We start from the raw sequence: 47,004 nt of genomic DNA, 5'->3' as shown, positions 1-47,004 counted from the left end.
GTCGCAGCCAAATCTGTGCCAAATGTTTTGATGACGGACAGCAGCTACGTTGCGCCAGAAGTTTGCCCAATCTTCTGAAGCATCTGACGCTTCAGCGGAATCAAGCGAAGCCTCAAGGACTGCTGCCCAAGAATCTGCAGCAAGAACCTTCACATCCATCTGATTGACAAGAATTTCTCTGCATAATGGATCCGAAGCAATATCCTTGTTGACCACAAAGAAGCCAGCAGGTGCGGGCGCTCCGGACACGATCACCGCTTCTGAAGGTGTGGCTAACTTACCCTCAGCAGTCAGTATTATTCGCGCTTCTGGAACAAAATAAAGTTGGTAATCATTTCTTCGACTTAGCAAATCTCCAACGAAAGCTAGAACCTGTTTCGCCGAGGCCAAGTCAGTTTTTCCGATACAGTCCAGCCAGTCCACAGCCGGTGACTTAGGAAGAACAGTGACGTTGCGTTGCTTAGCCTCCAGCACAAGTGCTTTCAGGCGGGACAACCTTGCCTCCGAGGCATAGCAGTCCGGATGTAGGAAGCTTTGCCTCGAACTGACGTTGGCAAGGGTTGCCCAAGAGTTACATACCTCCGCGACTTCCACAAAATGCCGCATAAGTTCACTCGGTTTGGTTAGGGATCCATCCACATTAGGAAGGACTTTGGATGACACGATCCGGTCCCAAAGTGCACTGATCAGCGGGCCTGCTATCTCGTCCTGCCGTTCTGGCTGGCGAGGGAATGCACTTAAAGCGGCACCTTGATCGTCTGCAGTAGGCAGCGCAGAAAGCGATTCACCGATCAACTCGGCCGCCTCCTGCATAATCGCCTCATTCCATGGGCCACGGATCAAGTTTGTGCGGTCACTGTTGAGTTTCCAAGGTGCGTTTAGAATCCCAGCAGCACGGCTCGGTGTCTCAGTGGGGAAGAAAGCCCAAAAACGACCGGCTTGCTCGCGGCCGGCGATCGGTACCGCCCATGTCAGTGGGACCTGATCTCGCGCCTGAATGTGAGTTGCGTCCGATCGAGCTTCCTGGCTCTCTACATTTACACTTGTATCGAACACCCGCCATTTTGCTTCAATCGCGCCATCGACCACCACAGCGACCCCGTCCTCGAGTCTCTTTGTGATACGACGAGGCTCGTCACCTACTACTTCAAGTTCGAGTGAGATATCGGATGAGAGGAACAGGAGAAACTCTGCAGGAAACTCCGCGAACTCTTTGCGCAATCGCTCGAATGCAGATTGGTCAGCAATCTCTGCTGATACGACAGTAGTTGCCCAACTCCACTTGCCTGCACCAGTAAGTGGGCTGTTCGTCGCTTTTGGATCCAGCACTTCTGCAAGCCGCATGCCTGGTGCGCTTGCATTCGGTGCCAAGCCAAGGTGATCGCGAATGCGGTTGCGGCACGCTTCAGGGCTGAACCTCAAACCCACGGATCTGGATACTAAGTCAACTTGGCCACCCAACTTTAGAAGCGACTTGAACCCGATCCCAAATCGGCCAATCTGATTGCCTCGCTTTGGGGAGCTGCGCGCATTTAGTAGTGCAACAATTCCTCCTTCATCTAAAGCAGCTCCGGTGTTTGCAGCTTCTAGTCGATCAGGCGCAAGGCGCACATGGATTCTACCGCGCGATTCTCCGGCCTCAAGAATTGCATCAGCGGCATTCTGGACGAGTTCAAATAGCTGCCGATATGCGTAACCGCCGGACAGAACTTCATTCTCGGTTTCGAAATGCTCGGCCGCATCCCGCGGCTGCGCCTCATAGGCTCGCAGCCGCTTTGAGCATTCCTCTGCTACGAAATCTCTCAGACTGCTGTATTCTAGCTTAGCGGCTTCAGCATCCACCATTGACCCCTGAATTGGCTGAAGCCCAAAATTGAATTGCTAAAAATGTTCGACTTTTAATGCTCAGCAGCACGGACTATTGCAGATTTTACAGCCCTGACAAGCCTTTGGCGCCAGGCTCTGCGAATTACTAAATTGGACCCCGTAACTGGGCATGGAAAGGGGCTATAACAAGATTGTACGATTGCTGCGCTAGGGGAGCGCTTTTAGGTCCACAGCACCCATCTCACCTAACACCCAATCAGCGGCAGCCTGGGCCTTGCTCGCAGCAGTCAAAAACGTTGATGGATTGTCGCCAAGCGCTTTGAGCCATTCATTAATGTAGGCGGCGTGATCTTCAAGGTGATCAGCGGGAAGGCCGATGTGGGCCCCGATGAAGGCGCTGGCAAGCTCTGCAACGAGCTCCTCTAATGCATAGCCTGCATCGCCAAAGCGGGTCTGACCGAAATCGCGATTGAGGCGTGTCTCGTGTCGTGAGGCATGGGCGGTCTCGTGGGCAAGCGTTGCCCAATATTGGGTGCCATCGCGAAACGCCTCGCGAAGGGGCATTTGGATATAGTCAGCGGCCTTGGAATAGAAGGCCCGATTGCCACCATGGCGAAGGGTGACGGGGATGCGCGCGAACAGGGAAGCCCAACGGGTCTCATCTTCGCTGATAGTGAATGGAGTGCGCGGAACAGTGGGTATCTCTGAAGGCGCATGAAAGGTTTCTGGCAGACCATCGATTTGCTCGGCATTGAAGACGGTGTAGCCGCGCAAGATACGCCGGGATTCACCAGTCTCTTCGCCTTTGGCACCTTTGGCGTTGGGAGCCCGCGAGGGCGATCCATCACCATCTGACTTATCGCCTACTTCGGCATAATAGACGACAAAAGACCCGCGCTCACCTTTGCGGACACAGGCTTTCATGGCCAAGGCTTGTTTGAAGGTGAACCAATGGCGTGACCTGAAACCACTTTCCAAAGCGGCAGCCCAAAGGGCAATGATATTCATCCCGCGATAGGGTGTGCCACACGAGCGCAAGGGCAAGACCAGAGCATCAGGCGGGGCAATATCATCCCATGGCTTGATCCAAGGGCGAACACCGCGCTCGAGAAGAGAACTAATTTGGGCTGTGACACGCTCATGGGGTGTCAGACGAACTTCATCGGACGCTGATGAAATGCGGGAATTACGGGAAGCAGAAATTGCAAATGACATAGCGGAGACCTCCGCCGATGGGATCTTGCGATACGCGATACTCACCATGAGTTCGCGCTGCCCCATCGGCCGGGATCAACAAACCGCACCCCTGATTGCCCGCCCGCACCCCGGTAGTCTCGCTTGGTCCAGACCGGGGCGGAAGCGTGAGCGCCCGACCGAATGGTTGCGGGCGGACTGGCAGGGGTGCAGGGATTTTGGGCCGATGGGGGGCTATCGAGAGGAGTCAGATGAATGCGCTGAAGCCGTACTATCTTGGCCTACGGCAGAGTTGCTATTCCTCGAAAGCCCGTTGCTTAGAAATGGCATCTCATGGCAGGAACTCGAATGACCATCACGGATATTTTAAGCTCTATTTAGCGGGGGTCGGAATGGAAGAATTTTCCGCAGAGTCGATTTATGAAGATATGCTGGCATTTGCCAATGTAAACAGAGCAATACCTGCGAAGTTCAAACGTTGGGAAAGCAATTTTGGCGGCCCTCGAATATCCTACCGTCTTGATGAAACCCACCTTCAGAATTTTGCAAGGATCATGACCGCTGAGCTTAAAACTAATGAGATTTACTCGGAAGAAGTGATCTACCGATGGCGGCTAGTAAATGCACTTCTCGTCCAAAGGTGGATTTTCGGAGGGTCGCTCGGGCCGCATATAGATAGCGAGAATGGGGAGGCACTATCAACTTTGGCTGCATTTCCACTTTTGGAGTTTATTGCGCAAAAGTGGACAAATGCTTGGAATGATAGCGGGAAGGCTTTAATCGAGATTCCTGCAGAGGCTGGTCTACTTGATAAAGATGGCAAACCAAAATCCATAAAACGTAAGCAATCAGTGAGCTCTTTCTCCGATAAGATGCAAATCCTCACGTTAAATCTGGATGAAGATCACAAGTATGCATTGGGTCGCTTTGATCATTTTCTGAGGCGACCTGATATTGGCGGCGGTCAACCAGCGCCGCCCCTTTTCCAAAGACTGGGGCACCGTCGAAATGCTTGGGCTCACGGGCAGTCTTTTAATGACGGCGAGCCATATATTCTCAGTTTACTGCTTGGGTTTTTCTATGTCGCAAGCTTTGCTATGCCTCGAACAAGTTGAGTTGGCCGGCAGGGATCGCCGCAAGATGTTTGGGACATATCGGAATTAAACTTGTGCTGCGCGCCGATCTTCCAGCGCGCAGCACTATTTATTGGTAGTTAGATTTACCCGTCTACTCCGCTGCGATTCCCACGGATTGAAGATCTGGCTCTACCGCCTCGACATTTGCCAAAGCGGCCAGGCCTTCCTCAGTGATCTCAAAAGCCGACACCTCATCTGGATCAGCCACGTCGATCAACCCATCCGTTCGGATGACGCTGGGCAACCAGCCAGTCCCGTCTAGAGTTTGCGCCGCCAAATGCGCCAACTCATCCTTGCGCTTGGAGGCAAGCGTCGCCTCAAACGCCTCACGATCCTTGGCCGTTGGCAATTCCAAGACTGCGGGACTTTCCATGATCGCAACGGTAATCTGAGCCTTGTTTAGGCCCATGAAGAAGTCCGAAGTTGGTGCCCACCATTTGGTCATGTCGACTTGGAGACGGGTAGCAAGGGTATCGGCAACTTCTTGCTTGCGGCGACAGATGGGGGTGTTGCCGCTATGACTGAGATCAAGGGTGGAAGCGATTAGGAGTGCTTGGGTTTGAAGCAAGATCTCTGGTCCTTGAGCCAAGCACCAGTCAAACCAATTTTCCTCATAGAGGTCCAATGCTTTCAAGGTGTCACGCTTGGAGGCGAGGGCTTCCGCATCTGAGTACGAGTGACACACAAAGGCATGAATGCTCATACCGACAGGGCCAGTCAGCGCCATGAAGTGACACCCTAATGTATAGACGGAAAGGGCCAAGGCCACATCGGGTGCCTCACACAGATGCGCCCGAATGGCGCGCGTGCGTGCGCTGGTGAGTTCATTCAAAGTCTTTTGCGTGAAAGCTGAAGCGTTGATTGGCGCAGGCTCATCTTCTTCCCAAGGTGGCCGCTCTTCGAGACTGGTTGCGATGATTTCTTCAGAATTCCTAGCACTTGATGAGACGGCTTCCGTTGAAGGGTCAGTTTCGCCAGTGCTCTGACCGGCAATGCGAGCCGTGCCCGCTGCAGGATCGATTGCGAGCACGGTCACACCATCAGGAGAGGGTGTAAACGCCACAGGCTCAGGTGCAGGAATTGCCTCAGCCTCAAGGCGTTCCTTCTCACGGCTTCGTTCGGCTTCAGCTTTGGCCTTTTCGGCGTCACGTCGTGCGTCGATCCGAGCTATCTTCTTCTGATCACCCTTGGCGACAATGCCGAGGATCGTATCTGGATGCCCTTCAAAATCGATTGAGATCACACAACCGGCTAGCGCCTTCTTTTCTGGATCGAAGAAGGACAAGGCTTCTGCCATTGCATGGGCTTTGACACGGAGACTTTTGAGTTCCGCGATGAGAGCTTCATCTGATGGATCAGACGCTAGTGCTTGTTCAATCTGATTAGCTCTTTCCCGTATCACATGCGCGGCAGCCTTTTGTTCTTCGGTCGGCTGATGCCATTCGGGACGAATGCGGTGCATGGAGCCACCATCGGCTCTGCCATTTCCCAGATTGAAGCTCACCCAACCCCAGCCTTGAGCAAGGAGTGGGGCACGCATTTCTTCGAGCTTGGCTGTGGCGAGTTCATTTAAGAGATCCGGGCTATCGAGGAAGACTAGGCTGTCGTCAAACAAGTCACGACGGACAATGCCACCAGCCTCTTCATAGGCTTCAACACCCACAAACTTAGCGAGCCGGTCGGTGACCCGCACGGCTCCTTGGGTGAGATAAGACCGAACAGCATAGGCATTGCTGACAGGCTTGGTCATGATGGCGAAGACCGCATCTTGTCGCTCATGATCGGCTATCAGACAAAAGGCGCGTGCTGCATCAAGGCCAAGTTCGCCTTTTCGCAATGCTTCTTTCAAGGTGGGCGATAGCGCCGCTAAGGCCAGTCTTTGACGAACATGACGGACCGTTGCCCCAAAGCGGGCAGCGATAGCGTCTTCTGTTTGGCCTTCACCAGCTAAGCGACCAAAGGCTTCAACTTCGTCCAAGGGGTGCATGGCAACACGCTGGACGTTTTCGGCCAAGGATGCTTCTTCGGCCAAGTCAGCAGGAACAATCTGACAGGGCACTTCAAAATCAGACGTGATGGCTTTGCGTTTGAGCAAGAGCTTCAAGGCAGCCAAACGACGACCACCAGCGGATACTTGATATTTGCCTGAACCGACATCGACGACACTTAGGCCTTGCAACAGACCATGAGCTTCAATTGAAGCTGCCAATTCATCGATGGCGATTTTCTTATCAATGCGGCGGGCATTGAGAGGGGAGGGCTGTAAAGCCTTCAAAGGTAACATTTGAACGTGAGACATAAGACTAATCTCCCTATGGGAGTTCCTAGTGTTGGATATCAATCACCAGGACCGCCTGCGCGGCAATCATCTCACCCGCCCACGCCAAACCAGACGCGCAAGGGCGAAGAGGCGCGAGCCGTCCCTTACGCGCCTGGGGTGGACGGGGGCATTCGCAAGGCGCGCGCAGGGGGTGCCTGGGAGGGATAGCAGGCTTGGTCCCAGAGGTGGACCCGAAGTCTTCCGACTTCGATTGCGGTAAAGGAGGCCATTCAATTGTTATCTTGTTGCATGGGGCCGTGCTGATTTGTCTAAAATGGCCCTCACAATGAGATCAGAAAGAAATGCTTTCTAAGGGATCAGACGTGCCCCCAGACTTATCATTAGATGCGCCATCCTGCTCGTCTGGCAGCTTGCTTCTCGTCATCCGTCCTGGGCATATAACTGATGAAATCCCCCATGGGCAGATTAAGCTCTTGGATGAGTTTTTTATCTTTTTTTTGCGACAATAGGAGAATGCCATCGCTCCTCAAAAGGTCGCGCGTGCCATTGCCATCGTCGGAGCGAATGCGTCGCATAAAGTCTTTTTGGCGAGCTACACTCTCAATCGTGTCGCGCGAAATCGGAATGCCTTGGACCTCGCGGAATAGTGCCATGACCCTCTCATTGCCGGTACGGCCTGAGACAATGCGATCTACCGACGTGCTTGGGATTGTCCGCCAGAAATTTGGGGGATAGGGATGATCGGCGAAGATCCAGCGAATATGAGAAAATCCTGCAGCGGATATGCTCTTCTTGGCATCTCGATTGGCGCTAGCTGTTAGATATTCAGGTCGCGCGACAAAGAGTCCTAGATAACAGCGTGATCGGATCTCATCGGCCGCTACAAGGATACAAGGATGTCCGATCGCCTCGCTCGGGATCATCCAATTGTTGCCCATAGTATGCTTGATATCGGTGTCGATGCCAGCGATTAAAGCGTCGAGCTTTCCCCGTGGAAGCGACAAAAGCGCTCGCAGCATGATTTCTACGCGGGTCCCGATGTAGGTCTTTTCGGTCTTTTCGAGTTCGTCATAGGACCTGCGTCCGGTCCTTGGTGTTTGAATGACATCATCAATGACTTCCCTGAGGAGCGCTGGGACATCCTGAGCAAGCCTGCCGGGCCCGCCAGCTCGTTGGTCAAGTTCGTTGAGAATTGCTGAGGTGACTTCAAAGTCTTGATGCCCCGGAACGACAAGGCTGACCGGAATGTTTGCGCGCACGCTGAGTGATTCTCCAACCAATTGGATTGGAGTGTGACACAGCTTAAAAATCTGGTCGAATCTATGCGCGCAGGGCGTGGACTCGCTTGGTTGTGAGTGCGGCACAAACCTTCTCGCCGACGGCACGTGCAACGGGCGGCGGAAAAGCGTTTCCGACTTGACGATAGGCGGCGGTTTTGCGGCCAATGAAATTCCAGTCGTCTGGAAAGCCTTGAATGCGGGCAACCATCGGCACAGTCAGGCGAGGCATGCCAACAAAGTCAGCTTCCGGAGGATCGGCAGCAAGGGTTTTGCCATTTACGCCAAGAGCCGCCCAAGCTGCTCTTGCGCGCGTTGGTCCCAGATCTGGTCCACCATGCTTCTTTGAGCCACCAACAATTGTTGGAGCAATTTCGTCGGCGCGTGCTGCCCAAGTAGCGGCACCAATCCAACCGTTTGCTGCCATCATGTCTTTGAGAACGGCTCCAACTGTGGCGGGGTTGTGTGGCTGTGGCGTGGGCCAATCAAAATGTTCAGCAGATGAAGTCTCGATTGCAACAATCACGACGCGGGGTCGTAGCTGAGGTACACCGAAGTCAGATGCATTCAAAAGCCGCCATTCGGTCTTGTAGCCAAGCTTCTCAAGCTGTCGTTTCAAGCCTTCGCGATAATCCTGAAATACCGCGTCAAGGAAACCCCGAACGTTCTCAATCATAATGGCGCGGGGACGGGTCGCATCAATAATGTCGATTGCGTCTGGAAACAGGTTTCTTTCATCGGCTGCGCCGAGTTGTTTGCCGGCAACGGAGAAGGGTGGGCATGGCAGCCCTCCCGCTAAAAGATCAATTCCGGCAAATTCGGCAGCGCGTTCTTTGAAGAGACGGATATCGTCTTCGATCACATTCCAATGTGGGCGATTTGCGCGCAGTGTCGCACAACAATGCATGTCGATCTCAACCAGTGCCGTGTGATCGAACCCAGCTTGCTCAAGGCCAACCGCTTGTCCGCCAGCACCTGCACATAGCTCGACTGATGTTAACATGTTGCACTTCCCTATTTGGCTTTGTCTTTCGAACAGGAATCGCGTTTCGGTGCAAATCCAAGAGTGACAAATGTTCTTGCATTGTTCTATTCGAATCGCCCTTTTGGAGCAAGGGGCTTTATCTATCACAAAGATGCTTTTGGCGCTCGTACGGCAGGGTTCAAGTCCACTTGCATGGCTTCACGCTGAAACCCTGCCCGCACGCCGAGCCATTTTGGCGATTTCGCTCAACCGACGCGTCTCACCGTAATGCCGATCTCGTTCTACGGCCAGGCCAAGCGGACCTCGCAAACGCTTGATTTCTCTAAGACTAACCGACCCAAGCTCAGGACAACCAAGCCCTAAATCACACAGACCAAAGGCAATATCGGGATTGTTAGGATCAATCTCGGTCAGGAGCCAAGTGGCATTTGCGTCTGGGGTAAAGATCTTCACCACAGGGATCGGATCAATTACCTCGCCAGCGGCGGAACGCGCTCCATTCGCAAGCAATTTCTGGCGGATGGTTTGGGTGAAGAACGATTGTCACATGTTAACCTCCTAGAGGCCGCCGCGCACCATGCCGGCGAACCAATAGGCACCCAGCCAGACAAGAAGGTGCGGCCGTCAACGCCCTTGTGGCTTGACGGCAAACAGGGTCTGGCATGGCTCTCATCCATTCGTCGGCATGTGACGGCAACTACACCATGGTTAATCAGTCATTCTGACCCGATCCGAGAGGCACACGTGCTGTGCCAAATCAGGATTTTTGGGCCTTCATCTCAGGACAGCGAGCCAAAGCTCCAATATGCAACCACCCTGCTAACTCATTGTAATTAAACATTAAATATACTAATCTTGCACTGCCTATCTCAGGGTGCAAACCAATATTTGAACTGGCACGATCTATGCTGGGGCAATTTCCTGCGGCGAGACCGCCTGTGCGGCCAAGCCGCGTCAACCATGGGACGCAAGACCTTTCTCTGTGTCCTTAATGGGGGAGACAGGGATGGGAGTTCGTACGCGGATCGCTTGTCTTGGAGTTGGAGCCCTTATCGGGCTTTCAGCCGCCACCCAGATTGTTGCCTGGCGCTATCAGTATCAGCCGGCACTGGGCAAAGGCATTGCGATTGGCGAGCATTCTCGAGCCAAACCCACACCCAGATTCTATCCGCCATGGAACATCCTCTTGTGGCAGAAGAAATGGGGCGACAGGCCTGCCTATCAATCCGTTCTGAAACTCGGAGTGCCTGCAATCATTCTGGGCATTGCCTTTGGCGGCCTACTCGTTCGCCTTTTCGATGCACCGACAAGCGCCTCGGGAGTTAGCCTCGCAGGCGGTCAAAACACTCGACGACGCGCCAGAGGCTGGGGCAATCCAAAGGATCTGATCAAGGCTGGCCTTGGTAGAGATGAAGGTGTCATTCTTGGGCGGATAGAGCCGCCAAGTTTCGCCACGGACTGGTTTATGTGGCCGCGGCTTTTGGTGAGCCCTGATTTGCGACCTGCTCTGGTCACTGGCGGTACAAGGTCCGGCAAGGGACGCGGGATTGTTGTGCCCACATTGCTCAATTGGAATGCCTCAACCCTCGTGTTTGATCCAAAGGGTGAGCTTTGGGACATAACCAGCGGCTATCGCCACCGGAAGGGGCCTGTCCTTTTCTTCAATCCCCGCAATCCAGCGACAGCGCGATTTAACCCACTGGCAGAGATCAGTCCGGGGCGAGATTGTCTGGCGCAAGTTCAGCGACTGGTGAAGATCCTTGTGAACCATGAGGGCAATTCAGCCAGCCAGGATTTCTGGGACCGGCAGGCGGGGGAAATGCTGTCAGCATTGATCGTCCATGTACTTCATTGTGACGGACCCAAAACGCTGATTGAGGTCAAGCGCCTCACCGCCAATCTCGACGAGACGGTCCGCGCCATGCTGTCAACTTGGCATGTTAAAGGCGGATCGGGACGGGGCGAAGTCCATCCCTTCGTGCATGATATCGCAACCGCTTATGCCTTCACCCATGAAAAGGGCCGAAAGAGCGTCCAGATGACGGTGCGTTCCTATCTGACTTGGCTCGTTGGCGAAGACGTGGAAAACGCTGTCTCTACCAGTGACTTTCGCTTGGGAGATTTGATGTGCGCGAACGCACCCGTGAGCCTTTATGTACAAATCGCTCCCGGTGACCTGAAGTCCCTTCAGCCGCTTGTCCGAATGTTCTTTCAGTTAGCGGCTACGGCTTTCACAACCTACATTGAGGCCGACAGCGACGGACTGCTTAAGAAGCATAATTTGTTGTTGGCGCTTGATGAGTTTCCGCTTCTTGGCAAAGTTGATTTCTTTGAAGATGTTGTGCGCCTAGCGTCGGGCTATGGCATCAAATGCCTATTCATCGCCCAAAGCCTGAATGATATCTCTCGTGTCTATGGCACGCATAATGGCTTTATCGACAATGCCCATATTTATGTTGCCTTTGCCGCACTCGATCCGTTGACGCGGGAAAAAGTATCGAAACTCACCGGCATGACGACCGCGACGAGGTCGAGCGCCAACCTCCCGCATAACTATACCGAGAATGGCGGTTCAACCAGCATTGGTGAGTATGAGCGGCCCCTCCTGGATCCAAGCGAGATTGGTTCTTTGCCAGACCGGAATGAACTTGTGTTCATTGCAGGCCATAGACCTTACCGGCTAACCAAAGTCCGATACGACCAGATCGGCTGGATGAAGAAACGGGCAAAGATTCCAGCCTACAAACAGGCGGAAAAACTAGATACGCCAGAAAGGCCCGCCCATCCTTGGGCAGGACGTACACCATTTGGATACGGCGATCCGTCCAAAGTCAAATTTAGCGAAGATGTGGCCCGCGAGCGCCAACAGGCCGATCTCGCGGAAACCAAGGCAGATGCCAAACCCACACCGAGCGAGTTTACGCCACGCAGCGAGACCGCCGTGCCTAAACCGGCTGCGAACGCTGAGTATAAAGAAACCGTCGCGCCGATTCACAATGACAACCTCCCCTCTGCGAGCGAGCAGTTGGCAGGTCTAAGAGAAGGATAAAGCCCATGGCTGCACGCGCAACCGCCTCGAATAAAGTCAAATCCAAAGTCCCACCCTCGCGTTTGCAAGTCTATATGGGCGACGAAAACATAAGCGCGGCGCTTGAACGCGAGGCTAGGATCAATCGGATTAGCTTGAGCCAGGCTGCGGCCCTGATGATTGCAAAGGGGCTTAAAAGCCGGATCAGTGCAGATCCCCATGACCGACTTTTGGCGCTTGAGCGCAGGCTTTCTGATCATATGCGGCTGAGTTCCCGCGATTTCATCATCATTGAAGAGATGCTGTTTGTGACGCTTAAGATCCTCGTGTCGCGGTTCCCTGAAGCCGATGAGGAACGCTCTGCCCCCTATCGGGCCAGTGTCGAGAACAGCCTACAGGTCCTGATGGGTGAGGTGGCAGAGCGGGTAAGACGTGCCAGTCCAACAAAGCCCACACCAAACCAGAATGAAGCAAGGTCAGCACCAGAGCCTGCCAATGATCCAGCCGATGAAGGCCTCCCACCGGCTTGGTCCAGTGAGGCATAATCAAAATGGCGAAACTCGGTGATCATCCTATCATAGCCGAGCGTCGCCTTGAGGCCCTTCGCCACGCTCTGGGTCCGGTTGCTTTGGCTGCCCTAATTGATCCCGATGTCGTCGAAATCCTCGCTAATCCAGATGGCCAACTAATCTTAGATAAAATCGGGACTGGCCGGGAAGCCACGGGCAGCACTCTAGCCCCTGAAGCCCGCGACCGGGTCATTCGCCTGATTGCCGATTATGTGAGCGAGCCCGTCTTGCCCGAAGATCCGCGCCTATCCGGCGTCCTGCCAGAAACCGGCGAACGTTTTCAAGGAGCTTTGCCGCCAGTTAGCCGGGCTCCCGCCTTCTCGATCCGCAAGCGCCCTTCGCGTATCTTTACCCTCGATGATTATTTGGCCGAGGGCAGTCTTAGCCCCGCCCAGAAAATCATTATTGAGACAGCAGCCCTAGAACGTAAAAACATCCTCATCGCCGGGGGTACTTCTTCAGGCAAAACCACTTTCGCAAATGCCATCCTTGCCCTACCCGCCTTTAGGGATACGCGCGTCATTCTGATCGAGGATACGCCCGAACTCCAATGTTCGGCTTGGGATCAGGTTGCGCTCCTTACCCGTCGAACCCCAAAACTGATTGGCGTGGTTGATCTGGTGCGCGATAGTTTGCGCTTGCGGCCGGATCGCATTGTCGTTGGCGAAATGCGCGATGGTGCTGCAGCGCTTGAAACCTTGAAAGCCTGGAACACCGGACATCCAGGCGGGCTTTCAACCATTCATGCCAATAGTGCATTCGAAGCTTTATTGCGCCTTGAAGACCTTACGAGCGAAGTCGCGACGAATGTTCCGCGCCGCGCGATTGGTCAGGCGATTGATCTTGTCATCCACATTGCGCGCACCCGTGAGGGGCGGCGTGTGGAGGGCTTGCTTGAAGTTTCAGGAGAGGAGAACGGTATTTATCAAATGCGCCAGATCGGGTGAATGAACTCGGATGGCAAGCCCAAAATCGCGCCCGCGATCCCCTGAACTTTACCTACCGGACCTGTGCATGCATGGGCCCGATACAGGCATTTAAGCCACCCAGATTTACCATCTAAACCATTATATAATTTGAAATTTATTGGTGAAGTTGGCACAACTTATGCATAGCCAAATACAGGACAGTATCCGTCCCGATTTGGAGCAAGAAGATGAACTCCTCAAAGAATGATATTGGAAAAGTCGCCCGTCTTGCGTGCTTGGCAGCTTTTGCTGCAGCTCTCGCCACGCCAGCATTTGCCGGTGGCACCGGCATGCCTTGGGAAGGTCCCCTTCAACAAGTCGTTGGAAGCTTTACGGGTCCCGTGGCCCAGGCTGGTGGCGTCATTGCCGTGACCATATTTGGTCTGGGTGTTGCCTTCTCTGAATCGGGCTCCGGTCTTCGGCGCGGCGTCTCGATCCTCTTCGGTGTGGCGATTGCCTTTGCAGCAGCAAGCTTCTTCATGGGCTTCTTCGGTTTTGGTGGCGGGGCAGTGATCGGCTGATCAAGCGACCCAAAGCCCGTTTTGAAAGGACGCTCCCATGCGTGCATTTCATCCTGATCGACCCGAAGGCTATGAGTTACCTCTAGCGGGATCTTTGACCCAGCCGATCCTGCTTGCAGGCCTGCCGCGCGAATATGCGATCCTCATGGGAACATTGGCGCTCGTTTTGGGGCTGGCACTCAAACTTTGGTGGCTTGGCCTGATCTGGTGGGGGGTCGCGCACGCCATAGGACTTTGGTGCGCCAAGACCGATCCGAGATTTTTGGATGTCTTGAGGCGTCACCTGTCCCTGCCAGGGTATTTTGGGGCCTGATCGGCTAGCCTCAAGCCTAATCCCCTAAAGCCCAATCCGTAACCTGCAATTCTAACCAAAACTGGGGGCCAAAGCCGCCCGGGAGTGAGAAGTCATGCGCTTTCTGGATGAATATCGGAAAAAGCCGATCAGCCTTGCTGACCATTTGCCATGGGCTGCACTCGTGGCCCCCGGCGTCATCCTGAACAAGGATGGCAGTTTTAGTGCTTGTGTGCGCTTTCGCGGCCCTGATCTTGAAAGCTCGACGCCAGAAGAATTGATGGCGGTTCGAGCGCGCCTCAATAATATGTTGAAGCGCCTTGGCACTGGCTGGTGCCTGCATCTGGAAGCCCGTCGAAGGGCTGCAGACCCTTACCCGCATTCTGAAATTGCCACACCAATTGCCTGGCTGGTTGATCACGAACGACGGACTTTATTTGATGAAGCTGGCAATTCGTTCGAAACCGATCATGTCGCGACCCTGACTTGGCTCCCACCTCCCGATGAAGCGCGCCGCGCACAGAGCTTTCTCTTCGAGAACCGCACCACCAATGCCGCTCGCGATTGGCGCGAGACGCTGGCTTTATTCGAGCGCGAGATCGGTATTCTCGTGGATCTGATGGCCGATGCACTGCCTGAAGCGCGACTGATGACAGATGAAGAGACCCTCACCTATTTGCATTCAACAATTTCAACCAAAGACCATTCCATCGCGGTTCCGGAAACCCCGGTATTTCTAGACGCGCAATTAGCCGATACCGCCCTTCAAGGCGGCATCGCACCCAAACTCGGCAGCCAACATCTGCGCGTTGTTGGCGTGCGCTCGTTTCCCGCAAAGACATTGCCTGGCCTCCTCGACGCGCTTGGCCAATTGCCGTTTGCCTATCGCTGGGTTGCCCGGTGGATTGCACTCGATAAGGCCGGTGCGGAGACCGAGCTCCTGAGATTACGCAAGCGCTGGTTTGCCAAGCGCAAAGGTATTGGCACGCTGATGCGCGAGGCCATCACAAAAGAAGATGTGCCGCTGGTTGATAGTGATGCGACTGCCAAAACGGACGAATGCGATGGGGCACTGGAAGCACTCGGTGCGGAGGTCTGCGCTTTTGGTTATCTGACCCTGACCGTTACGGTGACGGACAGGCTTGAAATTAGAGCGATTGATAAGGCACGCATGATTGAGGCAAGCCTCAATGCGCAGGGTTTTGTCGCTGCAACAGAAGACCTCAATGCGGTTGAAGCCTGGCTGGGAAGCTTGCCCGGCGAACCTTATGCCGATGTGCGTCGGCCTATGATCTCGACGCTCAACCTCTGTGACCTCTTGCCCATTTCGGCGGTTTGGGCAGGGCCGCCAGAAGACAGTCATCTCGCCACGCCGCCTTTGTTGATCGCCGAGACCTCAGGCGCAACCCCATTCAGACTGAGCCTTCATGTCGGTGATGTTGGCCATACGACGATCGCTGGCCCGACTGGAGCTGGTAAATCAGCGCTCCTTTCCTTTATGGCGCTTCAATGGCTCCGCTACCCAGAGGCCAAAGTTATCTTCTTCGATAAGGGCAGGTCAGCACGTGCTGTCACCCATGCTGCCGGGGGCCGCTGGCATGGCCTTGGTCCTGTCAGCCAATTTGCCCTTCAGCCCCTTGCCCGCATTGATGAGACTAACGAGCGGGCATGGGCTGCTGATTGGATCGCGGAGACGGTTGCAGCAGCAGGCATCCAGATCACACCCAAGCACCGGGAAGAAATTTGGGCGGCGCTTGGATCGCTGGCACAATCCCCCAAGTCACAGCGCACATTGTCGATCTTTCAAGCGCTTTGCCAAATGCGCGATGTCAGTGCAGCCCTTGAGCCCTTCACGCTCAAAGGGCCACATGGGGCACTCCTTGATGCCGACCAAGCACCAACAGGTTTAAGCTTCTTCGAGACTTTTGAAACCGAAGATTTGATGGCGACACCTTCGGCTGTCGGTCCAGTCCTCACGGCTCTGTTCCATGAAATCGAACGCGGCTTTGACGGAAGCCCAACTATGCTTGTCCTCGACGAAGCCTGGCTATTTCTGGGCGAAACAGGTTTTGCCGCGAAGATCCGGGAATGGCTCAAGACTTTGCGCAAGAAGAATGTGGCGGTCGTCTTTGCTACTCAAAGCCTTGATGACATCGTACGCTCGCCCATTGCGACAACTTTGATTGAAAGCTGTCCGACCCAGATCTTCTTACCAAATCCGCGCGCCTTGGAGCCCGCCAGCGCTGACCTCTACCGTCTGTTCGGCCTCAATAAGCGACAGCTCGAACTCCTGGCCTATGCCGCACCAAAGCGATCTTATTATGTGCGCCAACCCCGTGGCCGGCGCATGTTTGATCTCAAACTATCTGGTGCCGCTTTGGCGGTCTGCGGGGCTTCAAGCCCTGAAGACCAAAAGCTGATCGAGCACATCCTCGTCAGCCTGCCCACCACTTCTGACGAGACCGCCTTTGCAAGAGCGTTTCTCGCTGCGAAGGGCCTGAACGGGGTTGATCCGCTCTTTGATGCCCTCTTGGACGAGGCCCGACCGGCCAATGACCAGAGCCTGCCTCTATCCAATGATTTTGCCGCCAATCAGTCAGGAGGAATAATCCATGCCGCATCGTAACTTTAAGGCACGCCTTTTTGGGGCTGCTACCGCGTTTGCCTTCCTCCTGACCGGTGCTTCCTTCATGGCACCGGGACCTGTTGCCGCGATGGTCGTTTATGATCCGACCAATCATATTCAAAATGTGCTGACCGCTGCTCGCGCACTTGAACAAATCCGGGTCCAGACCGAGCAATTGACGGCGCAGATTCGCTCGCTTGCCAAAAGCCCTTATGACCATTCGGCCGAAATTGGTGAGGCGATGCGGGCCTTGAACGAACTCAACGGCCAAGCTCGCGGCTTGGCTTCAACTGTGCGCGGCCTCGATCGCCAGTTTGAGGATTTGTACCCGACAAATCAGGCTGCCCGAACCGCCATGGAGCGATTTGAAGCAGCTTCTCGAAGGATCGAGATCTCCCGCCAAACCGCCCAGGATTTAGCGCGCACGGCTGCCACGCTGGAAGAAGGTCGAGGGGCCAGAAGCCAAAGAATGGCTGGCGCGATTTCCGCTTCCCGTGCTGCTGAAGGCGAAACCGGGGCCATTCAATCATCTGTCCAGGCGCTTGGGGTTTTGTCCGAGCAGCTGGAAGGCTTGCAGGCCTTGATGGCGGCCCAATCGCGATTGGCGGCTCAGGAGGCCGCCACGCGCGCTGCCGAACGCCAACAAGCCATCGACGGCCATCGCCGCAACTGGACCCGCCCCGCAGCCAAACCCGCCCCGCCCAAATTCAACCCTTTGCCCAATGCCCGCAACTAGCAGGCGCGAGCAAGCAGAACTGTGATTGGAGCTTTCCGTGGCCGTATCCTCTGAAACCACCAATGATCTGATGGCCGTGTTCTCGAACACGGTGACAGCGGGCTTTGGCCAGCTAGTCGGTCCGGTCAATGGCATATTCGGTCTGATGATTGCTCTGGTCGTCGCCCTAACCGGCATTCAATGGGCGGTATCATCCAATCGCGATGCGCTTGCCGGGGCCTTCTCCAAAATCCTGCTGATCGGCACTTTCGCTTACATCATCAACGACTGGCAAGGCCTGTCCGAGACGATCTTTGCGGGCTTCCTCCAACTAGGACTGACTGCAGGCGGCGGCTCGATATCCTCAGCGGACTTCTTGAACCCTGGGGCAGTGATCGAGACCGGCTGGCAGATTGTCAAAGCCTTGGGTGACTCGCCCACAACAACTGAAGACCCGCTCGATGTGATCGGCAATCTGATCGATGCGATCATCATCGGCATCTCCATGTTGGGTATCATGATCGCCTTTGCGGTCCTTGCGCTCCAGATCATCGTGACCCTGCTTGAGTTCAAGATCGTCACGCTTGGCGGCTTTATACTTCTGCCCTTCGGCATTTTGTCGAAGACAGCCTTTATGGCCGAGCGGCCACTTGGTTATGTGGTTTCTTCGGGCCTGAAAGTCTTGGCACTCGCCATCGTCATATCCGGTGCACAGGCCGTGTTTGCCCAACTCACCCCAAGTCCCGAGCCTGATATTTATGAAGCAATGACGATCCTGACGGCGGCAATCATTCTTGCCATGCTTTCGCTCTTTGCCCCCAATCTGGCCGCAGCCCTTGTGTCGGGTGGCCCTGCCCTTGGAGCCGGCGCACTCGCTGTCGGCGGGCTCGCTGTTGGCGGTGCTGCTGGTATGGCAGCGGCTGGCGTTGCGGCAGCAGGAGCAGCTGCTGCGGGTGCAGCAAGCGGAGCAGGATCACAAATCGCCTCGTCAGCCCGGGCAGCAGCTGGAGCGGGCGCAGGGCGTCCACCACAAAATCCTGGCGGTGGCTCAAACGGTTCTAGTCCGGCCGGATCTGGTCCTAAGGGCGGCGCAGCCAACAGCGCGGGTAATTTGGCAAGCTCATCATCGAGTAATTCAGGTAATGGCGGCTCGGCTTCATCCTTTTGGGGTAAGAATTCAGGTCAAGAAGCGCCAAATTCTGGTAGTGGCGACGCGGCATACCCCAAAAGGGGTAAAAACCTACCGGTGAGTTCTGCTGGGTCATCTAAAGGATCAGCCCAAGCATCTCCTTCACCTGAAGGCGCGACAAGTTCCGATCAAGGTTCAGTCCCAAGCCAAACTTCATCCAGCTTTGCATCTCAAACGGGCACTGGAAGCGCGAGATCAGGCGCTCAGTCATCCAATAGCCCAACGCGCTATCACCGATTTCCAGCGCATACTCCGCAAAGTCATGCGGGAAGGTCCAAGGCCTTAAGCGCTTATTTTGCCGCCAATACGGCGCGCCAGCTTCTACCTGCCAACGAAAACTCGGGCTCCTTAAGCCCATCCATCCGTGAGGAGGACTAATCATGCATGCTTTCTTCAAGCCTAAGCCAGTCGGTAATCAGGCTCTGTCTGCGACGCCAATAGCCACGCCCTATCAGCGGGCAGGCCAGGTTTGGGATGACCGCATGGGTCTCACGCTCGCACATGCCCGCAACTGGCGGAATATGGCCTTTGGAACGCTTATCTTTGCGGGCTTCTTAGGCGCTGGCTGGTGGGTTCAAGCCCAACGCTCGGTCGTCAAACCTTTCATTGTGGAGGTTTCAAGCTGGGGCCAGACGCAAAAGATCACTGCCCTTGATCAGACTTATCGACCCAATGAAGCCCAAGTCTCTTTTGCGCTGTCGCGCTGGATCGCTGATGTACGCGGAAGAAGCGTCGATCCGGTCCTGATCCGTCAGAACTTCATGCGAGCCTATGATTTTACTACACCCAAGTCTGCCGCGTATCTCAATGCCTGGGCTCAAGAACATGACCCGTTCGCCAATGCAGGCCGCGAGGCCATCGCGGTCAGTATTCTCAATGTTGTCGCGCGTTCTGAGAAGACGTTCGACATTCAGTGGCGGGAAGAGAAATTCACCAATGGCATGAGCGGCGGAGCTGAACGCTGGCGCGCGCTTGTCACCGTGCGCTTCGAGCCACCGCGCTCTGAAGCCGAGCTTATGAAAAATCCACTTGGCATCAAAATCGAGGACATCTCATGGACACTCGACGCTCAATAATCATGGGCAAAGCCACGGCTTATGCTAGCGGCCTTGCTCTGCTTCTGACCCTGTCCGTGCCGCTGGCTATACCAAGCGATGCAGGTGCCAAAGCACGCTCAAGCGAAGCTCATAGCCATTCGCGCGCCCATAGCCCCAAAAAGGCCAGGAGCTCAAAGCGACGTCCCCAAGCCCGAACAGCTCCCATCACGGTTCAAACTCAAGCAGCCCGCACGCCCAAAGTAGGTCCAGCCGCCATTCGGGCTGCTAATGCCGAAGCCTTGGCACCCTCGCGAGCCGATGGTTTTGTGAATGCCGCTCAAGTTTTTGGCTATGAGCCAGGCCGTGTCTATGAAGTCTGGACGGCACCGATGCGCATAACGGCGCTTAGTCTGGAGCCCGGCGAGAAGATCATCAGCAAGGCAGCTGGTGATACAGAGCGCTGGATGATTGGTGATACGACATCTGGTGAAGCCGAGACCGTCCAAACCCATCTTCTCATCAAACCATATCGGGCGGGCCTTGCCACCAATATGGTCGTGACCACAAACCGGCGCGTTTACCTGCTCGCGCTTAAAGCATCAGGCGAGAGCGAAGCCTTTAATGCGGCAGTGTCCTGGACCCATCCACTGCCACGGGCCCCCACAAGCCAAGTGGCAGTGGAGCCTGCCGAGATAGATCCAAAGCCCGCAACACCAGCACCAATTCTCAAAGCCCATGGTCCTGAAGCCTATCGGATCCGGACAGGTTGGCGGAAGCCCGAGTGGACGCCGGTTTCGGTCCATAATGACGGTCGGCAGACCTTCATCACCTTTCCAGAGAGCCTTAGCACGACAGAGGCCCCGCCGCTCTTTGTCATGAATGAGAAAGGTGAGGCTCAACTCGTCAATTGGCGCAAGCAAGGTAATTCCTATGTCGTCGACCGCCTCTTCCAAAAAGCCGAGCTGCGCCTTGGCGGAGAGCGGCCCCAGATTGTGAAAATCGAGCGCAGAGGAGATCGGTCATGAGCGAAAATTTAGAGCTCCCTTTGTTGAACCCCGTGGATCGGGCTGCAGCAACCCCACCGTTGCAAGGTGGCCAAGCGCCGCTCAATACCCGGGTGGACGAGCCAAAGCCCGTCAAGATCAGACTAGCTGCGGTGATGTCTATCTTGGGCGGTGCTGCGACCATCATGTGTGGGGCAGTGATTTTTGTCTTTGTCCTGGAACCCTTCTTGCAGGTGGATGCGCGTGCAAAAGCCCGAGAAGAAAGCAAGCAGACACCCACTGGCTCGGTTAAACCCGCCGATGTGCTGAGCAATCATCCCGTCACCTATGCCGATCTGACCAAGGCAGGTACCAGCCCGCCAATTGAAGACGCTGAAATAGCGCCAGACATTCATCCGATTACTGATGCAGGTCCTGCCCATCCATCGCGTGTGATTGTTGATAGAGCACCATCTGAAAGCCGATATCGTCCATCAAACGGGCCATCACGAACAGGCTCCGCGTCCAACTCAGGATCAAATGAAGCTGACCTCGCGCGAAAGTCAGGCTTGTTTTTTGGCGAGCCTGTTTCTCGCGCCGTCATCAGCGCGGCTTCAGCCCCGATGCCTCCTGCCCGAGCTGATCAGCCAAGCGTTGCACGAAAGTCGGATTATCAGGACGTCTATGGCGATCGCGCCATGCTCGCTCCCGTTTCGCCCTACGAACTGAAGGCGGGGACAGTGATCCCGGCAGCCCTTCTGACGGCCATAGATACACAGCGTGAAGGCCGCGTTGTTGCCTTTGTGACCGAGAACGTATTTGATACGGTCTCAGGCCAATATTTGCTTATACCGCAAGGAGCGCGACTGCTGGGCCGGTTTGATGGAGATCAGACCTATGGCGAGCGCCGCGCCTTTCTAGTCTGGGAACGGATTATCTTCGCCGATGGGCGCTCCCTAATCCTCAATAAAGAACCAGGTGTGGATAGCGCTGGGGCTGGCGGTGTAACGGGACGAGTTGATCGGCGTTTGAGTCAATTGGTGATTGCTGCGCTCTTTTCCGGTGCGATCACCACATTGGGGGAAGCGGCAAGACGTGACGGTGATGGCAAGTCCAGCTCCTTTATGGGCGATGCTGGCGATGCCGCTTCGATCGAGGCTGCCCGAGTTGGCGGCCGCCTGATTGACCGAGAGCTTGAAGTCAAACCGACCATTCGTATTGCTCAAGGATCCAGAGTTCAGGTGCTCCTGACCCGCGATCTGATTTTGGAGCCTGCGCCATGAACACAAGTCCTCTCCTTATGATTGTGCTCGTCCAAAGCTTGTTTGTTGCGAACGCAGCTTCGCCCCAGCTCAAGACGAAACCGCCCGTGATCCTAAACGAGACCCCCTCGATGGCCGAAGGTGCCTATTTGCGTGTGGGCGACGTCGCTGATCTCAAAAGTGGTGACATCATCGCGATGCCAATGAATAGCGCAGCCCGGAATTATCTGGGCAATAAGCTTGGCTATCCAAAAGATACGATGCTGATCAAGCGGGTGGCGGGGCTCTCCGGCGATCTTGTTTGTCGGCACAACAGGGTAGTTACAATCAACAAAAGAACCTTGGCTGCTGCTCGTTCTGATCGGCAAGGCAATCTTCTTCAGGCCTGGAATGGCTGCCGCACCTTATCCACCAGCGAGGTCTTTATACTTGGCGACCATCCAGCAAGCTTTGACAGTCGTTATATTGGTCCAGTCTCGCGGAGTGAATTGGCTGGCATCTATCGGGCGGCTATCACATGGTAGTCCGCTTCTTTGTCCCGCTTATTCTGGCCGGGAGCCTGGCTCTCGCTACGCTGACACCAAGCTTTGCGCTGGCCGAGCCAGTCGATTGGGCAACATCTGGGGGAACTCTTTTTGCGAGTTCGGGTCTGGAAAATCGGCAGCGATTGGTTGACCCGACAGATCCAGGCACCGCTCCAGTGCCGCCGGCTGCCGGTTACTCGCACCCTCCAAGGAAAACAAATTCCCCGAATAATCCGTCTACTGATGATTATAGAGATATACGACTTTTGCCGTCCAACCAGCCTCTTGATCGACTGATTACGCGGATCGCAAACGAGACAGGTTTGGATCCGAAGCTCCTTCATGCGCTCGTCATCATTGAAAGCGCCTACGATAGCCGCGCCATAAGTCCGGTCGGAGCACAAGGGCTGACACAATTGATGCCAGAAACTGCCGCGGAGCTTGGCGTGCGCGATGCTTTTGATAGCGAAGAAAACCTGCGCGCAGGCGCTCGTTACCTTGCCATCCAGATCGGCCGGTTCAGCGACATAAGATTGGCGCTGGCCGCCTATAATTCGGGTCCAAATCGTGTGGCCCGTTTGGGCCGGGTCCCCGATATCAACGAAACCCAAAACTATGTCCGCGACGGCATAGATTGCTATCTCGCCCTGACAGCAGGACGCGGGATCCGCAATCGAAGGCAATGTCGTGCGGGCAACGGGAGATAAACCATGGCAAAACGAAAGCCCGATGCAAGCCTTGCTGGCCAACTTGATATGTTTGGCGATTGGCAGGCACCTGAGCCGCCATCACAGAACACGGTCGTGATTAATGAACTGCCGCCCAGCCTCATTGTGAAGCCAGCAAACTTAGAGCCCATTGCGCAGATCAACGCAGCGAGCCGAAGCGTGCCCGCCAATGACCTAATTGCGCCCGAAGAATCGAAGTCGCCTCGCCGTCCAGGACGGCCTTCGGCGCATAGACGCGAGATCGTACATCATGGACGCGCGTTAGGCGATCTCGACGCAAGGGCGTTGTTGCGAGCGCCGGAACTCGCAGAACTCCTGGGCCTGACCATGTCTACCCTGGCAAAGCTACGTTGCTCTGGAAAAGGCCCGCCATTTTACAAATTGACCAATCAAACGGTCGGCTACCACCAGGATGAAGTGATGGAATGGCTTGCAAAGCGGCGTCGGGTTTCAACTTGGACACAAGATGGCTAACTGGGCATCCCTAAGGTGGCATGCCCAGGGCACAAGTATGGTCGAAGTAGCTAATTTAGGAAAGGCCATTTCTGGCGCAGCGCAATTTTTATCTGTTCAAACTCGCAGGGATGTAACTGCAAGTCACTCAGGCAGCGGCATTCAAAATAGCCCACGATCGATATCAAAAGGAGAACGCGCGATCTAGCAAATTGGGGCTTGGTGTTCAGCCTTTAACCCTAGAACTGAATTGTCCAATAGTGAAGATGAGGCGGTCTCTTTTCGGTCAAACCGGTTATGCTCACGGCTTCTTTGGTGGACGTTGTATTGATCCTGTAAGCGCAAAGGGCTTTAATTGAGCAGTAAACCCAACATCAGTCATTCCGGAAGTTAGTTAGAACGCTAACTTCCCAAAAGTTGAAGAATTGGTAATGAACGCTTGTGCTGAAGACTTATCTTTAATAGTGTAAAAGTTAAATGCACCTGTAAAGCGCCTTACGATTGGAGGGTTTAAAGCTATGAGCAGTGACAAGCCAAATCCAGAAAGAGAAACAAGCTACTTTAGCAAAATGGAGGCTAGTTACGGTATTCACATTAGTAAAAGAGGGGAAATTGAGTTCGAGTCCGAAGCAGTTTCCCACTCCATTGGAAACGACGGCAAACTTGTGATGTCACCAGTTGGGAAATTGATTTCATGAGATGTTGATTATCGAACGAAAGCATCAACTGCGTTACTTGCGGTTTTCGTCGATTGGTTTGAACATCACTTCTCCGGCTGCAAGGTTTCCTGGCAAGAGGCCGGTAAATCCTACTTTTGTCATAAGCTCTCGCAACACTTTTACGGGAGCTACTGCACTAATTGAATGCGACAGCTTACGAGCCTTCCCGACTGATATCATCTCTGCAGAAAAGCCATTGCGTATAGCGCTAGACTCCAGCGCCATACGCACAAACTCTGAGAGTCCATTGGCATCAACAGTTGGGTCCAAGAAAATCTGAACGGGAACCGGCTGACCCGGCTCCGAGCCAGATGCCAGCCGATTCAGCACCGCTTCGATCTCTCCGTCCAGCTTAGGATGTTTGACCATGACTGCAGTCTAACGAAAGGACTTCATGGAGCCAAGTCCAATCGTTGTTGGAGCAGTGCTAGCGCACGAGAGCCATCTGGAATTCCCCTATTTGCCCGCTGTGGGCTCATTCCGCCGACAAGCTGGGCCGCGTCTTGGATGGCCGCTTCCAAATCATTGGCTGATGCGCCCGGTACCGCCGATAGCAGCAGCGCGGCCAGCCCAGCGATGTGTGGCGTTGCCATTGATGTTCCGTCCAGCCTTGCATAGTTCCCGCCTGGAATACAGGAGATGATGTTTGCGCCTGGCGCAACAATATCAGGAACCATGCGTGGAGGATTAAGGAATCGTTGGCTGCCGGAGAATCCCGCCACATTGTCCCCGGAATCGCTGGCTCCGACTGACAAGAGATTCGAATAGTTTCCAGGATAGCGGCTGGTTCCTGGGCCTTCATTTCCGACAGCGAACACTGGCAAAACGTTACGGCGACGCAGAGCGTTGATAAGAGGTTGGAAGACTTGGCTTTGCCCTGGCAAGCCCAATGAAGCGCTTACGATTTGTGCTCCTTTGTCTACGCTCCATTCGATTCCACCAAGAATACGGTCGAGTACGTTGCCGCCTTCAATTACCATCGCACTGGCAATTTTCGCTTCCGGAGCAACGCCGAAGGCTCCAAATGTTCCTTGGCGGCCAGCTATGGTTCCAGCTGTATGTGTTCCATGATCGTCGGAGTCCCATGCCTCCTTCTCTGGCATTTCTTCGCCATTGAGGTCGAACTCAACGAAGTGTTGGATGGCCCCCTGCAGCGCAGGGTGGCGACCATCCACGCCAGTATCGACATGGCCGACCAGGACCCCCTGCCCACGAAATCCCATTGCCCAAAGCGCCGGCGCGCCAATTCGCTGCACACCCCAACTGATACCGTTCGGCGCTACATCTGCGCGCGCGCGGACCGGGCGGATCAAGTTCGGCATTTCCGCTCGGAAGACTCGGCCGACAGAGGCAGCTTGCCCCAATCCTGCCAACCCGGCTGCGTCTACGTATCCAAGAGCTAGCCCGAGATTGGGGAATATCCTTACTCTTGGCGGCCCCACCAATTGCTCGGCGTTTGCGATATGTTTTAGGCCCACCTTAGCATGAAAAGACAGGCCATCCGCCAACTCGGAAGTCAGCACAGTGCCTGGCGGGCGCCCGCCGGTGACAGACGGATCGAGGAACATATCTGCCATGCTCGTTTGCATTTCCGCGGCGGCGGCCTTGGTCATGCCAACATTAACTGCCAGTTCAACTAAAACTTGAGCATAGCCATCCTGATGAATTATGCGCATCAATTCTTCGTCCATTTTTCACTCCTTGTTCAGTTGAGATTTGAAAGACATGCGGGTTTGTGCTGCCAACGAAGCGTTGGAATTGACCGCATTGAGGTGGTTCGCCACGTCACATATTCCGTCGGAGGGGTAGCGAAGCAGCGCAACTCATTGGTTGAGCGCCTATTCGTCCTTTTTCACTTCGGCGATGATCAGCTCTCGAAGGGCCTTCTCTTGGGTGCGCAGATCGATCTCGCGGTTGATTGCGTTGAGCCTTGCGCTGCGCAACTCCACGGCTCCGTCAGCCACCGCACTGGTGACATCAGCGAGCGCTTGAGCACCGCCCTTATTGGTGTATCCAATTGAGCTAAGAGCACCTGCTTCGCTAAAGCTGGCGCTTACTGCGCGTGTACCAAATAATCCACTGTTGCCGAAAGGGACTTCGACTAACTGTCCCAATTGCGGTATCATCACTGCTAGCGTTTGCTTTGTGGCCTCATAACGCTGTTGGGCCAAGGCCGTTTCGATGGCATCTAGTTTGGTCCCCGCGTCGAAAGCTGCGGCCGGCTCTATCGCGACGTTGGCAGCCACCAGACGGCGAAAGACAAGGCTCTGCGCCGGTTTCTTTGAAACCTCTTTAGGTGGTGCCTTCAGGCCGCCCGAACCAGTGACGCTAAACTGTGTCAATTGACCGTAGCCGGCTTCCCGTAGCGCTTTGTCCAAATTGAACGTCGGGGCTGGGATGAACCAGACGCTTAGATCACCAGATTCGGCAGTCGCTGCGTAGCTTAGGCTTGTCGATGAAGGAGCCCATTTTACGGGCTCACCTGCAACCGTGAGCCGGGCATCAATCGCCGCAATCAATGCTTCGGTCTTGCCAATCTCTGCGGCAAGCGCTTCGGTAAGGCGCGTGTTGGCGACACTGTGCTTTAGGGAGTCGAGCCTTCCTTGAGCCGCTTCCTTGGCTGACAGGGCATCCTTCACCCATTTATGACACACCCAGTTATTAGCCTGAGTGGCAGTCGCAGCTGCAGTAGGCGCTGCTCCCGAAGCGGCGGCTATTCCTGTACCGGTTGAAGCTGCCGCCGCGACGGAAGCCACCTTGATCGCAGCAACAATAAGTGGCCCCCCTTGCCCCTCTGAACCACCGTTGAAGCTCTTAAGGGTGCCGTTCGGATGGAATTCAAGTTCAACTTGGCGATCGACGAAAAGTGAGCCTGAAGCGTTAACCTTTACAGTTTCGCCGGGGCCGTAAACCGGAACAATACCTGTTACGATATCCATAGCGAACCCACGACCGGCATCGTCGGGACACTTGGTAATCATATGGCTGACCGCAAAGCCAACGGCTGCTTTTGGGATGCGATATTCAAGGACTACTTCACCAGCATATGCCGGTGCGGCCCATCCAAAGTTTGAGGTTGCCAACAAAGCGGTTAGCAAATTTGATTTGCGCATGTCTATTGCTCCAGATTATGTTAACGAATGTATCGAAAATCTTCCCATCCGCATGGTCAATGCCTGAGGCAAGCTTGCCATCCTGCGTTGCTTGCAGCATGTGACCGCCATCACGCATCTTTGATCTTTCGCTGCGAGGTCTGAGTATGGAGCGCACCGAAAGATTGGCCGCGCTGGAATTATTCTTCGAATGCAGCGCGGCAGAGGCAGAAATGCTCAATGACGCCATGTCATTTGCTGTTTACCGTCATAAGAGTGTTTTGATGCACCAAGGTGATCCATGTGCAAAAGCCTGGATCGTACTTGATGGGCTGGCGCAAATGCATGTGATTGGAAGTGACGGCCAGACTCAGCTGCTTGCAGCACATGGCCCAGGGGAACTCTTTGGCGCATTGTTAAGTGAAAGCATTGTGGTTTCAGACATAATTGCGCAAAACCAGCTAACAGTCTTAGAAGCATCTACCGCCAAGTTGCGGTTGCTAGTAGACGAACAGGTTAGAATTAGTAGTGGCCTGGCTAGAATCTTGGCCCGCCAATACAACGCAATGCTTGATCGAATGGCTGCGCGCGTCACACTGACCGCAATAGGGCGCGTTTATGCTGAATTGTTGAATGAAGCAGCAAATGGAAGCACCATTTCGCCACCGCCAGTGGTTGCTGCTTTGGGGTTGAAGGCCCAGACTACTCGCGAAACTGCATCACGAGCGATCAATGCCCTTGTTCGTCGTGGCATTGTAAGTCGTGACTCTCAAAAGCTTGTGATAAACTCTCGATCATTATTGGAGGACTTGGTTGTCTAAAACTTAGACAAGCTCCAGACAGGCTCAACACCCCACTGGGTTCCTATTTCCCCAAGTTCGTTGATTGCTCCGCTCCATCTTTGCAAAGTCAGAACAAAGGCACTGCTGCTATCTGTAGCAACAGTCCCGGGCATTGAAGCGTTTGCAAGCACCTTGGCTCGATCACGCAGCATTTTAGGCGGATCAATCGGGTCGAAGATTGCATAAAGCATCGAAATGCGGGCAGCTTTATCGATGCCGGCCAGTTGTATTGCCAAATCTCCAGCTTTTACAACTTGGTCACAGGCTAGCCAGCAACCGGATTCCTCTGAGACTAATGTCAGGTCAGGGTCTATATATGGCGAGACCTTTGTCAGGCTTGCATTACTGAACCATACCAGCGCCATGAGTTTTTGGCGGCTGTATAGGTCTTCATTCTGGCTCAGAATTTTTCGATCGCGGCTGCCATTAATGATCTCTAGTCTTCGATCGGATTGCTGCCATGCGGCTAATTGTGGCCTCAGCCCTTCTGCCGGGGCAACGATCGTTAAGCCAATCGCTTGGCTTTGAAATACTTGTGCATTGCGTACGGTACAACCCATTGCGACCTGATCGGCATGTTCGATCGCCAGTTTTAAGGGCGACACATCGGTTCCAACAATCGTAACACTTGTGGCTTGATCAAGTGCAGATTCGAACAATGGAACCCAATTCTCCCCATATGCGCGAACTGATGTTTCACGAAATTGGTCCACCGGCAAAGGCAGAACAACATGCATTTCCGCAAATGGAGAAGCCGAATTGCGGTATTCAAGAAATTCATGCGCGAACAACAAATCGGCCCCAGCCGCTAAAGCACCATAGACAAACCCGGGGCGCTCTGAGGCTAGGAATTGCCTAATGGATTCCTTAACATTCCCACCGTCAAATGCCATTCCAACAATGCCACTGAAGTGGACACTTGGTGGCGGTCGAAAATCATCGAGCCAGCTGATATCTTGTTTTAAGTGAGATTGAATTAGACCAAATTGGCCAATAGTCGCGGCCTGATCCTCCCAGGCTTCCGGGTGTGTCGTCACAGCTAGCTTCAACGCTGCACGAGCTTCAGCTTCCCTGCCCAGTAGGAGGAGAGCCTCCGCTCGGGTAGCCTCGCGCCAATAGGGTGTTTCACCCTCGTTTGGATCAGCATCAAGTAAGTTTAGCACCTCTTGTGCCAAGTCCGCAGATCCGGAGCGTTGGTTAGCAAGCAACCTCAAACTTGCCGCATTGATGAGTGGGTAGCTTGAACGTTCAAGTGCTGCTGCTTTGCAATAAAGATCCGCAGACAAGGAGAAGAGATGCACGCGTTCGTCCTCAGCCAAGCGCTTAGCTCGATCTTTTACAAGCCTTGCTTGAAGGGTAAGTGCACGGCTATCTATCGTGGAATCAAGCAGACCATGCTGCTCCATCAGCGACCAAGCCCGATCAAGAGAACCTGATCGGGCAAGGCGAAGGATATAACTTTTGAGTCCGGTCACCAACGGCTGCTTCCTATTAAAGCTCAACCAGAATGGAACTTGCAGCGCGTGGAGGATGAATCCCTCCATGAGTGAAGATGCCTATAACATCTTTTGTTCCAGAAACGTTGCTAGAATGCGGTTCGGGAACCTTAAACACTGGCGATATGCCATCGTTTGAATCAACGAAATCAAACATTACCGGAAAACTAATGCAATCATTGCCGAGCTTGGCGCTGCGGATATTTGCTTTTATGCCCGTAAGATCCAACGTAAATGAGCATATGGTATAATCCCCATGTTGATCTTGGTGGCGACCAGCATTTTGAATTATGCTATCTAACCCCGGACGCGCAATTTCCAAAAGATCTTTTAGAGCGGCAGCACGAAACGAGGTTAATTGGTTACCTTGTAGTCGGTCCGGCAATTTTACAAAGACCAAGGTTTCCCCGTTACCTTTGAACTTCATATCAAGTCCGTCCAGTTTTTCAGAGTCGGGGTAACGGTCCCAACTTGAAACGTCGGAGGTTACTGCTTTCAGGGCATCTGCGATCGTAGCATTTTTGCGCAGATAGATATCGCTATAGGCAGCAAATCCATCCTCTGGCTGGTCAATTACGAAGAGGTAAATGCTCGAAAAGGTCTTGTTTTCATCTGTATCCACAACTCACTCCTGCAGGCTATGTTGATAGTTCTTCACATGCTGCTTCCAAGCTTCATGTTCAGGGTCAAGTGCTGTTAGGTCGCGGCCAATTGATAGCGCGATTTTCAGCATTGAGCGACGCTTTGCCAGATCCTCGAACCTGGACAAGTAGCCGTAGGTTTCCATCCGCTGGGCCTTGATCTTTCGGTTAAGTGGGTTCTCGAGGGCCAATTGATCTGTAAGAGCAAGTGCATCTCGACGGGCGTTTGCGGCCGCGTCGATTTTACCAACTTGTTGCAGGGCAACGCTGAGCCAAGTCAAGTTGAAGACCAAATCGTATGCAGACCGCGATGGCAGATCATCGTCGCGAACCAACACCTTGCCAAGCTCCACAGCAATTTTGCATTTTTCAACCGTTTCTTTTGCCACTCTCTGGTTCAAGGCATCCATTGCACATAGATTTCCAGCGACGAGCGCGGTTGCACGGCGGCGCTTCAGATCCTCGCCTTTCCAGGTTTTCAAAGCTGATAACATCAGCCAACTTTCTTCGAAACCAGCCTGCGCCTTACTATTGTTCCCTTCTGCTTGCGCAAGAACCGACAAGCTATTGAGGCTTACAGCATGATCAAACATGCGTTCTTGATTGGTAGGATCCTCTACAAGGAGCCGCTTTGTAGTTCTAACCCGCTCTTCAAAATTTCGCCTGGCCAAAGGAAAATCCTGACGGTTCATAGCGTCTTCGCCAAGCCTGCCAATTGCAAGTGCACGACGTGCCAAGCTATCAGGGCTCAAGTCCTCAAAACTTTCCTGGTTTTCGTAGTACGCCAAGGCCCGTTTGTTGACTTTGGTCAGCACAGCGACCCCCGCGACGCCATTCAAATCTTCGCGCAGGTCATTCAAGAGATAGTCAACCAATCCCTCGGCTTCGTCCCGTTGAACCCGTGCCTCATTACGTGCTTGGAGTGCGATAGTTGTCATAATCACCATTGCTACTGTAACTACCGATACCAGCCCCGTGACTGCCATCACGCTTCGCATTTGACGTTGAGCGTTTCTCTGGATCAACGCATCAAGCGGTACTCCGGCAATCCCGGCGACGACCTTCAGGAACCCCAGGTCTGGTCCATCACCATTTTTACGAAGGTCAGCAGCTAGCGGCTCCGAGTTCGCTCGCAGACAGACCGGGAACGATTCATCTGGTTCGCCGTATAGCAGTGCAGCCAATACTGGTCGGTTGGGGTGCAACTCGCGAAACAAATTGATTTCATATTGCACCCAGCGAGAGTTCTTGGCCGAAGGCGAGCATAGAACTAAGAGTGATCGGGACAAAGCCAGTGCTTGCTTTACGCTTGCAGTAAGGTCTTCGGCTGCAGGCAAATCTTCGCGGTCCCGAAAGATGGGTCCAAGCGAACCATCTTTGTTTGAATTTACGGAATCTTTGAGCAACCGCTTTGGTAGTCGATAAGATTCGAGCTTTTTGTGAAAGCGGCCGGCTGCAGCCTTATCTGTATGACTGTAACTCACGAAGGCACCAAATGTTGCCAAATTATAACTTGATCCGAGTGTGCCACTCATGATTTTGCCTCTACGCCCTCAGCAAGCTTTGCATTGGCAAGACCAGAATTGCAAACCCAAAATAGTGGTTAAAGTTACTAAGTGAATTGATCAGAGGGATTCAGACTTGCCGAAACTGAACGCTTAACCCTCAAAGCCACATCAATCCGGATTCAAGGAAGCCCTGTTAGGTCGAAGGCTGAGATCAGTTACTTCGGAAGTGTTAAACGCAGCAATTTACACCGTTTCAGCTGATTAAACCGCTGATTTTTTATGTTTCTCTTTTGCTGCTATCTTGGGTCCAAAAAGCAGTCGAAAGGGGTCGATTAGGCATCATCGATTGAGTGCTCCATTCTTTGAGAGATAGCAAACCAAAGCGGAATTGAGGCGGGGTCTTGAGACCTGCATCTTAGGACCGAAAGATCATAGTTGATCAAGTCATCAACCCAAGTGCCTGCCAATTCGAGATGCCCAGGTTGAATGCTCTTTAGCTTTTTATGCCATTTTAGCCGCTCTAGCGCGACCCTCATCCGCTCACGAGCTGTCTGACCAAGAGACAAGACGATGCTGTCAGCCTCCGCAAGGTAATGAAGTGCTTGCCGCCATTCACTTGTTCTGCCGGTTAAGCGAAGTATTGTTGCACGCAGTATCAAGAGATTGGCACGCTCGCGAGGAAACCTAAGCAAACACATTGCTAGATGATTCGAGAGTCTTAAGGCAAAGATTAGCAACAGGTCTTCATTGGTTTCAAACTGTGATAAAGCCACAGCCCGGTCGGGCAACGTCAAAAGCGTACGAAGTTTGAGTGCCACTCTAATTGCCACTCTAGAGCCATGTCCATTTGCGAACTTGCTCCCGATTGAAGGATTTGCACGCTGTTGTCTTCGCCAAGCGAAATCCGCTACGAGAAAAAATCCCAGCGCGCGTAAAAATCCGAAGACTCGATCATTTTGGTTGAGATTACCAGAGGTGGCCTGCTTTAGAGCCAAGTCAGCCAGATTGGCGTTCAACTCGCCCGCTCTAAGAAGAGCATCAATGACAACCTCAAGCCTCGCAATCAAAGGCGGACCCGCCTCACCGAGCGCTTCGTCAATTTCCGGTGCCATTGATGTTTCCAATTCGGCAAGCGTGGGCAGTCGACGAGCCTCGCAATGCAGAAGTAACCGTTTAGTGAGCTGTTGGCTTAAGTTAAAAAGCCGCGACCAAATTTTTTCCAGTTGGATGTCTGTAGCAAGCTCTGAGATTTGATCCGGCCAATACTGAATATCCAGTATATTGTTTCCTGGGTCTCTGTAGTCATTGGCCAGCAACAGAATATCGAGCTGCCGCTTAAAGACGGCAAAGCTGATTGGTTGTCGCTTACACGATGTGTCGGAGGTTACACCTCTTAACCCTTGAGTGCCCATCCGGGTCAACGCCAGATCTAGTTTGTTACTCATCCAAAGGGCATGAAGAATTGATGCATCGTATTGATCGCGCTGGACATCGCCATCCTCCCAGATGCTTTCCACCATTGAGCCATTAAGAAAGACATGCTCGGCAGATACCCCCCACAATAGCCATGGCTTGTCACATGCGCTCAACAGTGCGAGCTTTAACTCATCGAGCGCGAAAGTCCGCGTGAGGTTCCAGCTTGGTGGCGCTTCCAGAAGCTGCACAATCAAAACGTGATATATGAATTTCCATAACGATCTTCCATCAAAATCAGAGCAACCGAAATCGGCTCGCAAGGCAGTTGCAAAAGCCGTTCGATACTGAAGAACATTTACACTTCCACGATAATCTTCGCCAAAATCCACAGGAATAGATTGAACGCCGTGGTAAACTGCACTTAGGACACGTCGCCATGGGCGTATTGAGTCTCCGCCGAAGCGAGCGGACATCTGAATTGCATCATCAAGTTGAACCAGACATTGATCAAAGAGGAGCCTTTGTATCAAATGGAAATATTGCTGTTGAGATTGATCACCGCGAAAGATAAGGCGATCACAGAACCACTCTTGTACAGCTTTTCGTATCTGCGACGAAAGAAAAGCAATTGCAACTGGGGCATTTTCTTGGGGATCAAGTCCAGCCACTTGGTCAGGACGATATTCCCCAATTATGTTCCGTGCTCTGCCTAGAGCTAATGTTAAGTCGTTCTCTGTTAGGCACTTTAATGCTCGAAAACCCAGGCAGATACAATCTTCGAGAGCGACAGCCTGCAAACGGCTAACAATCGACAAGAGTGTCGTGCGCCTTAGACCATCGGGCACAAGCGACACAACTAACATAACGGCAAGTAGCTTGGGGTTTGAATATTCAAGATAGCTGCAGATATTTGAGATCAGAACTTTATTGGGGTTCGTCACGTCTTGAATGCGTAGGGGGTCCCATCCCGCCCACGACTTCGGCACTGGATGAGTTTGACTTATCTCTGAGCAAATCCAATCCACAAGATAGTGGAGGTCGCTTTGTGGACGATATTTCTGAAGAAAGCTTCGGACAACATCAATAGTCGAAGACGGATTGTTTAAACCTTGGCAGGCTAGGATCTCTTCCCACCTCGCGACCGGCAAAGGCACTGGGACACAGATGGGTTCGGTGGGCCAACCAGGCTTGATCTCTGCCATGAGAGACCAATCAAGCGCCCGGTTGGTCGTGATTATTATTTGATTCTCTGCAAAGCGGTCGAAATCAAGAAACGCGGTATCCTCAAGCCGACGTCCAACCGGTGGTTCAAGAAGTCGTATCACAAGCGACCTTATATAATCATCACGGCAATGGGCAGCTAATGTCGGCTGAAATCGACTTTCAAACTCTTCATAGCCATGAAAAACGATAATCCTTGGGGTATGGGCTAAGTTGCGTCGAATTTCCTCAATAACTTGGAAAATATTCTCGTTAGCATTGACAGGCTTGGCTTCCTCAACCGCATCTATCCCATGCGCGGCAAAAGCGCTCAACTTTCCAAGAATCTCATCAAACGTAAGCGCATGCGAAAAGCGCTTTGGATCGCGCACATCCCCAACTGGCACAAGTGGAAGAACCAAAATCTGCCGATCATCGCCTAGTGCTTGCCATTTCGGAATCGAAGCAGCGATCGCTTCCAAGCCATGTCGCATTTCTTGTCCGTGGACGCAAATCAATGGGGCAGGTCTTCCGTTGCGTTCAATAAGCGACTGCACTTGTTCCTTCATTAAGCTTCTACTGTGGTCCTCAATAAACGGGGCAGCATGGCGCATAAATGGCTGTTCCTGCTTGCCCTCTAGGTAACAATATAGTTGTTCAATTGCCTTCGGTCCGCTCCATGCCTTTTCAAGTGCTGAGGAGGCGATCCCGCCCCCTCTTCCGCCAGAATTTGCACCTTTGAACTGAAGCGCGTCCAGAAATTCGTCCTGCAGCTGTATCAAACTCTGCCTAACTCTCTGCATTGGATTGTTAGTCTTGGAGTCTAGATCGAACAGTTTTGAAATATGAACGAACTGTTTATTGCGGCGTCTTTTGTAGCTCTCGCTAGTAGACGTCATTTCATTAGTGCGCGCCGTCAAAAGGAAATCGTCAATCACCGTCAGGACTAGACGATCTGAAAGGCGCAATGAACTGGGAATTTTGTCGACCTCCGGCAAGGCTAGAACATCTTCCAGAATCCAAGAACTTCGATACATGCCGGTGTCCGCACTGGTCTGGTCGTCCAAGCCGGATGAGCTTGAAACTCCAAACATTCCTATGATGTCGGCAAGTCGTTCCTTTTGGAGCCTTTTCGACCTTCTCCAAACACCTGAAAGCGCTGCGGAATGCCATAGATGCATGGTCGCCCAGAGTCTTTCTAATGCATCTCGCCGTCTGTACGCCGCCATCTGCCAGCCATCCCTAAAGGTCAAAAAAAATGAGCCTATCTTCGATACAAAAGCCGGTCAATGAAATTTTTTGCAAATTTTGCAGATTATGTTCTCAAAAAGATAATTTTGTCCACGTTTAGCAGTTGAAGTCAATATTGCGATCAATTTCGAGGAAGTTGCACAATGATATCCAGATTATTCATGAATGAGAAATTTTTATCTTTTTGATAATTAAGTAGAAAATTGTTCATCTTTTTTCTGAAATAAAATTAAACAAATTTTTCTTTTCTGTTGTCTTTAGGCTTCTGCTGGCCTTTGATGGCAAGACAACGATAGGAGACGAAAAGATGAGCGATCAATTTCTCGATACTCAACCTAAGGCCCAAGCAGATCTTATGATAGTCGCCGATTCGAACACCGTGGGCGCAGGCATTTCCCGCTATGCTCCGGATTTTGTGGCGATTGTTGAAGCCGCCGCTCGGGCGGCCGATTTCTTTGCTTACCAACGGGACTTTTTTGGTGTGCGCGAAGACGTCGCCAGCTATCTCGACCAGCCAATTGACTCAATCTTGATCGGTGGGAGCGGCATGAGTCACTTAACTGAGGCACCGTCGATTTATCGATGCAAATCTGTTGTGATGGTTAGCGGCGATTTTGCTGGCTATTCTAGGCCAGAACAGCTTGGCATACCCATTTTTCGATCAAAATCAGTTCCGGGCTATGACCCGCGGAACCTCGAGTGGCTCCTACAGGAGTTGTCTGGCCGCGTTCGACCATTTGTTCCCTTGACAGCTGGCCGCACAAATCCGGGCCTCACCGTCATAGATGCTCCAAACTGGGTATCAAGAATCAAGGCGGCGTGCCCAAGCGCAATCGTATGCTTGGACCTAGCATACGCTGAGATTGCCGGAAGTGGCGTTCGCGAAACTGCCAAAGCTATACTCGACCTAGGTTTAACTGGCGTCGAAATCCTGATCCCGGTCAGCAAAACTCTCTTTGTGCCGGCGATCCGCCAAAGCTGGCTTCTGTCAACTGATCCGACTCTACTTGCAGCGGCAGGTCAGGCAGCTTACCCCTACCCAGTGGGTCTTGGCGGCTTTCAAATTGTCAAGGCATTGGTGCGGCGGCCAGAACTTGTCTTGGCGATAAATGAAGTAATCCGCCAGACCGAGGTCGTTTTAGCAGAGGGCTTGCGGAAGGAGCTCCTTGGCCAAGCACGTGTGGTTAGTGGCGGAGCTGCTTGGGTCAATATTTACTTTGACGGTGCCAGCAAAGCCTCAAGCTTCGTGCGGTTTTTGGCAGCAGGGGGCATCATGGTGCAGGCTCAACGCCCCATGCCGGAGGGGCTTGGAAGCCATGTGGTAAGAATCTCCGTGACGGTGAAAGCTGAGGCCGACGCGATTATCGCCCGGACGAAGGAGTGGGTAAGTTTGAAGGTTGCGGGCGGTGCAGAAGGTGAGGGCCGCCGCGTCGCAGCTTCCATTGAAAGCTTAGACTGGAGCAGACCAGATGTTGCGAACGCCATTAGCGGCTTTATTTCAAGTTCCATCAAGGCTGACTATAACGGAACTGCGGCGGGCTCACTATTGTATGTTGATGCGCGAGACTTGCTGGACGCTGGATCGTTCCTAGCAGTCCAGTTTAATTCGCACTCCGATGTTCCAGAGATTGATGCGGTGGCTGTGGCGACGCCCAACCAAGACCGCGAAATTGTAATTGGCTCGGTGGCCAAGCGCTTTGGCGCGAGCTCGATGCAACCAAGAATCGCTGTCGCTAAGGCACTCGACCAAGCATTAAGGCACTTCCCTAGCTATAACCCCGTCGCATTTATCCGCCAGTTTCCAAGTGACTTTATCGATTCCAAGGGACGGAGGGTTGGATTAAACCCAGCAAGCTATAGGCTCTTCCGAGAGTTTGGCTTTGAGTACATTCGGACTGATGTGATTAAAATCGACAGCAGAGCTAAGCAACACTTGAAGGCGTCGGCGGATCCGCCATCTAGGACAACTTATCGGGCCGCTAAGTTTACTGCCAGCGGCTTGACACCCTCAATGGTGGAAACATTTCTAGCTTCGATACGGACTTAGTGGCAACCGTGGCCGCAGTGCAGCGATTGCAGTGTGGCCAATAACCTGAGCACAAGTAACAGTCAGCCCATTTCCAAATCAGCAGGGCCTGAAGCTAGGCAGCTATGAGTTGGTTTTGCAACTGTCAACTCTGCCCTCTCTGCGGCCTTGCGCATTTGCAGATCCACACCAAGAATAGAACTATATCAATCCTCCTTATTGAGGTCGAGCTCTGTCATGATCCATGTTGTCGGGTGCACCAAACCAATCGTGTAGGCATGCATCTTCCGGCCAACTCGTAAATTTATTGTGGAGCGCTTCTCTCCATATTGATTGATGCGAAGAAGTGCCGCCTGCTGGAGATTGCAAAGTGATATCGTACAGTATCTGTACGGCGCGTCGTCGCGTCGCCCCCTCGCTCAATTGCGGCCAAGATGATAGATATGATGACTTAAAGTAACATCAAATAACCTTCCATCCTAATCAGAAATGACCGCTCACCCTGCAGCAGCCCGCGCCCGCGCTGCGAGAAGCGGGTCAAGCAGCCAACTCATAAAAGTGCGTTTGTCGGTGATGACATCGGCCTTCAACGTCATGCCGGGTTGCAGGGGGCGGTCTTTGCCGTAGGCTTGGATGCCGGGGCCAGTCAGCGCCACGCGGATGCGGTAGACCGGTTCTCTGAACTCGATGGGGGCCGCGATCTCGCCGGGGCGGAGCGCCGAGCGGGCGATTTCGCGCACTTCGCCTTGAATGGCCCCGAATTGCTGAAACGGAAAAGCATCTACCATGAGGCGCACGCGCTGGCCTTCGGTGATAAAGCCTGCCGCGCGCGTGGGTACAAGGATTTGCGCTTCCATCGGGCTGCCCTTGGGGGCGAGATTGATCAAGGGCACATTGGGATTCGCCGCTTCACCGGGGCGAATATTGAGGCTAGCCACTCGGCCAGCAACAGGGGCACGCACGACATAGCCGTCTTGCACCGAAAGCTCTGTCAGCCCTGTTTCCAATTGTGTCTTCGCGCTTCGCAACTGACTGGCTTCTGAGGCGCGTGCAGGCGCGAGTGCTTGGCGTTGCCGCATCAGGTCTTTGGTTTCACCAGAGCGAGAGGCGGACAAAGTGGCGCGCTGGCGAGCAATGTCGGCCAGTTCGGCTTGGTGGACGGCACGCAGGGATTGGCGCTGACGGTCATAATCCTTGGCCTCGTCGAGCCGGGATTGAATTTGTCGATTTAGCTCAGCTACTTGGGAGCGGGCGGCAATCGTGGCTTGCGCCCGCCGATCAGCCTCGGTGCTGGCCATAAAGCCTTTGGTCACCAAAGTACGGGCTTGAGCTTCGGCGCGTTCAGAGATGGCCAATTGGCCTTGGGCAAGCTCGCGGCTGGCCTCAAGGCGGCTGGCGTCAGCACGCGCGGCCATCGCACGATCTGCTAAGCGCGCATCATCCTGGGTAAAGCGATTGGCACTGCCGCGTGCCGCCTCCATCAGGCGCGCATCTTCGGCTGCAAAGCGGTCGAGCGTGGCACTAGCCCGTTCAGCGAGCCTGCGACTCTCTTCAGCAAAGCGCTGAGCACTGGCAGCGGCCTGCAGCTCAATCTCGGTCAAGCGCGCCCGCGTCTGTGCCCGCTGCAACGGCACCACGGCACCATCGGTGCCAGACACATCCAAGGCAAACCGCAGTAAGGGCTGTCCTTCAGCCACCATATCGCCTTGGCGTACCAGCACGGCATCCGCCACCCCACCACGCGGCGCATAGACGGCAGACAAACCCGCCTCTGGCGCGATCCACCCCGCCACGGTCTCCTTGCGTGCATATTGGCCCAGCGCCAGATAGGCCGTGCCGATTGCGACGCTGATGACCGCCACGGCCGTGAATGCCGCGAGCCGAGCAGGCTGATGTAGCGTCACACTGCCGAAGACACGTCGGCGCTGGGCTTCAATAACAGCTGGGCGGAAGAGGGTCATGGGGCACCAAATCTCCAAAACAAGGATAATTGCAGACTATAATTCGTCGTTCAGAGAAAAATCTCCCTGACAGACGAATGTTGATTGCTTACATTTCTCACCAAAACATTGAAGCATCGCTCCCAAGGGTCATAAATATTAGAAATAATTGACTGACAAGAAGAATTTTTTGCCATACATTCTATTTTATATTAGCCAAGAATTACGGGCATTTCTAGTTCAAACGCTTATCAAACATACACAAAAGCCCTTCGGACATCCCAGTATCGTAGCTTAAATGTGGATAGAATCATAAGCGACCTTGTAACTTCCATTGCAACTGATAATATCTTTAAGTGGAGATGGAAACCATAATGATGTCAAGATCGGATGGCATAAACGTTGTGACCGAGGCAGAATTGTCAGCCTCCTTGGGTGCGATGATGCGGGTACTCTCTTCCTCCGGATATGGCACCATCAGCATCAACGCTGCGCTACATCAATTAATAGTCCCGGTGCGTCTGAGGCAATACACCTTACTCACGGACAATAGAAATCAGCCGGCAGCTTTTGCAACTTGGGCCTTTTTTCAACATGCTTCCGAAAATCAGATCAAAGCAGATCCGTATTGCCTACTGCACCCAAGCCAGTGGAATGAAGGATCACGTGCTTGGATAGTGCACCTTTATGCAAAGGATTTGCGGTATGTGAGACCGCTAGGTTCCAAAATTATATCCGCAATGCCCGTTGATGCCAAAACAATAAATTGGGTGCGCCAGAAGAAAGATGGAAGAACCGTTTGCCGTAGCTTAATATTTAAGTAATATTATGATAAGAAATAGATTTTCGACAGCCGATCTTCCTGATGAGACTTGGGTTGACTGCGTCGCTTTTCAATATTCAGAACCAAAAGTGGTTTGGCTGAATACACGTTATTGGTTCAGCTCTGGGTACAATGTGTACTCAAGCGACGATAGAGCGACTGTGGAGGAGTGTGTCATCCAGCGATTTGCCGCAGCAACGTCGTTAACCCCAGAAGTCCATCGGTATTGCAAGGCGAGCCAGTTGGTTTTGAAGGCCGACAGATATGGTGGAAGCCGAGGAGGCTTACATGGCGGGAGCGGCCGTGCATGTACTCTTGGCGACCTTGGTGCAAAAGGAATTGGGCGAACTCCGCTGGTAAGTAAAGGGGTCGACTGGGATCATTCTACGGGATTAATGTTTTTGGATCAGGCCCTCAGGGAGGCGGCTTACTCTGAAGTCGCATTTTGGGAATTGCGTGGCTTAGTTGTGCCTGTAGTCGCCGTAATAGCTACAGGTGCATATGCGGCAAGAAAAAGGGACCAGCCGTTAGAGCCTTGCGGCATTGTCGTCAGAGAGTCTTTCGTACGCCCTGCACATCTTGAGCGCAGTATTTTTTTTGGGACAAGCGGCTTCGAGGGGTCGGACCAAGCCGTCGACGAGCTGCGCGTTAACAAGTCAGTTAGAGCCTTTGAACATCATATCAAGAACAATGCTGTAGTTTCCGGATCAGGACATAAGGTCGATGCAACGACAATCTTGGAGGGGTTATCCAACGATTTAATTTTGGGGGCCGCATATTCCTTGGCTAGCAGGCTTTGGTTTGGCAAGTATTCGACAGACAACATAACTATCAGCGGAGCTTTTGCCGATCTAGGAGGGGTGGTAGATTGGCCATTCTGGTCACAACTCGTCGGTCAAAGCAACGAGCTATCAAATGATTATCAGAGCCAAATTCAAGTGGGACTTGAGTCTCTTGGTTGGTACATAAACCGCCACTCTCAGGACTTCAAACAGGATGCTTTTACCGGAATTGAAATTAGTGTAGAAAACAAATTGAAGTCAGCGGTTATAGGCTTATTTAGAGAGCAATCCATTCAGTTTACGGATGCGGACACCGCTGATACCCTAAGCAAAGAACTTTTCTTATATTTGCAAAAAGCCTCCATTTTTGGAACGACGAGTGTCTTTTCTGTCGACGACTCTAGTTTTTCGATTGAGAGGTTCTACAGTAACTCTTTGTCCCTGTTTGGGGAGTCCTCAGCCATCTGTAAAATTTTGAGGGCTGAAAAGGAGAACGCTTCAACAAGTCGAGGCAACTTTACTTTTTCCCGTTTTATGGCCAGGAGATCATTCTTAGATCTTACAAAAATCAGGCCCTTGTTTAGAGAACTAGCCAAAAAGGTTACTGATACAAAGCCATTAGGTGAAAAACAGAGGTTGGCCAACAGCGCCATAGAGAGGGTAGTTGACGCCTCGCTTAGAACTGCGAGACTACTGCATTCAGATTTTATGGAGAACCAAATTCACTATAGGTTTGGTGGGTTGTTTATTGGTGCTGTAGATTCCGAAGGAGCGCCAGGAGTGGGTCAGTCAGGGGGCAACGTTCCTCGTTTCAAGCACAGCCTAGTTCCTGTGAAAGACCGAAGTGTATTGTTCAAAGGAAGAGTCTTTGATCTGGATGAATTTGTGATTCATGATTTACCAGCAGAGATAAGTAATGTCAGACTAATTCAATCGCCGTGAGATGGTAGGTGTAAGATTTGGCTTGTGTTGAGAATTCAAACATTTGAATTCGATTCTGCTAGTCCACCGTATCCATTCGGCGAGGGCCACATACCGGTGAGGTATGAACTGGGCTAGGTACTGTGCGTATGGAGACGTTACAGACGGTAGCAGCGGGATATGGGCGTCGGCTTGATGTTGTGGAGACGGGTCGTCGGCGTCGCTTTTCTGACGATTTCAAGCTGGCGGTTGTGGCGGAGAGTTATGCGGCTGGGGCCGTGATTACTCAGCTTGCGCGCCGCTATGGGGTTCACCCAAGTCAGATCTACGTTTGGCGTGCGCAGGCTCGTGGTGATGGTGGTGGGGCTGGCCGGATTTCGGAGCCGCCGGCATTTGTTCCGGTAGTCGCGACTGGCGACCAAGGGGGTTTATGTGAACCCTCGCCAGCACCGGTAAGTGCCCCACTTGTCATTGTGTTGTCAGGAGCTCGGCGAGTTGAGGTTCACCTGGGCTTTGATGCGGCCACGCTGGCAGCATTGGTCACCACGCTAGAGGATCTACGATGATCCCGGTTCCGTCTGGTGTGCGGGTATGGCTGGCGTCAGGCGTCACCGATATGCGGAAGGGCATGAACAGCCTGACCACCATGGTACAGGGTGGATTAGGCCGTGATCCCCATGGCGGGGACCTGTTCGTGTTTCGGGGCAGAGCTGGCCACAGTGTAAAGGTGTTGTGGTACGACGGGCTGGGCTGCTCGCTCTATATCAAGCGATTAGAACGGGGCCGGTTCATCTGGCCGAGCCCGGCTGATGGAGTGGTTATGATCTCGCCGGGTCAACTTGGATATATGCTCGAAGGTATCGACTGGCGTCATCCGCAGAAGACGTGGAGACCGACAGCGGCGGGCTGATATTTCCTGCTTCAAGTGCCCGTTTTTACTGGTGTTTGGCACCGTTTCATGATTCTCTTCTGAGGTGTTGGAACGCCCTGATGACATAGCCGCGATGCGCGCCGAGATCGCCAGATTGCTGGCGGAGCTGGCTGTTGAACGCGCTATGGCGGCAGAGGCTCTGGCCCTCAAGGAACTGGCCGCCCACCAAGCTCTCGAGATCGCCAAGCTCAGGCATCAACTTTATGGCCGCAGCGCCGAACGCTCGCGCCAGATCATCGACCAGCTTGAGCTGGCCTTAGTCGAAGCGGTTGGCGACGCCACCCAGGCCGAGATCGTCGCTGAGGAGGCAGCTGCTGATGCCGGTATTGATGCCAGTATTGATGGTGGCGTGGTTAAGGTCGCAGGCTTTGAGCGCAAGAAGCCGGCGCGTGCGCCTCTACCAGAGCATCTGCCGCGTGAACGCGTGGTCGAACCATCCCCCTGCGCCTGTGATCACTGCGGCTCACACAGACTGGTCAGGGTCGGCGAAGATATCACCGAGACACTCGAAGTGATCCCGCGCCAGTGGAAGGTAGTCCAGCATGTCCGCGAGCGCTTTGCCTGCCGGGCGTGCGAAGGCTTCTCCCAGGCACCAGCCCCCTTTCATGCGATTGCACGGGGTCGGGCTGGCCCATCACTTCTTGCGATGATCTTGTATGAGAAGTACGGCCAACATGTGCCACTCAACCGACAAGCCGAGCGCTATGCACGCGAGGGTGTGCCCATCGCGCTATCGACGCTGGCCGATCAGGTCGGTGCCTGTGCCCACGCGCTTACCCCCATAGCCAACCTCATCGAAGCCCATGTCTTGGCTGGCGGGCGTATCCATGGTGATGACACGCCAGTCCCATTACTCGATAAAGGCAAGACAAAGACCGCACGCCTTTGGACCTATGTGCGCGATGACCGACCGTTTGGGGGAGCCGACCCGCCTGCTGTGCTGTTCAAGTTCTCCGATACCCGCTCCGGCGATCACCCGAAGGCGCATCTGAAGGCCTATCCCACCACTGGGGGTGGTGCCATCCTGCAAGCTGATGCCTTTGCTGGCTATAACCATCTGTTCGAGCAAGCCCGAAGCCCGGCCCCGTTCATCGAGGCGGCCTGTTGGGCCCATGCCCGGCGCAAGTTCTTCGAGATCGCCAGCCTGCCCGTAAAGGGCAAGGCAGGGTCAGCTGTGCAGGCCGCTGCACCGCTTGCCACACAAGCTGTCAAGAAGATCGACGAACTCTTCGCCATCGAACGCGAGATCAATGGTGCAACCGCCAACGAACGTCTGGCCACCCGCACCAGCCAGTCCGCCCCGCTGGTCGCCAACCTGTTCGACTGGATGGGCGAACAGCGGCAAAAACTATCCCGCCATGCACCCGTTGCCGCTGCCATGGACTATATGCTCAAGCGACAGGCCGCATTCAGCGTCTTTCTCACCGATGGCCGGGCCTGCCTCAGCAACAATGCCGCAGAGCGCTCCCTGCGACCCGCCGCCCTTGGCCGCAAAGCCTGGCTGTTCGCAGGATCACAAGCCGGAGGCGATCGCGCAGCCCTGATCTATACCCTCATCGGCACTGCCAAGCTCAATAACATCGATCCCCAAGCCTGGCTCGCACACCTGCTCGCCCACATGCCCTCATGGCCAGCTTCACGCCTACATGAACTCGCACCCTGGAACTGGAAGCCCGCGCCCTAAGCCACGCCGTGGCCCTCGCCGGATGGATACAGTCCACCAGAGGATGATTACGCCAAAAACCACAATTCTGAGCGGGCGGCTTTTTGCTGCTCGAGGGCAAGCTAGACACTCGACGAGCGCTTTGATCGACGCCGGGGAGCCTCAATGCTTTATCAATACAATACCAGCTAGTTTATGGGATCCGCTTTAGGATGGCATTGATCACGCTATCGGAGTAGTAGTGACCGGTTTGGGGGAAAGTCTCTCTTTGGATTGTCTTCAGACAGCCAGTTTCCCAATGTTCCGGCCTAACTTTTGGGTCCATTGCGCCGAAATACAGATTCACCGCCGGGGTAAAGCACAAACCCGAAAGCTGACGTTTCATTTCGGAGTTGAAATCGTCTTGGGCTTTAGGGTCGAGTCGAGATGGTCCGCCATAAGCATCTTTCACAGCATAGTCGAATTGGCTTAGTTCATCGATTGAACTCTCGCCAGAAATTTCCGTTGGCGGCACATATTTCCCAAAAGGAAAAGCAAGATGAAATTGGCTTATCAGATCTGGAGATTGTTGCGCAACTGCAGCGGCTGGGAGGGCCCCGAAGCTCTCTGCTATGATAATGTATGGTTTCTGTAGCTTCTTTACTTCTAAAAACTTCACAATTTCAGAGGCATCGCGATTCAGCGCTCCAAAAGGATCTTCACGCAACCTAGTGTATACATTTGGATTGGTGTTTCGTGAACCGGAGTAGTCTACTGAAAGATACGTGTATCCACGATCAAGAAGTGGCTTAACGATGTCGCCTATATCCTGCTGGAAAACACTTTCGGTTGGACCACCACGAAATCTGATGATTGTGCCCTTGCCTGTCTTTTTGCCTTTGATATGCCAAAGCCCGAGTTTCCAATTTTCAGATGGGCCGTCGAAGAACTCCCGTTGGTATAGGGGCGTAACAACTTGATTGCCTTGGTAGACTTTCACGTTAGTCTCGTTGCTTTGACAGACTGAGACCCGAGGCAAACTGTTCGGCTCCTGCAACACAAGTGCTCGATCTAAACGATCACCACCCCTAAGCAGCATCGCCGACCGCTTTGAGGCCGGATCAAACGCCAATGAAGATATTGTCCACCCTTGTTTAAGCCATTCAGCTAGAGGGCCAATGTTTATTGCATCGGCTTCGCCTCTAATTGATGTGTCCACGGCAATTACTTGGCTTGGCGAATGGAGTAGGCGCACTTTGCCATCCACACCTGTCTGGGCAACTCTAGCATATAAGGGAGTGGGAATGGGTTCAAAAATACCTTTGTTTAGGGGAGCCAATAACCCGAGCGACGTCAAAACTGGCTGGCCGTCTCCTAAATATCCTAGCCGTAATCGCGGAAAGCTCAGCGGAGATATTTCAGGCGAGATTCGTCCAATAGTTGGATAACCTCCACCCAATAACTTTACCCAATACTCGCCGTTTGGAAGCCGCTCTGTAAAGAAGCTTTTATTTTCGCCAAAAAAAAAGTTCTTCCCAAATTCCCCCTCTGGCGTCCTTTTATGATGCTCCGATGCCAGCGCCATCGGCCACGCCGCCACAACCTCTTTTGGTATCTTACTCAAGCTGAAGTAAACAGAATCTTGGGGAAGTGAGATACTGCCCAAGACACCATCAATTTTCTTGATATGCCAACCCTTGTCCGCCAAAATTGCTTCATTAAAGCTCGCCGAAGTCTCTAGGGACCGGAACACGACAATTCGCGAATCCCAAACTTGACTTTCTACCGCGAGGTTGGTTGCAAGCTTTGCCACCGGTTGTCCCGGTGGCAAAACAGTCCAATCATAAATTTCTAATGGTCGCGCTAACGCCATAACCTCTAATTTTGACGTTGCTGATGCAGGATGTGGGCCAAGAGTGTACCAAGCGCCGCCCGGCGCGAGCTCGACTTGCTCCGCTTGGCATACAAGGCTGTTTTGCTTTCCCCGATCCCTTGGAGCGGTAAGCTGGGGCTCTGGAGCCATTAAGCTAGGGAGTTCGCTTTCATCAACCTTATATTGGATCGCGCAACCTGTAATTAAATTACTAAGGGCACAAACTATCGCTGCTGACTTACACTGGAACCGACCCATTGTTTACTAGGTCGCCCGACGCCATTGGCCATCGTCATGTAACTGCCA

38 protein-coding genes are annotated in these 47,004 nt (G+C 53.4%); 23 read left to right on the top strand and 15 right to left on the bottom strand.

Going from position 1 to position 47,004, the window contains the following annotated elements:
* Nucleotides 1-1,842 (bottom strand): sacsin N-terminal ATP-binding-like domain-containing protein (locus B7364_RS16100; protein ID WP_198534300.1); only part of this gene is annotated, 1,842 nt, incomplete at its 3' end.
* Between the two features lie 192 nt (nucleotides 1,843-2,034).
* Nucleotides 2,035-3,042 (bottom strand): ArdC family protein, encoded by a 1,008-nt coding sequence (locus tag B7364_RS16095; RefSeq protein WP_198534299.1) that lies wholly within the window; start codon nucleotides 3,040-3,042, stop codon nucleotides 2,035-2,037.
* A 371-nt stretch (nucleotides 3,043-3,413) separates the two neighbouring features.
* Here B7364_RS16095 and B7364_RS16090 point away from each other — a divergent pair, with 371 nt between their 5' ends.
* Complete coding sequence (locus tag B7364_RS16090) at nucleotides 3,414-4,136, top strand: hypothetical protein (RefSeq protein ID WP_085341069.1); 723 nt, start codon at nucleotides 3,414-3,416, stop codon at nucleotides 4,134-4,136.
* A gap of 112 nt (nucleotides 4,137-4,248) precedes the next feature.
* Here the strand turns inward: B7364_RS16090 and B7364_RS16085 are convergent, their stop codons facing one another.
* The 4 genes from B7364_RS16085 to B7364_RS16070 all read right to left on the bottom strand — a co-directional run bounded on the left by B7364_RS16085 (nucleotide 4,249) and on the right by B7364_RS16070 (nucleotide 9,222).
* The gene (locus B7364_RS16085) at nucleotides 4,249-6,456 is read right to left on the bottom strand and encodes a ParB/RepB/Spo0J family partition protein (RefSeq protein ID WP_085341068.1); all 2,208 of its coding nucleotides are present in this window, start codon (nucleotides 6,454-6,456) and stop codon (nucleotides 4,249-4,251) included.
* Between the two features lie 362 nt (nucleotides 6,457-6,818).
* Nucleotides 6,819-7,697 carry a NaeI family type II restriction endonuclease gene (locus tag B7364_RS16080; RefSeq protein ID WP_085341073.1) on the bottom strand — a complete coding sequence of 293 codons (879 nt, stop codon included), beginning with the start codon at nucleotides 7,695-7,697 and terminating at the stop codon, nucleotides 6,819-6,821.
* Between the two features lie 61 nt (nucleotides 7,698-7,758).
* Nucleotides 7,759-8,718: a DNA cytosine methyltransferase gene (locus B7364_RS16075; RefSeq protein WP_085341067.1), complete on the bottom strand. Its 960-nt coding sequence runs from the start codon at nucleotides 8,716-8,718 to the stop codon at nucleotides 7,759-7,761.
* A 180-nt stretch (nucleotides 8,719-8,898) separates the two neighbouring features.
* Entirely contained in the window at nucleotides 8,899-9,222 is a 324-nt protein-coding gene (locus B7364_RS16070) for a DUF2958 domain-containing protein (protein ID WP_085341066.1), read from the bottom strand.
* A 484-nt stretch (nucleotides 9,223-9,706) separates the two neighbouring features.
* Between B7364_RS16070 and B7364_RS16065 the strand changes: the two genes are divergently transcribed.
* From B7364_RS16065 to B7364_RS17945, 15 genes are all read left to right on the top strand, one after another.
* Nucleotides 9,707-11,749 (top strand): type IV secretory system conjugative DNA transfer family protein, encoded by a 2,043-nt coding sequence (locus tag B7364_RS16065; RefSeq protein WP_157893757.1) that lies wholly within the window; start codon nucleotides 9,707-9,709, stop codon nucleotides 11,747-11,749.
* A gap of 5 nt (nucleotides 11,750-11,754) precedes the next feature.
* Nucleotides 11,755-12,273 (top strand): hypothetical protein, encoded by a 519-nt coding sequence (locus B7364_RS16060; RefSeq protein ID WP_085341064.1) that lies wholly within the window; start codon nucleotides 11,755-11,757, stop codon nucleotides 12,271-12,273.
* 5 nt (nucleotides 12,274-12,278) lie between these two features.
* On the top strand, nucleotides 12,279-13,244 hold the full coding sequence (gene trbB / locus B7364_RS16055; protein WP_085341063.1) for a P-type conjugative transfer ATPase TrbB: 966 nt from the start codon (nucleotides 12,279-12,281) through the stop codon (nucleotides 13,242-13,244).
* A 209-nt stretch (nucleotides 13,245-13,453) separates the two neighbouring features.
* Nucleotides 13,454-13,786, top strand: a complete 333-nt coding sequence (locus B7364_RS16050; RefSeq protein WP_085341062.1) for a TrbC/VirB2 family protein — start codon at nucleotides 13,454-13,456, stop codon at nucleotides 13,784-13,786.
* 37 nt (nucleotides 13,787-13,823) lie between these two features.
* Nucleotides 13,824-14,099, top strand: coding sequence for a VirB3 family type IV secretion system protein (locus tag B7364_RS16045; RefSeq protein WP_085341061.1), 276 nt, complete (start codon nucleotides 13,824-13,826; stop codon nucleotides 14,097-14,099).
* Between the two features lie 94 nt (nucleotides 14,100-14,193).
* Nucleotides 14,194-16,704 (top strand): conjugal transfer protein TrbE, encoded by a 2,511-nt coding sequence (trbE, locus tag B7364_RS16040; RefSeq protein ID WP_085341060.1) that lies wholly within the window; start codon nucleotides 14,194-14,196, stop codon nucleotides 16,702-16,704.
* Nucleotides 16,691-17,440 (top strand): hypothetical protein, encoded by a 750-nt coding sequence (locus B7364_RS16035; protein WP_085341059.1) that lies wholly within the window; start codon nucleotides 16,691-16,693, stop codon nucleotides 17,438-17,440. The genes trbE and B7364_RS16035 overlap by 14 nt, the downstream gene beginning before the upstream one ends.
* Nucleotides 17,441-17,477: 37 nt before the next feature.
* Nucleotides 17,478-18,986 (top strand): P-type conjugative transfer protein TrbL, encoded by a 1,509-nt coding sequence (gene trbL, locus B7364_RS16030; RefSeq protein WP_232780932.1) that lies wholly within the window; start codon nucleotides 17,478-17,480, stop codon nucleotides 18,984-18,986.
* A gap of 2 nt (nucleotides 18,987-18,988) precedes the next feature.
* On the top strand, nucleotides 18,989-19,684 hold the full coding sequence (gene trbF, locus B7364_RS16025) for a conjugal transfer protein TrbF (RefSeq protein ID WP_085341058.1): 696 nt from the start codon (nucleotides 18,989-18,991) through the stop codon (nucleotides 19,682-19,684).
* Nucleotides 19,663-20,670, top strand: coding sequence for a P-type conjugative transfer protein TrbG (gene trbG, locus B7364_RS16020; protein WP_085341057.1), 1,008 nt, complete (start codon nucleotides 19,663-19,665; stop codon nucleotides 20,668-20,670). The genes trbF and trbG overlap by 22 nt, the downstream gene beginning before the upstream one ends.
* On the top strand, nucleotides 20,667-21,911 hold the full coding sequence (locus B7364_RS16015; RefSeq protein WP_085341056.1) for a TrbI/VirB10 family protein: 1,245 nt from the start codon (nucleotides 20,667-20,669) through the stop codon (nucleotides 21,909-21,911). Before trbG ends, B7364_RS16015 begins: the two co-directional genes overlap by 4 nt.
* Entirely contained in the window at nucleotides 21,908-22,414 is a 507-nt protein-coding gene (locus B7364_RS16010) for a S26 family signal peptidase (RefSeq protein WP_085341055.1), read from the top strand. Before B7364_RS16015 ends, B7364_RS16010 begins: the two co-directional genes overlap by 4 nt.
* Nucleotides 22,408-23,121, top strand: a complete 714-nt coding sequence (locus tag B7364_RS18285) for a lytic transglycosylase domain-containing protein (protein WP_085341054.1) — start codon at nucleotides 22,408-22,410, stop codon at nucleotides 23,119-23,121. The genes B7364_RS16010 and B7364_RS18285 overlap by 7 nt, the downstream gene beginning before the upstream one ends.
* A gap of 3 nt (nucleotides 23,122-23,124) precedes the next feature.
* Nucleotides 23,125-23,616 carry a helix-turn-helix transcriptional regulator gene (locus B7364_RS16000; RefSeq protein WP_085341053.1) on the top strand — a complete coding sequence of 164 codons (492 nt, stop codon included), beginning with the start codon at nucleotides 23,125-23,127 and terminating at the stop codon, nucleotides 23,614-23,616.
* Between the two features lie 497 nt (nucleotides 23,617-24,113).
* Complete coding sequence (locus B7364_RS17945; RefSeq protein WP_157893756.1) at nucleotides 24,114-24,293, top strand: hypothetical protein; 180 nt, start codon at nucleotides 24,114-24,116, stop codon at nucleotides 24,291-24,293.
* A gap of 33 nt (nucleotides 24,294-24,326) precedes the next feature.
* On the opposite strand, the gene B7364_RS15995 is transcribed toward B7364_RS17945, so the two are convergent.
* The 3 genes from B7364_RS15995 to B7364_RS15985 all read right to left on the bottom strand — a co-directional run bounded on the left by B7364_RS15995 (nucleotide 24,327) and on the right by B7364_RS15985 (nucleotide 27,427).
* Nucleotides 24,327-24,683 carry a hypothetical protein gene (locus B7364_RS15995; protein ID WP_085341052.1) on the bottom strand — a complete coding sequence of 119 codons (357 nt, stop codon included), beginning with the start codon at nucleotides 24,681-24,683 and terminating at the stop codon, nucleotides 24,327-24,329.
* Nucleotides 24,684-24,706: 23 nt separating this feature from the next.
* Nucleotides 24,707-26,005 carry a S8 family peptidase gene (locus B7364_RS15990; protein WP_085341051.1) on the bottom strand — a complete coding sequence of 433 codons (1,299 nt, stop codon included), beginning with the start codon at nucleotides 26,003-26,005 and terminating at the stop codon, nucleotides 24,707-24,709.
* Between the two features lie 147 nt (nucleotides 26,006-26,152).
* A complete protein-coding gene (locus B7364_RS15985) occupies nucleotides 26,153-27,427 on the bottom strand; it encodes a hypothetical protein (protein WP_085341050.1) in 1,275 nt (424 codons plus the stop codon).
* Nucleotides 27,428-27,573: 146 nt separating this feature from the next.
* Between B7364_RS15985 and B7364_RS15980 the strand changes: the two genes are divergently transcribed.
* Nucleotides 27,574-28,227: a Crp/Fnr family transcriptional regulator gene (locus B7364_RS15980; protein WP_085341049.1), complete on the top strand. Its 654-nt coding sequence runs from the start codon at nucleotides 27,574-27,576 to the stop codon at nucleotides 28,225-28,227.
* Here B7364_RS15980 and B7364_RS15975 read toward each other — a convergent pair.
* The 4 genes from B7364_RS15975 to B7364_RS15960 all read right to left on the bottom strand — a co-directional run bounded on the left by B7364_RS15975 (nucleotide 28,224) and on the right by B7364_RS15960 (nucleotide 35,546).
* Entirely contained in the window at nucleotides 28,224-29,723 is a 1,500-nt protein-coding gene (locus B7364_RS15975; protein WP_332835092.1) for a tetratricopeptide repeat-containing protein, read from the bottom strand. The two genes, B7364_RS15980 and B7364_RS15975, sit on opposite strands and share 4 nt — an antisense overlap.
* A gap of 16 nt (nucleotides 29,724-29,739) precedes the next feature.
* Nucleotides 29,740-30,366: a hypothetical protein gene (locus B7364_RS15970; protein ID WP_085341047.1), complete on the bottom strand. Its 627-nt coding sequence runs from the start codon at nucleotides 30,364-30,366 to the stop codon at nucleotides 29,740-29,742.
* A 3-nt stretch (nucleotides 30,367-30,369) separates the two neighbouring features.
* Nucleotides 30,370-31,920 (bottom strand): toll/interleukin-1 receptor domain-containing protein, encoded by a 1,551-nt coding sequence (locus B7364_RS15965; protein WP_085341046.1) that lies wholly within the window; start codon nucleotides 31,918-31,920, stop codon nucleotides 30,370-30,372.
* Between the two features lie 305 nt (nucleotides 31,921-32,225).
* Nucleotides 32,226-35,546 carry a hypothetical protein gene (locus B7364_RS15960; protein WP_157893754.1) on the bottom strand — a complete coding sequence of 1,107 codons (3,321 nt, stop codon included), beginning with the start codon at nucleotides 35,544-35,546 and terminating at the stop codon, nucleotides 32,226-32,228.
* Between the two features lie 521 nt (nucleotides 35,547-36,067).
* Here B7364_RS15960 and B7364_RS15955 point away from each other — a divergent pair.
* Nucleotides 36,068-37,807, top strand: coding sequence for a PLP-dependent aminotransferase family protein (locus B7364_RS15955; protein ID WP_085341044.1), 1,740 nt, complete (start codon nucleotides 36,068-36,070; stop codon nucleotides 37,805-37,807).
* Between the two features lie 476 nt (nucleotides 37,808-38,283).
* Here the strand turns inward: B7364_RS15955 and B7364_RS15950 are convergent, their stop codons facing one another.
* Complete coding sequence (locus tag B7364_RS15950) at nucleotides 38,284-39,747, bottom strand: HlyD family efflux transporter periplasmic adaptor subunit (RefSeq protein ID WP_085341043.1); 1,464 nt, start codon at nucleotides 39,745-39,747, stop codon at nucleotides 38,284-38,286.
* Between the two features lie 341 nt (nucleotides 39,748-40,088).
* On the opposite strand from B7364_RS15950, the gene B7364_RS18430 reads away from it, so the two are divergent.
* From B7364_RS18430 to tnpC, 5 genes are all read left to right on the top strand, one after another.
* On the top strand, nucleotides 40,089-40,550 hold the full coding sequence (locus B7364_RS18430) for a toxin-activating lysine-acyltransferase (RefSeq protein WP_085341042.1): 462 nt from the start codon (nucleotides 40,089-40,091) through the stop codon (nucleotides 40,548-40,550).
* A 241-nt stretch (nucleotides 40,551-40,791) separates the two neighbouring features.
* Nucleotides 40,792-42,273, top strand: coding sequence for a hypothetical protein (locus B7364_RS15940; protein ID WP_157893752.1), 1,482 nt, complete (start codon nucleotides 40,792-40,794; stop codon nucleotides 42,271-42,273).
* 128 nt (nucleotides 42,274-42,401) lie between these two features.
* Entirely contained in the window at nucleotides 42,402-42,818 is a 417-nt protein-coding gene (gene tnpA, locus B7364_RS15935; protein ID WP_085341040.1) for an IS66-like element accessory protein TnpA, read from the top strand.
* Complete coding sequence (gene tnpB, locus B7364_RS15930) at nucleotides 42,815-43,162, top strand: IS66 family insertion sequence element accessory protein TnpB (protein ID WP_085341039.1); 348 nt, start codon at nucleotides 42,815-42,817, stop codon at nucleotides 43,160-43,162. The genes tnpA and tnpB overlap by 4 nt, the downstream gene beginning before the upstream one ends.
* A 94-nt stretch (nucleotides 43,163-43,256) precedes the next feature.
* Entirely contained in the window at nucleotides 43,257-44,867 is a 1,611-nt protein-coding gene (gene tnpC / locus B7364_RS15925) for an IS66 family transposase (RefSeq protein WP_085341071.1), read from the top strand.
* 172 nt (nucleotides 44,868-45,039) lie between these two features.
* Here the strand turns inward: tnpC and B7364_RS15920 are convergent, their stop codons facing one another.
* On the bottom strand, nucleotides 45,040-46,698 hold the full coding sequence (locus B7364_RS15920; protein ID WP_157893751.1) for an alpha/beta hydrolase family protein: 1,659 nt from the start codon (nucleotides 46,696-46,698) through the stop codon (nucleotides 45,040-45,042).
* Between the last annotated feature and the right edge of the window lie 306 nt (nucleotides 46,699-47,004).

The organism is Aquidulcibacter paucihalophilus (genome assembly GCF_002105465.1).
Lineage (GTDB): Bacteria > Pseudomonadota > Alphaproteobacteria > Caulobacterales > Aquidulcibacteraceae > Aquidulcibacter > Aquidulcibacter paucihalophilus.
Note: the sequence above shows the minus strand (reverse complement) of the source record. Positions and strands in the feature narration are given on the sequence as shown.

What these genes read in the sequence shown, in the direction of transcription:
- B7364_RS15950 (WP_085341043.1), bottom strand. Translation starts at nt 39,747, where the DNA reads ATGACCCTCTTCCGCCCAGCTGTTATTGAAGCCCAGCGCCGACGTGTC.
- B7364_RS16065 (WP_157893757.1), top strand. Translation starts at nt 9,707, where the DNA reads ATGGGAGTTCGTACGCGGATCGCTTGTCTTGGAGTTGGAGCCCTTATC.
- B7364_RS16045 (WP_085341061.1), top strand. Translation starts at nt 13,824, where the DNA reads ATGCGTGCATTTCATCCTGATCGACCCGAAGGCTATGAGTTACCTCTA.
- tnpB (WP_085341039.1), top strand. Translation starts at nt 42,815, where the DNA reads ATGATCCCGGTTCCGTCTGGTGTGCGGGTATGGCTGGCGTCAGGCGTC.
- B7364_RS15990 (WP_085341051.1), bottom strand. Translation starts at nt 26,005, where the DNA reads ATGGACGAAGAATTGATGCGCATAATTCATCAGGATGGCTATGCTCAA.
- B7364_RS16085 (WP_085341068.1), bottom strand. Translation starts at nt 6,456, where the DNA reads ATGTCTCACGTTCAAATGTTACCTTTGAAGGCTTTACAGCCCTCCCCT.
- B7364_RS16095 (WP_198534299.1), bottom strand. Translation starts at nt 3,042, where the DNA reads ATGTCATTTGCAATTTCTGCTTCCCGTAATTCCCGCATTTCATCAGCG.
- B7364_RS18285 (WP_085341054.1), top strand. Translation starts at nt 22,408, where the DNA reads ATGGTAGTCCGCTTCTTTGTCCCGCTTATTCTGGCCGGGAGCCTGGCT.
- B7364_RS16050 (WP_085341062.1), top strand. Translation starts at nt 13,454, where the DNA reads ATGAACTCCTCAAAGAATGATATTGGAAAAGTCGCCCGTCTTGCGTGC.
- B7364_RS15960 (WP_157893754.1), bottom strand. Translation starts at nt 35,546, where the DNA reads ATGTATCGAAGTTCTTGGATTCTGGAAGATGTTCTAGCCTTGCCGGAG.
- tnpC (WP_085341071.1), top strand. Translation starts at nt 43,257, where the DNA reads ATGCGCGCCGAGATCGCCAGATTGCTGGCGGAGCTGGCTGTTGAACGC.
- trbF (WP_085341058.1), top strand. Translation starts at nt 18,989, where the DNA reads ATGCATGCTTTCTTCAAGCCTAAGCCAGTCGGTAATCAGGCTCTGTCT.
- trbB (WP_085341063.1), top strand. Translation starts at nt 12,279, where the DNA reads ATGGCGAAACTCGGTGATCATCCTATCATAGCCGAGCGTCGCCTTGAG.
- B7364_RS18430 (WP_085341042.1), top strand. Translation starts at nt 40,089, where the DNA reads ATGGAAACCATAATGATGTCAAGATCGGATGGCATAAACGTTGTGACC.
- B7364_RS16000 (WP_085341053.1), top strand. Translation starts at nt 23,125, where the DNA reads ATGGCAAAACGAAAGCCCGATGCAAGCCTTGCTGGCCAACTTGATATG.
- trbG (WP_085341057.1), top strand. Translation starts at nt 19,663, where the DNA reads ATGGACACTCGACGCTCAATAATCATGGGCAAAGCCACGGCTTATGCT.
- B7364_RS15995 (WP_085341052.1), bottom strand. Translation starts at nt 24,683, where the DNA reads ATGGTCAAACATCCTAAGCTGGACGGAGAGATCGAAGCGGTGCTGAAT.
- trbE (WP_085341060.1), top strand. Translation starts at nt 14,194, where the DNA reads ATGCGCTTTCTGGATGAATATCGGAAAAAGCCGATCAGCCTTGCTGAC.
- B7364_RS16060 (WP_085341064.1), top strand. Translation starts at nt 11,755, where the DNA reads ATGGCTGCACGCGCAACCGCCTCGAATAAAGTCAAATCCAAAGTCCCA.
- B7364_RS15980 (WP_085341049.1), top strand. Translation starts at nt 27,574, where the DNA reads ATGGAGCGCACCGAAAGATTGGCCGCGCTGGAATTATTCTTCGAATGC.
- B7364_RS16075 (WP_085341067.1), bottom strand. Translation starts at nt 8,718, where the DNA reads ATGTTAACATCAGTCGAGCTATGTGCAGGTGCTGGCGGACAAGCGGTT.
- B7364_RS17945 (WP_157893756.1), top strand. Translation starts at nt 24,114, where the DNA reads ATGAGCAGTGACAAGCCAAATCCAGAAAGAGAAACAAGCTACTTTAGC.
- B7364_RS16035 (WP_085341059.1), top strand. Translation starts at nt 16,691, where the DNA reads ATGCCGCATCGTAACTTTAAGGCACGCCTTTTTGGGGCTGCTACCGCG.
- B7364_RS15955 (WP_085341044.1), top strand. Translation starts at nt 36,068, where the DNA reads ATGAGCGATCAATTTCTCGATACTCAACCTAAGGCCCAAGCAGATCTT.
- B7364_RS16010 (WP_085341055.1), top strand. Translation starts at nt 21,908, where the DNA reads ATGAACACAAGTCCTCTCCTTATGATTGTGCTCGTCCAAAGCTTGTTT.
- B7364_RS16015 (WP_085341056.1), top strand. Translation starts at nt 20,667, where the DNA reads ATGAGCGAAAATTTAGAGCTCCCTTTGTTGAACCCCGTGGATCGGGCT.
- B7364_RS16090 (WP_085341069.1), top strand. Translation starts at nt 3,414, where the DNA reads ATGGAAGAATTTTCCGCAGAGTCGATTTATGAAGATATGCTGGCATTT.
- B7364_RS15965 (WP_085341046.1), bottom strand. Translation starts at nt 31,920, where the DNA reads ATGAGTGGCACACTCGGATCAAGTTATAATTTGGCAACATTTGGTGCC.
- B7364_RS15985 (WP_085341050.1), bottom strand. Translation starts at nt 27,427, where the DNA reads ATGCGCAAATCAAATTTGCTAACCGCTTTGTTGGCAACCTCAAACTTT.
- tnpA (WP_085341040.1), top strand. Translation starts at nt 42,402, where the DNA reads ATGGAGACGTTACAGACGGTAGCAGCGGGATATGGGCGTCGGCTTGAT.
- B7364_RS15920 (WP_157893751.1), bottom strand. Translation starts at nt 46,698, where the DNA reads ATGGCGTTAGCGCGACCATTAGAAATTTATGATTGGACTGTTTTGCCA.